This window comes from Kluyvera sp. CHPC 1.2972, assembly GCF_036759925.1.
GTDB lineage: Bacteria > Pseudomonadota > Gammaproteobacteria > Enterobacterales > Enterobacteriaceae > Kluyvera.
In genome coordinates, this window is record NZ_JAPKIB010000003.1 from 409709 (window position 1) to 458319 (window position 48611).

At 55.4% G+C, this 48611-nt stretch carries 52 protein-coding genes (1 of these 52 cut by a window edge); 18 read left to right on the forward strand and 34 right to left on the reverse strand.

Annotated elements, in window-relative coordinates:
- The 10 genes from yceG to yceD all read right to left on the reverse strand — a co-directional run.
- Positions 1-60, reverse strand: partial view of a cell division protein YceG gene (gene yceG / locus V6944_RS08020; RefSeq protein ID WP_333498568.1) — the start only. The gene continues 963 nt to the left of window position 1, outside the view; 60 of the gene's 1023 nt are visible here — the first part of the coding sequence; its start codon is at positions 58-60; its stop codon lies off the left edge, out of view.
- A gap of 1 nt (position 61) precedes the next feature.
- A complete protein-coding gene (gene pabC, locus V6944_RS08025; protein WP_333498569.1) occupies positions 62-871 on the reverse strand; it encodes an aminodeoxychorismate lyase in 810 nt (269 codons plus the stop codon).
- A gap of 141 nt (positions 872-1012) precedes the next feature.
- Entirely contained in the window at positions 1013-2254 is a 1242-nt protein-coding gene (gene fabF, locus V6944_RS08030) for a beta-ketoacyl-ACP synthase II (RefSeq protein WP_185666409.1), read from the reverse strand.
- Between the two features lie 88 nt (positions 2255-2342).
- On the reverse strand, positions 2343-2579 hold the full coding sequence (gene acpP, locus V6944_RS08035) for an acyl carrier protein (protein ID WP_000103754.1): 237 nt from the start codon (positions 2577-2579) through the stop codon (positions 2343-2345).
- A 209-nt stretch (positions 2580-2788) separates the two neighbouring features.
- Entirely contained in the window at positions 2789-3523 is a 735-nt protein-coding gene (gene fabG, locus V6944_RS08040) for a 3-oxoacyl-ACP reductase FabG (protein ID WP_035894171.1), read from the reverse strand.
- A 10-nt stretch (positions 3524-3533) separates the two neighbouring features.
- Positions 3534-4463 carry an ACP S-malonyltransferase gene (gene fabD, locus V6944_RS08045; RefSeq protein ID WP_333498570.1) on the reverse strand — a complete coding sequence of 310 codons (930 nt, stop codon included), beginning with the start codon at positions 4461-4463 and terminating at the stop codon, positions 3534-3536.
- A gap of 17 nt (positions 4464-4480) precedes the next feature.
- The gene (locus V6944_RS08050) at positions 4481-5434 is read right to left on the reverse strand and encodes a beta-ketoacyl-ACP synthase III (protein WP_333498571.1); all 954 of its coding nucleotides are present in this window, start codon (positions 5432-5434) and stop codon (positions 4481-4483) included.
- A 59-nt stretch (positions 5435-5493) separates the two neighbouring features.
- Complete coding sequence (gene plsX / locus V6944_RS08055; protein WP_333498572.1) at positions 5494-6552, reverse strand: phosphate acyltransferase PlsX; 1059 nt, start codon at positions 6550-6552, stop codon at positions 5494-5496.
- 79 nt (positions 6553-6631) lie between these two features.
- Positions 6632-6805, reverse strand: a complete 174-nt coding sequence (rpmF, locus tag V6944_RS08060) for a 50S ribosomal protein L32 (protein ID WP_003036242.1) — start codon at positions 6803-6805, stop codon at positions 6632-6634.
- A gap of 16 nt (positions 6806-6821) precedes the next feature.
- A complete protein-coding gene (yceD, locus tag V6944_RS08065) occupies positions 6822-7343 on the reverse strand; it encodes a 23S rRNA accumulation protein YceD (RefSeq protein ID WP_333498573.1) in 522 nt (173 codons plus the stop codon).
- Between the two features lie 142 nt (positions 7344-7485).
- Between yceD and V6944_RS08070 the strand changes: the two genes are divergently transcribed.
- Both V6944_RS08070 and V6944_RS08075 read left to right on the forward strand, forming a co-directional pair.
- On the forward strand, positions 7486-8070 hold the full coding sequence (locus tag V6944_RS08070; protein ID WP_333498574.1) for a Maf family protein: 585 nt from the start codon (positions 7486-7488) through the stop codon (positions 8068-8070).
- Positions 8071-8233: 163 nt separating this feature from the next.
- Positions 8234-9382, forward strand: coding sequence for a dienelactone hydrolase family protein (locus V6944_RS08075; protein ID WP_333498575.1), 1149 nt, complete (start codon positions 8234-8236; stop codon positions 9380-9382).
- A 102-nt stretch (positions 9383-9484) separates the two neighbouring features.
- Here the strand turns inward: V6944_RS08075 and rluC are convergent, their stop codons facing one another.
- The gene (gene rluC / locus V6944_RS08080) at positions 9485-10447 is read right to left on the reverse strand and encodes a 23S rRNA pseudouridine(955/2504/2580) synthase RluC (RefSeq protein ID WP_185666415.1); all 963 of its coding nucleotides are present in this window, start codon (positions 10445-10447) and stop codon (positions 9485-9487) included.
- Between the two features lie 656 nt (positions 10448-11103).
- Between rluC and rne the strand changes: the two genes are divergently transcribed.
- Positions 11104-14370, forward strand: a complete 3267-nt coding sequence (gene rne, locus V6944_RS08085; protein ID WP_333498576.1) for a ribonuclease E — start codon at positions 11104-11106, stop codon at positions 14368-14370.
- A 46-nt stretch (positions 14371-14416) separates the two neighbouring features.
- Here rne and V6944_RS08090 read toward each other — a convergent pair whose 3' ends face one another.
- Entirely contained in the window at positions 14417-15352 is a 936-nt protein-coding gene (locus V6944_RS08090) for a LysR family transcriptional regulator (protein WP_333498577.1), read from the reverse strand.
- Between the two features lie 112 nt (positions 15353-15464).
- Here V6944_RS08090 and V6944_RS08095 point away from each other — a divergent pair, with 112 nt between their 5' ends.
- Positions 15465-16679 carry an MFS transporter gene (locus V6944_RS08095; protein WP_333498578.1) on the forward strand — a complete coding sequence of 405 codons (1215 nt, stop codon included), beginning with the start codon at positions 15465-15467 and terminating at the stop codon, positions 16677-16679.
- 83 nt (positions 16680-16762) lie between these two features.
- Here the strand turns inward: V6944_RS08095 and flgL are convergent, their stop codons facing one another.
- The 11 genes from flgL to flgB all read right to left on the reverse strand — a co-directional run bounded on the left by flgL (position 16763) and on the right by flgB (position 26739).
- A complete protein-coding gene (gene flgL / locus V6944_RS08100) occupies positions 16763-17698 on the reverse strand; it encodes a flagellar hook-associated protein FlgL (protein WP_333498579.1) in 936 nt (311 codons plus the stop codon).
- Between the two features lie 14 nt (positions 17699-17712).
- A complete protein-coding gene (flgK, locus tag V6944_RS08105; RefSeq protein WP_333498580.1) occupies positions 17713-19383 on the reverse strand; it encodes a flagellar hook-associated protein FlgK in 1671 nt (556 codons plus the stop codon).
- Between the two features lie 63 nt (positions 19384-19446).
- Positions 19447-20397 (reverse strand): flagellar assembly peptidoglycan hydrolase FlgJ, encoded by a 951-nt coding sequence (gene flgJ / locus V6944_RS08110; RefSeq protein ID WP_333498581.1) that lies wholly within the window; start codon positions 20395-20397, stop codon positions 19447-19449.
- A complete protein-coding gene (locus V6944_RS08115) occupies positions 20397-21494 on the reverse strand; it encodes a flagellar basal body P-ring protein FlgI (RefSeq protein WP_333498582.1) in 1098 nt (365 codons plus the stop codon). The genes flgJ and V6944_RS08115 overlap by 1 nt, the downstream gene beginning before the upstream one ends.
- An 11-nt stretch (positions 21495-21505) precedes the next feature.
- Positions 21506-22204, reverse strand: coding sequence for a flagellar basal body L-ring protein FlgH (gene flgH, locus V6944_RS08120; protein WP_185666423.1), 699 nt, complete (start codon positions 22202-22204; stop codon positions 21506-21508).
- 124 nt (positions 22205-22328) lie between these two features.
- Positions 22329-23111: a flagellar basal-body rod protein FlgG gene (gene flgG, locus V6944_RS08125; protein ID WP_185666424.1), complete on the reverse strand. Its 783-nt coding sequence runs from the start codon at positions 23109-23111 to the stop codon at positions 22329-22331.
- An 8-nt stretch (positions 23112-23119) separates the two neighbouring features.
- Positions 23120-23875 (reverse strand): flagellar basal body rod protein FlgF, encoded by a 756-nt coding sequence (locus V6944_RS08130; protein ID WP_333498583.1) that lies wholly within the window; start codon positions 23873-23875, stop codon positions 23120-23122.
- A 20-nt stretch (positions 23876-23895) separates the two neighbouring features.
- Positions 23896-25179 (reverse strand): flagellar hook protein FlgE, encoded by a 1284-nt coding sequence (gene flgE, locus V6944_RS08135; RefSeq protein ID WP_333498584.1) that lies wholly within the window; start codon positions 25177-25179, stop codon positions 23896-23898.
- Positions 25180-25206: 27 nt separating this feature from the next.
- Positions 25207-25905 carry a flagellar hook assembly protein FlgD gene (gene flgD / locus V6944_RS08140; RefSeq protein ID WP_333498585.1) on the reverse strand — a complete coding sequence of 233 codons (699 nt, stop codon included), beginning with the start codon at positions 25903-25905 and terminating at the stop codon, positions 25207-25209.
- Positions 25906-25917: 12 nt separating this feature from the next.
- On the reverse strand, positions 25918-26322 hold the full coding sequence (flgC, locus tag V6944_RS08145; RefSeq protein ID WP_163448115.1) for a flagellar basal body rod protein FlgC: 405 nt from the start codon (positions 26320-26322) through the stop codon (positions 25918-25920).
- A 3-nt stretch (positions 26323-26325) separates the two neighbouring features.
- Positions 26326-26739, reverse strand: a complete 414-nt coding sequence (flgB, locus tag V6944_RS08150) for a flagellar basal body rod protein FlgB (RefSeq protein ID WP_333498586.1) — start codon at positions 26737-26739, stop codon at positions 26326-26328.
- 156 nt (positions 26740-26895) lie between these two features.
- On the opposite strand from flgB, the gene flgA reads away from it, so the two are divergent.
- The 3 genes from flgA (at position 26896) to flgN (ending at position 28376) form a co-directional block, all read left to right on the forward strand.
- Positions 26896-27555, forward strand: a complete 660-nt coding sequence (gene flgA / locus V6944_RS08155; RefSeq protein ID WP_333498587.1) for a flagellar basal body P-ring formation chaperone FlgA — start codon at positions 26896-26898, stop codon at positions 27553-27555.
- A 95-nt stretch (positions 27556-27650) separates the two neighbouring features.
- Positions 27651-27944, forward strand: a complete 294-nt coding sequence (flgM, locus tag V6944_RS08160) for a flagellar biosynthesis anti-sigma factor FlgM (RefSeq protein ID WP_035896484.1) — start codon at positions 27651-27653, stop codon at positions 27942-27944.
- A 3-nt stretch (positions 27945-27947) separates the two neighbouring features.
- Positions 27948-28376 (forward strand): flagella biosynthesis chaperone FlgN, encoded by a 429-nt coding sequence (flgN, locus tag V6944_RS08165; RefSeq protein ID WP_333498588.1) that lies wholly within the window; start codon positions 27948-27950, stop codon positions 28374-28376.
- Between the two features lie 44 nt (positions 28377-28420).
- Here the strand turns inward: flgN and murJ are convergent, their stop codons facing one another.
- The 4 genes from murJ to rimJ all read right to left on the reverse strand — a co-directional run bounded on the left by murJ (position 28421) and on the right by rimJ (position 32282).
- Positions 28421-29956, reverse strand: coding sequence for a murein biosynthesis integral membrane protein MurJ (murJ, locus tag V6944_RS08170; RefSeq protein WP_333498589.1), 1536 nt, complete (start codon positions 29954-29956; stop codon positions 28421-28423).
- A 151-nt stretch (positions 29957-30107) separates the two neighbouring features.
- On the reverse strand, positions 30108-31022 hold the full coding sequence (locus V6944_RS08175; protein WP_333498620.1) for a Gfo/Idh/MocA family protein: 915 nt from the start codon (positions 31020-31022) through the stop codon (positions 30108-30110).
- 14 nt (positions 31023-31036) lie between these two features.
- On the reverse strand, positions 31037-31687 hold the full coding sequence (locus V6944_RS08180) for a YceH family protein (protein ID WP_333498590.1): 651 nt from the start codon (positions 31685-31687) through the stop codon (positions 31037-31039).
- A 10-nt stretch (positions 31688-31697) separates the two neighbouring features.
- Positions 31698-32282 (reverse strand): ribosomal protein S5-alanine N-acetyltransferase, encoded by a 585-nt coding sequence (gene rimJ, locus V6944_RS08185; protein ID WP_333498591.1) that lies wholly within the window; start codon positions 32280-32282, stop codon positions 31698-31700.
- 351 nt (positions 32283-32633) lie between these two features.
- On the opposite strand from rimJ, the gene tatA reads away from it, so the two are divergent.
- The 7 genes from tatA (at position 32634) to V6944_RS08220 (ending at position 37090) form a co-directional block, all read left to right on the forward strand.
- Entirely contained in the window at positions 32634-32855 is a 222-nt protein-coding gene (gene tatA, locus V6944_RS08190) for a Sec-independent protein translocase subunit TatA (protein ID WP_333498592.1), read from the forward strand.
- A 192-nt stretch (positions 32856-33047) separates the two neighbouring features.
- Positions 33048-33608: a lipoprotein gene (locus tag V6944_RS08195; RefSeq protein WP_035896888.1), complete on the forward strand. Its 561-nt coding sequence runs from the start codon at positions 33048-33050 to the stop codon at positions 33606-33608.
- A 156-nt stretch (positions 33609-33764) separates the two neighbouring features.
- Positions 33765-34811, forward strand: a complete 1047-nt coding sequence (gene pyrC / locus V6944_RS08200; protein ID WP_333498593.1) for a dihydroorotase — start codon at positions 33765-33767, stop codon at positions 34809-34811.
- Positions 34812-34882: 71 nt separating this feature from the next.
- Complete coding sequence (gene dinI / locus V6944_RS08205; RefSeq protein WP_270501927.1) at positions 34883-35128, forward strand: DNA damage-inducible protein I; 246 nt, start codon at positions 34883-34885, stop codon at positions 35126-35128.
- A 281-nt stretch (positions 35129-35409) separates the two neighbouring features.
- A complete protein-coding gene (gene bssS / locus V6944_RS08210; protein ID WP_035896892.1) occupies positions 35410-35664 on the forward strand; it encodes a biofilm formation regulator BssS in 255 nt (84 codons plus the stop codon).
- A gap of 137 nt (positions 35665-35801) precedes the next feature.
- On the forward strand, positions 35802-36920 hold the full coding sequence (gene solA, locus V6944_RS08215) for an N-methyl-L-tryptophan oxidase (protein ID WP_333498594.1): 1119 nt from the start codon (positions 35802-35804) through the stop codon (positions 36918-36920).
- 56 nt (positions 36921-36976) lie between these two features.
- A complete protein-coding gene (locus tag V6944_RS08220) occupies positions 36977-37090 on the forward strand; it encodes a DUF2770 family protein (RefSeq protein ID WP_185666435.1) in 114 nt (37 codons plus the stop codon).
- Here the strand turns inward: V6944_RS08220 and trhO are convergent.
- The gene (gene trhO / locus V6944_RS08225; RefSeq protein ID WP_333498595.1) at positions 37087-38148 is read right to left on the reverse strand and encodes an oxygen-dependent tRNA uridine(34) hydroxylase TrhO; all 1062 of its coding nucleotides are present in this window, start codon (positions 38146-38148) and stop codon (positions 37087-37089) included. The genes V6944_RS08220 and trhO overlap by 4 nt on opposite strands.
- Positions 38149-38370: 222 nt before the next feature.
- On the opposite strand from trhO, the gene V6944_RS08230 reads away from it, so the two are divergent.
- The 3 genes from V6944_RS08230 to V6944_RS08240 all read left to right on the forward strand — a co-directional run bounded on the left by V6944_RS08230 (position 38371) and on the right by V6944_RS08240 (position 41129).
- A complete protein-coding gene (locus V6944_RS08230; protein WP_333498596.1) occupies positions 38371-39291 on the forward strand; it encodes a Kdo(2)-lipid IV(A) acyltransferase in 921 nt (306 codons plus the stop codon).
- A 140-nt stretch (positions 39292-39431) separates the two neighbouring features.
- A complete protein-coding gene (mdtG, locus tag V6944_RS08235) occupies positions 39432-40649 on the forward strand; it encodes a multidrug efflux MFS transporter MdtG (RefSeq protein WP_333498597.1) in 1218 nt (405 codons plus the stop codon).
- A gap of 105 nt (positions 40650-40754) precedes the next feature.
- Complete coding sequence (locus V6944_RS08240) at positions 40755-41129, forward strand: MysB family protein (RefSeq protein WP_333498598.1); 375 nt, start codon at positions 40755-40757, stop codon at positions 41127-41129.
- On the opposite strand, the gene V6944_RS08245 is transcribed toward V6944_RS08240, so the two are convergent.
- The 3 genes from V6944_RS08245 to mdoG form a co-directional block, all read right to left on the reverse strand.
- Positions 41130-41357 (reverse strand): YceK/YidQ family lipoprotein, encoded by a 228-nt coding sequence (locus V6944_RS08245; protein ID WP_333498621.1) that lies wholly within the window; start codon positions 41355-41357, stop codon positions 41130-41132.
- Positions 41358-41525: 168 nt separating this feature from the next.
- A complete protein-coding gene (gene mdoH / locus V6944_RS08250; protein WP_333498599.1) occupies positions 41526-44054 on the reverse strand; it encodes a glucans biosynthesis glucosyltransferase MdoH in 2529 nt (842 codons plus the stop codon).
- Complete coding sequence (gene mdoG / locus V6944_RS08255) at positions 44047-45600, reverse strand: glucans biosynthesis protein MdoG (protein ID WP_333498600.1); 1554 nt, start codon at positions 45598-45600, stop codon at positions 44047-44049. The genes mdoH and mdoG overlap by 8 nt, the downstream gene beginning before the upstream one ends.
- Before the next feature lie 254 nt (positions 45601-45854).
- Here mdoG and mdoC point away from each other — a divergent pair, with 254 nt between their 5' ends.
- Entirely contained in the window at positions 45855-47012 is a 1158-nt protein-coding gene (gene mdoC, locus V6944_RS08260; RefSeq protein ID WP_333498601.1) for a glucans biosynthesis protein MdoC, read from the forward strand.
- Here mdoC and ymdB read toward each other — a convergent pair.
- From ymdB to V6944_RS08275, 3 genes are all read right to left on the reverse strand, one after another.
- Complete coding sequence (gene ymdB, locus V6944_RS08265) at positions 47009-47566, reverse strand: O-acetyl-ADP-ribose deacetylase (RefSeq protein ID WP_333498602.1); 558 nt, start codon at positions 47564-47566, stop codon at positions 47009-47011. The two genes, mdoC and ymdB, sit on opposite strands and share 4 nt — an antisense overlap.
- A gap of 71 nt (positions 47567-47637) precedes the next feature.
- Complete coding sequence (locus V6944_RS08270; protein WP_333498603.1) at positions 47638-47949, reverse strand: hypothetical protein; 312 nt, start codon at positions 47947-47949, stop codon at positions 47638-47640.
- 332 nt (positions 47950-48281) lie between these two features.
- Positions 48282-48611, reverse strand: a 330-nt coding sequence (locus tag V6944_RS08275) for a hypothetical protein (protein ID WP_333498604.1), incomplete at its 5' end; no start/stop codon positions are given.

Here is a 48611-nt window from a genome sequence, read left to right on the forward strand (position 1 = left end):
ACCGGCGGCGATACCCAGAATAACCAACAGTAACAAAACTACGCGTAACATTTTCTTCATGCTAATCAGGCGACTCACAAAGTGGGGCTAGAAATTGGTAAAGTTCGCGGGCAGGCCATTGTTGCTCCGCGTAGCGCTGAACGGGGATAAGCGGCATCAGCGCATTACAAATAAGCACTTCATCCGCATCCGCTATCGCCGTCAGTGGCGCATTCACTTCGACAACGTGAAACGCCGAGCGTGCCAGCTGCGCAATAATAAACTGACGCATAATCCCATCCACTCCGGCCTGATCCAGGCGCGGCGTAAACACATCCCGTCCGCAGCGCCAGAACAGATTGGCGGCACAGCATTCCGTAAGCCACCCGTCGCTGTCAAGGACAAGGGCCTCATCAGCCGTTGTCTGCTCAAGATGAGAACGGATCAGCACCTGCTCGAGGCGATTAAGGTGCTTAAGCCCGGCGAGATACGGGTTACGGCCAAGCGTTACCGGGCTGAGTGCAAGCGTAATCCCCTCCGCTTTCCAGCGCGCATAATGGGCAGGAGTTGCCGAGGTAGAAAGTATCCGCGTCGGCGTCTGGCAAGCGCTGCCGCTGTAGCCGCGACCACCTGCTCCGCGGCTTAGGATGATTTTGAGTACGCCATTTTGCAGACGCTGCGCCAGCATCACCATCTCATCGCTGAGTGTTGACCATGATTCGAAGGGAATGGCTAGTCGCCGACAGGCGGATTGCAGGCGGGCAATATGCGCAGGCAGAAGCTGAACCCTGCCGTTGACCACTCTGGCGGTGGTAAAGCAGCCGTCGCCGAACTGGGTTGCGCGATCGTTCACCGCGAGGGTGTTCTGCGCGAGGCCATTAATCAAGAACATAGCGGCTCCTTATTGATGGTCGGGTAGTGTCGCAGGATGAAACGCGTTGAACAAGCAGAGAAAGCTGAATAAAAAAAGGCCCGACAGGCGGGCCTTAATCGATGCGTTGTCTGATAGCGCGTCGCCATCAGACAATCAGGCTCATACCTTTTTGAAGATCAGTGAACCGTTGGTACCACCAAAGCCGAAGGAGTTACACAGGGTGTACTCCATACCGCTGACCTGACGCGCTTCGTGAGGCACGAAGTCCAGGTCACAACCTTCATCCGGGTTATCCAGGTTGATGGTTGGCGGAACAGCCTGATCGCGAAGTGCCAGGATAGAGTAGATAGATTCTACTGCGCCCGCAGCACCCAGCAGGTGACCGGTCATAGACTTAGTGGAGCTGACCATTACACGGCTAGCAGCGTCGCCGAAGACAGACTTAACGGCCTGCGCTTCTGCTTTATCACCTGCTGGCGTCGAAGTCCCGTGGGCGTTCACGTAGCCAATCTGACCCGCGTCAATGCCTGCGTCGCGGATGGCGTTAACCATCGCCAGCGCTGCACCTGCGCCGTTTTCCGGCGGTGAGGTCATGTGGTACGCATCGCTGCTCATACCGAAGCCAACGACTTCAGCATAGATTTTCGCGCCACGTTTTTTCGCGTGTTCGTACTCTTCCAGTACGACCATGCCTGCGCCGTCACCCAGCACAAAGCCATCACGCTCTTTATCCCACGGACGGCTCGCCGCCTGCGGGTTATCGTTACGCGTAGACAGCGCACGCGCCGCACCGAAACCGCCAACGCCCAGAGGGGTACTGGCTTTTTCAGCGCCACCAGCAACCATCGCATCCGCATCGCCATAAGCGATGATACGCGCAGCCTGGCCGATGTTGTGCACACCGGAAGTACAGGCAGTCGCGATGGAGATGCTTGGCCCACGCAAACCGAACATGATGGTCAGGTGACCTGCCACCATGTTAACAATCGTCGACGGAACGAAGAACGGGCTGATCTTACGCGGACCACCATTCACCAGAGAGGTGTGGTTTTCTTCGATAAGACCGAGACCGCCAATACCGGAGCCGATAGCGGCGCCAATACGGTGGGCGTTCTCTTCCGTAATTTCAAGGCCAGAATCCTGCATGGCCTGAACGCCAGCGACAATTCCATATTGAATGAAGGCATCCATCTTGCGCTGTTCTTTGCGCGAGATAATGTCATCACAGTTAAAATCCTTTACTAAGCCAGCAAATTTGGTTGCATAGGCGCTAGTATCGAAATGGTCGATCAGGCTGATGCCACTCTGACCGGCAAGGAGAGCTTTCCAGGTAGACTCTACGGTATTGCCGACAGGAGACAACATGCCCAGTCCGGTCACAACTACACGACGCTTAGACACGTTTGTCCTCCAGGGAGGGATAAAATAGATACTTGTGGGACAAAAAGATAAAACTCAGGCGGTCGAATGACCGCCTGGAGATGTTCACTTACGCCTGGTGACCGTTGATGTAATCAATGGCAGCCTGAACGGTGGTGATTTTCTCAGCTTCTTCGTCCGGAATCTCAGTATCAAACTCTTCTTCCAGAGCCATTACCAGCTCAACGGTGTCAAGAGAATCTGCGCCCAGGTCTTCAACGAAGGAAGCATTGTTGGTCACTTCTTCCTGCTTAACGCCCAGCTGTTCGCCGATGATTTTCTTAACGCGTTCTTCGATAGTGCTCATACTCTTAAATTTCCTATCAAAACTCGCTTTCGCGATGGTTTTCGTAGTGTATAAAATGTTGAAAAATTTGCAACTAAATCCCGGCAGGTCGTACCACGATTTTACGCTATTTTGAGGGTGTTTGCCCTCATAACGCAAATGATTTTGCACTAATCATACTCAGACATACGTAGATTGCCCGTTGTCTGAGCACTTTGTGCAAAACACAATCAGACCATGTACATCCCGCCGTTTACGTGCAACGTTTCACCAGTGATGTAACTTGCTTCGTCGGAGGCCAAAAATGCAACCGCACTAGCGATTTCATTTGGAGTGCCGAGGCGCCCCGCAGGAACTGCCGCCAGTGTACCCGCACGCTGCTCATCGGTCAGCGCACGCGTCATGTCCGTTTCAATAAAGCCCGGAGCAACAACGTTCACAGTAATACCGCGTGACGCAACTTCACGCGCCAGTGATTTACTGAAGCCGATCAGACCCGCTTTCGCCGCAGCGTAGTTAGCCTGACCTGCATTTCCCATGGTACCAACCACAGAACCGATAGTGATGATACGCCCATGACGCTTTTTCATCATAGCGCGCATTACCGCTTTTGACAGACGGAAAACAGATGACAGGTTGGTTTCGATAATATCGTTCCACTCGTCATCTTTCATGCGCATTAACAGGTTATCACGAGTAATCCCGGCATTATTGACCAGAATGTCGACTTCGCCAAACTCAGCGCGGATATTTCCGAGAACAGATTCAATAGATGCCGGGTCAGTCACATTCAACAGCAGACCTTTACCGTTTGCACCCAGATAATCGCTAATCGCCTGCGCGCCGCTTTCGCTGGTCGCAGTACCGATAACTTTCGCGCCGCGAGCGACGAGAGTTTCAGCGATTGCGCGGCCAATACCGCGGCTTGCACCCGTTACCAGTGCAATTTTTCCTTCAAAGCTCATGCTTTCCTCTTTATTGCGCAAGTGCCGCTGACAGGGCAGCCGGCTCGTTAATGGCCGATGCAGTCAGGGTATCTACAATACGTTTGGTCAGGCCGGTGAGGACTTTACCCGGACCAACTTCATACAGATGCTCTACGCCTTGGGATGCCATAAACTCAACGGTTTTGGTCCACTGAACCGGGCTGTACAGCTGGCGAACCAGCGCGTCACGAATCGCGTCGGCATCGGTTTCGCACTTCACGTCGACGTTGTTCACAACCGGAACGGTCGGCGCGTTAAAGGTAATTTTCTGCAGCTCTACGGCCAGTTTCTCGGCTGCAGGCTTCATCAGCGCACAGTGGGATGGCACGCTGACCGGCAGCGGCAATGCACGCTTAGCGCCCGCTGCTTTGCAGGCTGCGCCCGCACGTTCAACCGCTTCTTTGTGACCGGCGATAACTACCTGGCCCGGCGAGTTGAAGTTAACCGGAGAAACCACCTGGCCTTCCGCGGACTCTTCGCACGCTTTGGCGATAGACGCATCGTCAAGACCGATGATAGCAGACATGCCGCCGGTACCTTCTGGTACCGCTTCCTGCATGAACTTGCCGCGCATCTCGACCAGACGCACTGCATCAGCAAAAGCAATCACGCCCGCACAAACCAGCGCAGAGTATTCGCCCAGGCTGTGACCGGCCATCAGAGAAGGTGCTTTACCGCCCTGCTGCTGCCACAGACGATACAGGGCAACGGAAGCGGTCAGCAGCGCAGGCTGAGTCTGCCAGGTTTTGTTCAGTTCTTCAGCAGGACCCTGTTGGGTCAGCGCCCATAAATCGTAGCCCAGCGCCGCGGAAGCTTCATGAAAAGTTTCTTCAATAACCGGATAGGTTGCTGCCAGTTCAGACAGCATGCCTACCGCTTGTGAACCCTGACCCGGGAACACGAAAGCGAATTGCGTCATGTTTATAATCCTTATACTTAGAAACGAACCAGCGCAGAACCCCAGGTGAACCCGCCACCGAAGGCCTCGAGCAGCACCAGTTGACCGCGTTTAATGCGACCGTCGCGTACCGCTTCATCAAAGGCACACGGCACGGAAGCGGCGGAGGTGTTGCCATGACGGTCAAGAGTGACGACGACATTGTCCATCGACATGCCGAGCTTCTTCGCCGTCGCGCTGATAATACGTAAGTTCGCCTGGTGCGGCACCAGCCAGTCCAGTTCAGAACGGTCGAGGTTATTGGCTGCCAGCGTTTCATCAACGATGTGCGCCAGTTCAGTGACCGCGACTTTAAAGACTTCGTTACCCGCCATCGTCAGATGGATGGAGTTTTCCGGGTTAACGCGATCGGCGTTAGGCAGCGTCAGCAGCTTACCGTAGCTCCCGTCTGCATGCAGATGGGTAGAGATGATGCCAGGTTCTTCGGACGAACCAAGCACCACGGCGCCCGCGCCGTCACCGAAGATAATGATCGTGCCACGATCGGTAGGATCACAGGTACGTGCCAGCGTATCGGCACCGACCACCAGCGCATATTTCACTGCGCCCGTTTTGACGTACAGATCGGCCACGCTCAGCGCGTAGGTGAAACCTGCGCACGCTGCCGCGACGTCGAATGCCGGTGCGCCTTTCACGCCCAGCATTTCCTGAATCTGACAAGCTGCGCTTGGGAAAGCGTGGGTAGCAGAAGTGGTAGCAACCACAATCAGCCCCAGTTCGCTGGCTTCAATGCCCGCCATTTCCAGCGCGCGTTTTGCCGCTTCGTAACCCAGCGTAGACACGTTTTCATCAGGGCCAGCAATACGGCGCTCACGGATACCTGTACGGGTGACAATCCACTCGTCAGACGTATCAACCATTTTTTCCAGATCGGCGTTAGTCCGCACTTGCTCAGGCAGATAGCTGCCGGTACCAATAATCTTCGTATACATGTACGCTCAGTCACTTTTCGCTAATATAGCCGCCCTATTCAACCATCGGGGCGCTGGCACTATCGGTTACCAGCTTCCAGAGTGTCGAATCCTGCGGGGTATACGGATTCCAGGCGAGCGGCAATTCGCTGAGGAACTTGTCGCTGCACCGCCTGCACTGCCTGTTCTATAGCGATCGCAAAGGCTCGCTGATTGGCTGCACCATGACTCTTAATCACCGTGCCGCGCAATCCTAACAGACAGGCGCCATTATACTGGTCGGGGTTGAGGTGACTGAATCGCCTTGTCAGGCTTTTTTGTAACCAACGCTTTAATAAAAGCAGCCACCACGACCGTTTTTTCCCTTCACTCTGTGATTTCAGCAGCGAGAGGAACACTCTGACAACCCCTTCCATCGTCTTTAAGGTGACGTTACCTGTGAAGCCATCGCAAACCAGCACATCGGTTTTTCCCGTCAACAGCTCATTGGCTTCAAGATAGCCGATATAGTTGAGGGAAGAGATTGTTTTTAACACTAATGAGGCATCACGAATACTATCATGACCCTTAATCTCTTCTTCACCGATGTTCAGTAGCGCAACGCGCGGGTTTTCAATGCCCAACACGTCTTCGCCCATGACCGAACCCATGACGGCAAACTGCACCAGCATGTTACTGTCGCAATCCACGTTGGCACCGAGATCCAGCACCACCGTTTTGCCCTTTTGCTGATGCGGCAGAACCGTCACCAGCGCCGGGCGCTCAATCCCCTGAATGGGCTTGATCAATAATTTTGCCAGCCCCATCAGCGCACCGGTGTTCCCGGCGCTGACGCAGGCTTCAGCCCGCCCTTCTTTCACCATCTCAAGCGCCACGCGCATTGAACTACCGCGGCTATGGCGGATAGCATGCGAGGGCCGCTCATTACTGGCAATAACCGACTGGGCAGGGATAATCTGCAAACGTGAACGTTGTTCAAAGTCAGCTTTGGCAAGTAATGGCGTAATGTCGTCGGGATTACCGACTAAAAGAAGTGAGAGTTGCGGATTAGAACTCAGTGCCTGCAATGCTGCAGGCACTGTCACGGAAGGACCAAAATCGCCCCCCATGACATCTAACGCCAGGGTTAGACGTGTCAAAGTATCGTCGCCGCTTGGTTTGGGTTTCCCCGCGTTAACGGGGAAATTCCTCACTAAGCTTCATCACGCTTTCGCGTGATTACTTAGCGATTACCTTACGGCCACGGTAGAAACCGTCGGCAGTGATGTGGTGACGCAGGTGTTGTTCACCAGAAGTTTTGTCTACAGACAGGCTGGTGACTGCGGTCAGAGCGTCATGGGAACGACGCATGCCACGTTTGGAACGGGTTGGTTTATTCTGTTGTACGGCCATGGACCTTACTCCTCAATTACTTTTGCTTTAAGCTGGCTAATACGGCAAATGGGTTTGGCTTCTGTGCCTCTTCAGGCAATTCACCAAAGACCATGTCCGCCTCGGACACTTCACAGTGTTCAGAATCATGCACCGGAACTACCGGCAAGGCGAGGATGATTTCATCTTCAACCAACGCCAGCAGATCGATTTCACCGAATTCGTTAACCTCAATCGGCTCATACGCTTCCGGGAGTGCCTCAACCTGATCATCATTTTTGACCGGGCTGAAACAATACTTTGTGTAGACATGATGAGTAAACGGTTTCCCGCAACGCTGACATTCTAACGATACCGTCACCTTCACATCACCGGTCAGAACCGCGAGGCGTTGGTTATCGATATCGAAGGACATTTCACATTCTACATCACTGTCCACACTGACTACGGACGCGGCGACGCGCTCCGCCTGATCGGGGGTATAGATACCCTGGTAATCAAGGCGTTTTTGAGCCGTACGAACCGGATCGAGAGTCAGGGGTAATTTTACCTTTTGCATAGGGCGCGCATATTAACTTTGTAACGTCATAGAGTCAAAGAAAAAGGCAGCCTCAGGTTGCCTTTTGCCAATAATTCGCACACATTGCGGCCTATAGTTTAAAATGTCGGAATCTAATTCGCTACCGTCTATTTAAAAAATTATGCCTGAATTGATTCTTGCTTCGACATCCCCCTATCGCAAACAGCTGCTCGAGAAACTCGGCCTACCCTTCGAGTGCGCCGCGCCCGAGGTTGATGAACTGCCGCTACCGGGCGAAACCCCACGCAGCCTGGTCCTGCGACTGGCGCAGGCCAAAGCCCAGGCGCTGGCCGTGCGTTTCCCTAACCATCTGATTATTGGCTCTGACCAGGTCTGTTTGCTCGATGGAGAAATCACCGGTAAACCACACACCGAAGAGAATGCTCGCCTGCAATTAAAAAAGGCCAGTGGCAATGTGGTGACGTTTTATACCGGGCTGGCGCTGTACAATTCGGCTAATGGTCAGTTACAAACGGAATGTGAGCCGTTCGACGTCCATTTTCGCCATTTAAGTGAGCAAGAAATCAACGCCTATATCCGTAAAGAAAACCCGCTCAACTGCGCTGGAAGCTTTAAAAGCGAGGGGTTAGGGATCGCATTATTTGACCGCCTTGAAGGACGCGATCCGAACACGCTGATTGGTTTACCGCTGATTGCACTCTGCAAAATGTTGCGCCGGGAGAGCTTTAACCCACTGGCAGATTAGTGCATTCCCGGCGTCGCTGCGCTCGGCCGAGCTACATTCGGGATAGGTAGCCCGGCCGAGCGCAGCGACGCCGGGAAATCCCCCCACGATCACAGTTTATTTTCTCACCACCATTACAATCCATACCCCACATTGAAACATTGTTTTAATTTAAGGAGAGAGGATGCGTGGCACACCTAAACTGTTATTTATGCTGGCAATGCTGACCGCAGCGCAGGCCAATGCCGTTGATGACTGGCAGCAACAGGGCATTGTCGAGGGGAATCTTCCCGCCAGCTGGCAACAGATGAAAAGCCAGATGCAGTACCCGGATTCGTGGCTTTCTGGACACAAATCCGATTTTAAAACATGGCAACAGCATGCCCGTCAGTTATTTCGTCAGTCGCTTCTCACTCCTGACGCGACCAAACCCTTCGACGCACAAAACATCGCCCGCGAAGACCGGGGCAGCTACACCGCCGAGAAGCTGGCTTTAAACATTACCGACGATAACCGTATCGCCGCGCTGATGCTGACACCAAAATCCCCCGGCCCTCATCCGGCAATCGTCCTGCTCCACGATCACGGTTCGAAATTTGATATCGGTAAAGAGAAGCTAATCCGTCCATGGGGTAACGCCGAACAGCTTGCCAGCGCCCAGGCCTGGGCCGATAAGTTCTTCACCGGCCGTTTTATCGGCGATGAACTGGCAAAGCGTGGCTACGTGGTTATCGCCATCGATAGTCCCGGCTGGGGCGACCGCGGGCCGATGGTGTACGAGCAGCAGCAGGCACTGGCCAGCAACTACTTTAATCTGGGACGTTCTCTGGCGGGGGAAATGGCCTATGAAGATATGCGCACCGTAGACTTCCTCGCCTCACTTAAAGGGGTCGATAGCCAGCGTATCGGCGTGCTCGGCTTCTCAATGGGCGGGTATCGCGCCTGGCAGCTCGCGGCGCTGTCCGATAAGGTCGCCGCCACGGCGGTAATCTCCTGGTTCGGTACCTATAACGGCCTGATGATCCCGGGCAACAACGTGCTGCGCGGCCAGTCGGCCTTTTATATGCTGCATCCGGGCATGGCAGCCAAAATGGATATTCCGGATATCGCCAGCATTGCCGCACCGAAACCAATGCTGATTTTTAGCGGTGGACAGGACAAGCTATTCCCGGCCAGCGCGGTCAACGACGCCTTTGCCAAAGTGCACCGTGTCTGGTCTTCACAACATGCCGACGACAAGCTGGTGACCAAAACCTGGCCAGCGCTCGGCCACGTCTTTTACCAGCAACAGCAGGAGGAAGTGTTCCCGTGGCTGGATAAATGGCTGAAATGAGGGGGAATAAGAGGGTCTGGTAGGCCGGATAAGGCGTGTACGCCGCCATCCGGCAACCTATGCGCATCTGCCGGATAGCGCTTCGCTTATCCGGCCTACGGCTTACTGCTGTTTGCTTTGATTACGCAGCACCTGCAGGCAGCGCTTGAGCTGGTCATCCAGCGGCGCTTCAATGCGCAGTACTTCACCGGTACCCGGGTGAGTAAACTTCAGCGCAGCGGCGTGCAGGAACAGACGGTTCAGTCCGGTGCCCGCCAGCTGTTTATCAAACTCGCGATCGCCGTAGCGGTCATCAAAGGCAATCGGGTGACCGGCATGCAGCGTATGCACGCGGATCTGGTGCGTGCGCCCGGTCACCGGGCTACAGCGCACCAGCGTGGCGTGGGTATAGCGCTCTTCCACCTTGAAGCGGGTTTCCGACGGCTTCCCTTCCTGGCTCACACGCACAATACGCTCGCCGCTTTGCAGAATGTTTTTCAGCAACGGTGCCTGTACCACTTTAACGTGGGACTGCCACTGCCCGCGAACCAGCGCCAGGTAATCTTTTTGCATCCCTTTCTCACGCAGCTGTTCGTGCAGCGAACGCAGCGCAGAGCGCTTTTTCGCCACCAGCAGGACACCTGAGGTATCGCGGTCCAGGCGGTGCACCAGTTCAAGGAAACGCGCTTCCGGGCGCAGGGCACGCAGCCCTTCAATGACGCCAAAGCTTAGGCCGCTACCACCATGCACGGCGGTGCCAGACGGCTTGTTCAGCACGAGGATGTGATCGTCTTCATAGAGGATCACATCGCTCAGCGCTGCCACTTTTTGCAGATGCGGCGACACCGCCTCTTCTTCGCGCTCAGCGACGCGTACCGGCGGGATTCGAACTTCATCGCCGGCTTCCAGTTTGTATTCTGGCTTGATGCGTTTTTTGTTTACCCGCACTTCCCCTTTACGCAGGATGCGGTAAATCATACTCTTCGGCACGCCCTTCAGCTGGGTGCGCAAAAAGTTGTCAATTCGTTGCCCGGCTTCATCAGCGCTAATGGCAATCATTTTTACGGTCGGAGTCTCAGTTTTCATGGTGCGCGATTCTAAATATCCCGGCTCAATAGCGCCACTCATTTTTCTATGCTTATATTTATCATTATCCGTTTCTCAGGCTGCTTCACCCTATGAGCTGTTTGTTATTAGAACAATCTCATCGGACTGGTGAAAAAACTGTGAGTAACCGGGTGATAAAAGGTGAAAGTCATCTTGCTATAACCAGGTTAGCAAGGAATAATGAATCTGTTTTCCGTGTTGAACCTGGAATAACAAGGATATTTACGGAATGACCAGTTTTGTCCGTCCGATCATCCACGCAGCAATGGCGTAAGACGTATTGATCGTTCAGACAGTTAGCGGGCTGCGAGTTGCAGTCCTTACCGGTACATATACTGTATGAATTTTAGATGATAGACAGAAAACGCAACGGGAAACATCCGTGCAGACCTCTAGCTTCTGAAAGATGACGAGTATAAATGGAATCTTCTCTGGAGAGTTATCCCAGGCTGTTCCCCAAATAATTGCGCTGTGTTTCCGCTTGAAACACAGGCTACCGACACTCTGCGCCTCTTAAACGAGCGACAACCGTGAGGTTGGCGACGTGAATAGTCACGAGGCCATCGGTTTACCCCGGAAAGGCAACACTCTGCTCGCAGCTTAGTCGTCAATGTAAGAATAATGAGTAAGTTACGATGAAAAGAATGTTAATCAACGCAACTCAGCAGGAAGAGTTGCGTGTCGCCCTTGTTGATGGGCAGCGTCTGTACGATCTGGATATTGAAAGCCCAGGACACGAACAGAAAAAAGCGAACATCTACAAAGGCAAAATTACCCGTATTGAACCCAGTCTCGAAGCCGCGTTTGTTGATTACGGCGCCGAGCGTCATGGTTTCCTCCCCCTCAAAGAAATCGCTCGCGAATACTTCCCTGCTAATTACAACGCCCATGGTCGTCCGAACATCAAAGACGTCCTGCGCGAAGGTCAGGAAGTTATCGTTCAGATTGATAAAGAGGAGCGCGGCAATAAAGGCGCTGCGCTGACCACCTTTATCAGCCTCGCGGGCAGCTACCTGGTGCTGATGCCGAATAACCCACGTGCTGGCGGTATCTCCCGTCGCATCGAAGGTGACGATCGCACCGAACTGAAAGAAGCGCTGGCAAGCCTTGAGCTGCCAGACGGCATGGGCTTAATCGTACGTACCGCGGGCGTGGGTAAATCCGCCGAAGCGCTGCAGTGGGATTTAAGCTTCCGTCTGAAGCACTGGGAAGCTATCCAGAAAGCCGCTGACAGCCGCCCTGCTCCGTTCCTGATTCACCAGGAAAGCAACGTGATTGTTCGCGCCTTCCGCGACTATCTGCGCCAGGACATCGGCGAAATCCTGATCGATAACCCGAAAGTGATGGAGATGGCGCGTCAGCACATTTCTGCGCTGGGTCGTCCGGATTTCAGCAGCAAAATTAAACTGTACACCGGTGAAATCCCGCTGTTCAGCCACTACCAGATTGAATCGCAGATTGAATCCGCTTTCCAGCGTGAAGTCCGTCTGCCGTCAGGTGGTTCTATCGTTATCGATAGCACCGAAGCCCTGACCGCTATCGATATCAACTCCGCACGTGCAACCCGCGGCGGCGACATCGAAGAAACCGCATTCAACACCAACCTGGAAGCGGCCGATGAAATCGCCCGTCAGCTCCGCCTGCGTGACCTTGGCGGCCTGATCGTTATCGACTTTATCGACATGACCCCGGTACGCCACCAGCGCGCGGTAGAAAACCGTCTGCGTGAAGCGGTGCGTCAGGACCGTGCGCGTATCCAGATCAGCCACATTTCTCGCTTCGGCCTGCTGGAGATGTCCCGTCAGCGTCTGAGCCCTTCTCTGGGTGAGTCCAGCCACCACGTCTGCCCACGCTGCTCCGGCACCGGTACCGTGCGTGACAACGAATCGCTGTCGCTCTCTATCCTGCGTCTGATTGAAGAAGAAGCGCTGAAAGAGAACACCAAAGAAGTTCATGCGATTGTCCCAGTGCCAATTGCCTCTTACCTGCTGAACGAAAAGCGCGCCGCTATCAGCGCCATCGAATCCCGTCAGGGCGATGTTCGCTGCATTATCGTGCCAAACGATCAGATGGAAACCCCGCATTACTCCGTACTGCGCGTGCGTAAAGGTGAAGAGACTACCACCCTGAGCTACCTGCTGCCGAAGCTGCATGAAGAAGCCATGGCGCTGCCGGTAGAAGAAGAGTTCGTTGAGCGTAAGCTGCCTGAGCAGCCTGCGCTGGCAACCTTCGTGATGCCTGAAGTGCCAGAGCCAACGGCAGTCAAAGCCACTGTTGCCGCTGCAGCACCACAGGCGAAAGCGACCGCTGCTGCTGCACCTGCTGCACCGGGCCTGATCTCCCGTTTCTTCGGCGCGCTGAAAAACCTGTTTGCCGGTACCCCGGAAACGCCGGTTGAAGCTCAGCCTGAGAAGCAGGAAGCCAAGCCTGAACGTCAGCAGGAACGCCGCAAACCGCGTCAGAACAACCGTCGCGACCGTAATGACCGCGGTGACCGTAACGACCGCCGAGGCGAGCGTAATGAACGTAATGAACGTAACGACCGTGGTGAAAACGCTGAAGGCCGTGAACCGCGTGAGAGCCGTGAAGGCCGCGAGGACAACCGCCGCAACCGTCGTGAGAAGCCACAGCAGACCGGTGAAGCACGTGAAAACCGTCAGGTCGCTGCCGTAGACGACAGCGAGAAAGCGAAATCCCGCGATGAACAGCAGCAGTCCCGCCGCGAACGTAACCGCCGCCGCAGCGACGAAAAACGTCAGCAGCCGCAGGAAGCGAAGCCGCAGATCCGCGAAGAGCAGCCGGTTATTGCCGAGGAAGCCGCAGCGGAAGAGCGCGTTCAGAACATGCCGCGTCGCAAGCCGCGTCAGCTGTCGCAGAAAGTGCGTATCGAAACCCCTGAGCAGACCGCAGCACGTGAACTGATTGCTGATGAACCACAGCAGGAAGAAGCACCGCGTACCGCTCTGGCGAAAGTTGACCTGCCAGCCGTCGTTGATGTTCCGGCACAAGCCGAGCAGGACGATAGCGCAGAAGGTCGTGATAACAACGGTATGCCACGTCGCTCCCGTCGTTCTCCACGTCACCTGCGCGTCAGCGGCCAGCGTCGCCGTCGCTACCGTGATGAGCGTTACCCGACCCAATCACCAATGCCGCTGACCGTCGCCTGTGCGTCGCCAGAACTGGCATCCGGTAAAGTGTGGATCCGTTACCCGGTTGCACAGGTTCAGGATCAGGCTATCGTTGATGCACCGGTTGAGCAGGAAGAGATTGCACAGCCAATCGTGGCAGAAACCATTGAGCAAGCCGTAGCGCCTATCGCTGCCGCTGAGCCAGTTGCACCAGTAGCTGTTGAAGCGCCGGTACAGCCTGCGGCAGTGGTGGAGCCAGAAGCCGTCGTTGAACCTGTTGTGGTCGTTGCTGAAGCAGCAGCGCCAGCGCAGGAAGAAGCGCCTGCTCCGGTCGTTGCAGAAGCGGTAGCTGAAGAGCCAGTTGTTGTTGAAGAAGCGCCGGTACAGCCGGTTGCCGAAGCCGCAGCGCCGGTTGAAGAAGCCAACGTGGAAGCCGAACCGGCTGCCGCAGAGCCAGTGGTTGAAGCTCCGGTAGCGGTAACGCCTGAAGTGGAAGCGCCAGTTGTCGCGCCGGCTCCAGTCGTTGAAGCACCAGTGGTTGCTCCGGCACCGGTAGTCGACACGCCCGTTGTCGCCGAGCCAGCACCTGCTGCCGCTCATCACGCCACGGCACCAATGACGCGTGCACCAGCACCAACCTACGTGCCTGAAGCACCGCGTCACAGCGATTGGGTTCGCCCTGCCTTTGACTTCGACGGTAAAGGTTCCGCCGGTGGTCACAGCGCAACCCATAGCGCGACTTCGGGTCCAACCCGCCCGCAGCCAGTTGAATAACCCTCTGCGCGTGAAATAAAAAATCGGCCCCGGTGGCCGATTTTTTTTACCCTTTTTTTGGCTGCTGCATGCCGGCAATTTGCGGCATCACTTCCCGCATCAGGTCGAGAAACTTGCGCAATCGCGTCGGGTAGTACAGCGCCCACGGGTATACCAGGTGGACCGGCAGCGGTGCTGCCTGCCACTGCGGCAATAGCTCAATCAGTTCCCCACTCGCCAGCTCCGCCTCCACCGTCCAGCTTGAGACAATCGCCACGCCAACGTGTGCCAGCGCGGCATTTTTCGCTACGTACAGGCTATCCGTGCTGAGCCGCGCCGCCACCGCCACGTTCACCGTCTGGTGACTCTCGGTATGGCGTAGCGTGACCTCATGCTGGTAGAAGGTGCTGATGGCAATCCACGGCAGCGCAGAGAGCAATTCAGGGCTTTCCACCGCCGGATAACGCGCAAGCAGTTCGGGCGAGGCGACGATACAGCGCGGCACTTCCGCCAGCAGCACGGATACCGTTGCCGGGTCAACGTCGGCCCCCACGCGGATCGCACAGTCGATATTATCGCTGATAAAATCCACCGCTTTGTCATGCAGCATCCACTCCACCGACAGCTGCGGATAACGCGCCAAAAAGCCCACCAGCGGCGTCAGCAACTGCTGTTGACCAAACGCATGTGGCGCACGTACCCGCAGCGTACCGACCGGCTGGTCATCAGAAAACTGTAAGGCATCTTCCAGCGCCAGCCAGGACTCCACCACCTGCCGGGCATGCTGATAGCAGCGTTCGCCGTCGTCCGTCAGCTTCATGGCATGCGTAGAGCGCTGCAGCAGCTTCGCACCCAGCATCTCCTCCAGCGATTGCAGGCGACGGCTGACGGTGGCCTGGGTGGTCTGTAGCTGTCGGGCAGCAGCGGAGAGCGAACCGGACTCCACAATGCGAATAAAAGTCCGCATCAGCTCCACGCGATCTATACGCTCATTTCTTTTCATTATCGATTTGCCTATACGTCAAACGTATAACTGTTTTACCACCTCGCCGACTACCGCTCTACCCCTAAGACGCGGAAAATACGCCTCATACACAGTTGAGGACAACAACATCATGAACAATCACACCGCACCATCGCAGGCCAGTAGCCTGCTGATATTCATCCTGGCACTGGGCGCAGGGTTTAGCGTCGCCGCCATTTATTACGCCCAGCCGCTGCTGCCACTGATGGGCGCAACGTTAAACCTAAGCGTGGAAGGTATGGGGCTAATTCCTACGCTGACGCAGGCTGGCTACGCACTGGGGATCCTGTTTTTGCTGCCGCTCGGTGACCGCTACGACCGCCGGACGCTCATTCTGCTAAAAAGCCTATCGCTAGCGGTACTGTTGCTGGTTTATAGCCTGACCCAGCAATTCCACTCGCTGCTGGCGGTGAGCCTGCTTATCGGGATGGCTGCCACCATGGCGCAGGATATTGTCCCGGCGGCGGCGATCCTCGCACCGCAGGGCAAGCAGGGTAAAATGGTGGGTACGGTGATGACCGGTCTGCTGCTGGGTATCCTGCTGTCACGTACCGTGAGCGGCGTGGTGGGTGAACTGTTCGGCTGGCGCGTGATGTATCAGGCTGCCGCCATCAGCATCGCGCTGATTGGTGCCCTGCTGTGGCGTGTGCTGCCTACCTTTACCGCACACTCAGAGCTGCACTATCCGGCGCTGATGGCTTCGATGGCGCACTTGTGGCGTCGCTACCCGACGCTGCGTCGTGCCGCCATGGCGCAGGGTTTTCTCTCTATCGCCTTTAGCGCCTTCTGGTCTACTCTTGCCGTGATGCTGGCCGAGCACTACCACATGGGCAGCGCCGTTGCCGGTGGGTTTGGTATCGCCGGTGCCGCCGGGGCATTAGCCGCACCGCTGGCAGGAGGTCTGGCAGATAAAGTCGGTGCCGAGAAGGTCACTCAGCTCGGCGCGCTGCTGGTCAGCGTTTCATTCGCCCTGATGCTGCTGCTCCCTGTTCTGCCGCCGATGGCGCAGCTGGCGCTGATTGCCATCTCCGCCGTGGGCTTCGACCTGGGCCTGCAGTCAAGCCTGGTCGCGCATCAGAACCTGGTCTATAGCCTTGAGCCGCAGGCTCGTGGCCGCCTGAACGCGCTGCTGTTCACCGGGGTATTTATCGGGATGTCTGTCGGTTCGGTATTAGGTACGCAGGTTTATGCGATGGCCGGTTGGGAAGGTGTCGTTGTGCTGGCAACGGTGGCGGGTCTGGTGGCGCTGGCCATACGCATCAGCGAAACCTGGCGTCTACGTAACGCCGCGCTGAACGCACAGTAAACGACGAAAAAAAGCCCGCGACGGGGTAGTGACGCGGGCGATAAAACATATCCAGTTTCCAGATATGTCAAAACTTACCTGTTTTATTTATTCAGTTGGAACAGCGACATTCCCTGCATATCCGTAAAGGCTTTGTACGCTGCCTGTAGTGCGGTTTGCTGCATGGTGTAATTCGAAATCGTTTCGTTCCAGTCTACGTCGACCAGGTTACTCATCTGCTGGGTTTGCGCCAGCGCACGGTCATCGCCCAGCGAATCGAGCTTGTCGAGCTCGTTAAGCTGGGTACCCAGCTCGGCGCGAACGGTCAACACGTTGTTCAGCGCACCTTTCATGCTACGGTTCGCTCTGTCAATCGCTTCCGATGACACCTCTTTCAAGGACTCATCATCACCTACCGGCGTTTTCAACGCATCAATCACCTTGTTGAGCGCCACAAAAATATTGCTATCAGCATCCGCGCTCGTACTCGCAGGATCTTTATCAAAGACCAGATTACCGGTATGACCAATAACCATCGTACGTGCAGAATCGACCTGTTGCTCAACGTTCTCAGACCCACCGTTATAGGTACCGTCTGCATCAAATGGCGCCGCATCCGTCTTATAGCCAGCAAAAATGTAGCGACCATTACCGTCAGTGCTGTTGGCCAGGTTGAGAATTTGATCGCGAATACCTTCGAGATCCGTTGCCAGAGATGCGCGGTCATCATCGCTCAGCGTACCGTTTCCGGCATACACGATTTTCTCCTGCGCCGACTGGATAGCCGTGGTGACCTGTGACAGCGTTTTCTCTTCAATCGAGACCCGCTGGGTAGCAAAGGTACGCGCGGTCGCATACTGGCTGTTTTGCGCCTGGGCCTGCGACAGCACAACGGCCTGAGAAGCCGCAACCGGGTCGTCCGATGCGCGGTTAACCCGCTTTCCGGTCGACATCTGTTCACCATATCCCAACCATGCAGACTGGGAGTCGGTAATGCCCCGCATATTCTGCTGATACATCATTAAAGTACTAACGCGCATGATGCTCCCTCTTCTTAGCGAATATTAATTAATGCGTCGAAGATGGTGCTTGCGGTTTGCAGCACCTGCGCATTGGCCAGATAATACTGTTGGTACAGCTGCAGGTTGCCATACTCTTCATCGAGGTTGACCCCGGAGATAGACTGCTGCTGCTGCGTGAGTTCGGTAACGACGCTTGCTTGCGTGGTGCTGCTGCTCTTCAACGTTGCGGTTTTGGTACCGATGCTACTCACCATCGCCGCGTACGCATCATTGAAGCTCTTTGAGCCACCAACGATTTTACTGGTCTGTAGATCCAGCAGTTTTTGCCCATTGCGGTTATCACTTTCGCCGGCGCTATTACCATCGGCATCCGCAATACCCATCGCAATTTGCGACTCGCTGGTGATCTCCACTTTCATATTTACGATGGTGTCTGACACTGGTTTTAAGATAAAGCTATCGCCCGGCGCTGGGCCATTATCTGGGTCAGCCGTCTTGACATCTACCGTTAAGCCATCAAATTTAAGTGAGGTCGGCGTGCTGTCCTTATCCAACGTCACCGTGGTGTTATCAGACAGTCGCGTTACCTGCCAGCCGCCACTGGTGTTGACGATGCGATAATCCGTCGCCTGTACCGCCGAGGCATCGCTTACTTCTGCCTCCAGGGCTGCGCCGCCGGCATTTTTAGCGTTCGGCAGCACCGATGGTGTGCCAAAGCTGAAGAACGCTTCACCGTCCTGACCATTTGCGTCGATGCCACCTTCATGCACCTTGTTAAAGGCATCTGCAAAGGCCAGCGCCATCTGGTTGAGGCTATTCCGCGTCTGATCCAGATCCTGAGAACGGAAGGTCAGCATGCCACCCAGTGAGCCGGTGGTCAGCAGCTTTTCCGGGATCTCGATGTTACCCGCAACGTTGTCCACGTACGCTACGGTCGTGCGCGTTGGATCGGCGCTGCTCGGCACCGCGGCCAGTTGGTTCGACTTGGTACCCGCCACCAGCGTGTAGCCGTTAGACATCGTGATGTTATAGGTGCTGCCGTCCTGGACGCTCACTTCAACACCCACCAGCTTGTTCAGGTTACTCACCAGTTGATCGCGCTGGTCCAGCAGATCGTTTGGCGTAGCCCCTGCCCCCACGCCGGTCAGACGTGCAATTTTATCGTTCAGGCTGGCAATCTGAGAGGTGTAGTTGTTGATCTGCTCAACGGTTGAGGTGATGCCAAGGTTGACCTGTTTGTCCTGGTCACGCAGGTACTGATCGGCCACCTTGAACTGATTCACCACGCCATTGGCCTTGCCGATAACGGTCTGGCGCGCAGCCGGGTCTTCGGCGTTGCTGACCAGCGTCTGCAGGCTACTGAAAAAATCCTGCAGGGTCGTCGAGATATTGTTCGTCGAACTGGCAAACATCGTATCGATCTTCGATACCTGCTCGTACTGCGTTGCCAGGCCGCTGCTCTGATTCTGTGCCGAACGCAGCTGGTTGGTAATAAACGCGTTGTATTCACGCTGGATGCTGGAGACATTAACGCCATTGCCCACCCAACCGCCCGCGCCCAGCGTGCTGTTGGCAGAAGCCAGCACCGTCGTCTGACGGGTGTATCCGGCTACGTTATAGCTGGAGATGTTGTTACTGGTGGTATTCAGCGCCGACTGCGCGGCGCTAAGCCCGCTCATCGCGCTGTTAATTAAACTGGACATGAACGCTCCTTCTTAAGACCATGGTATTACTTATCGGATGGCGGACGGCAAACTTGAGGCTCATCAGAACAGATTTTCGATGTCGTTACGGTAGGTATTGCTGACCTTGTCGCTCATCGCTTTTAGCTGTTGAATCATGCTGGTTAATTTGCGCGCATACTGAGGATCGGTCGCGTAGCCCGCATTCTGTAACGCCTGTGCGCCCTGTTCCGCCGTTGATGCAGACGTGACCGCCGCATAGCGCGGGTTGCGGGTCAGCAGGCTCACATAGTCCGACAGCGCTTCCAGATACGAGCTGTAGACGCGGAATTTGGCCTTCACCTTCTTCGCTTCGCCGTTTTCAAATTCAGTGGTGGTGATTTCCGTCACCTTGCCCTTCCAGTCACCGGACGCCTTCACCCCGAACAGGTTAAAGCTCGGCTCGCCGTTTTCCCGACGAATCTGCCGCTGCCCCCAGCCGGACTCCAGCGCGGCCTGCGCCAGAATCAGGTGGTGAGGAATGCCGCTCTGTTCGCTCGCCAGCCGCGCCGGAAGCGACAGCTGGGCGAGGAAGTCTTTGCTGTCGCCGGAGAGCGGCGTATCGCTGCTGTCCGGTGCCTTCGGCAGCGCCTTACGCACCATCTGCGTCAGCGCGGTGTTCTGGTAGCTGATGACCGTCTGCATATCGAACTTCATCGGTACCAGGCCGACGTTGTCGGTCGGTTCCTGCTGCTGCGTCGACAGCTGTTTGACCATCTCTTCCGCCAGCCCCAGACCTTTTCCGGCGGTCATCTGCTGGGCGATTTGCTGGTCATACATACTGGTGTAGAGCCGCGTCTGATCGCTGCTGAAAAGACCGTCTTTCGGCAACGTTTCACGCATGCTTTTCAGCATCATCTGCACGAACATCCCTTCCACCTGACGCGCCACCGGCCGCAGGTTGGCCTGTGGATCCTGCCCGGCCTTGGTTTTCAGGTCGTTCAGCGACTGCGCGTCCCACGCGGCGCTCGCCAGTAATTTGCTGTCGGTCAGCATTAGACAATCTCCACCTTGGCGCGCAGACAGCCTGCGCTTTGCATCGCCTGAATAATCGACATCAGGTCGATTGGCGTTGCCCCCAGCGCGTTCAACGCACGCACCACGTTGTTGAGATTGGCGCTGGCGCGAATGCTCTGCAGCGAACCGCCGCTCTGGCGAAGGTCTATCTGCGTTTGCGGTGTGACCACAGTACGACCGCCAGCAAACGGCGTATCCGGTTGGTTTACCTGCGCGGAGCGGTTAACGGTAACGGACAGGTTACCTTGCGCCACGGCACAGCTATCCAGCGTCACTTCGCGGTTCATCACCACGGAGCCGGTACGGGAGTTGATGATGATCTTCGCATCCTGCGGTGTGGTACCGACTTCCAGGTTCTGGATATCCGCCAGCAGACGCACCTGACCGCTGCCGCCCACCGGCGCACGCACCTGTACGGTACGCGCATCCAGCGCGGTGGCGTTGCCAAGGCTACTGCGACGGTTAATGGTGTCGGCAATCTGCTGCGCCATGGTGAAGTCATCATCATTCAACTGCAGATTGATGGTATTGCTCGCGCCAAACTGCGTTGGCAGTTCACGTTCGATGGTCGCCCCGCCGGTAATGCGCCCGCCGTTCAGCTGGTTTACCTGCACGCTGCTACCACCGGCTGATGCACCCGCACCGCCTACCAGAATATTGCCCTGCGCCAGCGCATACACCTGACTGTCCACGCCTTTCAGCGGGGTCATCAGCAGCGTACCGCCGCGCAGGCTTTTGGCGTTCCCCATTGAGGAGACCACCACGTCGATGTTCTGCCCCTGACGACCAAATGCCGGAAGCTGCGCGGTGACCATCACCGCCGCCACGTTTTTCAGCTGCATATTGGTGCCCGCTGGCACGGTGATCCCTAACTGGGAGAGCATGTTGTTCAGGCTCTGAGTGGTAAACGGCGTTTGCGTCGTCTGGTCACCCGTGCCATCAAGCCCCACCACCAGGCCATAGCCAATCAGCGAGTTTTCCCTCACCCCTTGCACGCTGGTGAGGTCGCGAATGCGTTCGGCGTGCACCAGGCTGGTTACCAGCACCAGCGTCAGGGTTAGCAGAGTTTTAAACATGGTTCACCTCGTTACATCGGCGATAAGTTAAGGAAGAAACGCTGCAGCCAGCCCATATTCTGCGCTTCGTTGATATAGCCGTTGCCGACATATTCGATACGCGCATCCGCCACCTGAGTGGACGGTACGGTGTTGCTGCCGCTAATGGTGCGCGGGTTAACCACCCCGGAGAAGCGGATAAATTCGGTACCCTGGTTGATGGCAATCTGTTTTTCGCCCACCACATGCAGGTTACCGTTGACCAGCACCTGATCGACGGTCACCGTCAGCGTGCCGCTAAAGGTGTTGCTGGCGTTCGCGCCGCCCTTGCCGTTAAAGGTGTTGCCACCGGAGGCATCCACATCGGCGCGCGCATTGCCAAACAGGCCCTGCAGGTAGCGCGGTACGGTGTCGAAGCCGAAATTCGTTTTGCCATCGCGGCTGGCGTTCGCCGACGAGCTTTTGCTCGCGCTGACGTTTTCCTGCAGCACGATAGTCAGCGTATCGCCGATATTGCGCGGACGGCGGTCTTCAAACAGCGGTTGATAGCCGTAGTTAATCGGCTGCGCAGTCTGGAAAATAGAACCATTCACCACCGGAACCGGGCCGGGAATGGGCTGAGCGGTCGTCGCCCCTTCCACCAGCGGCTTGGACGGCACGAGGGCGCACCCTGCCACGCTGAGTGCGACAACGGTTAAAAGCGGATAACGAAACGCTGCGGATTTTTGCATTGCTTTCTTCTTCTGAATCTCAATGTTATCCCGGGAGATCCCGGCGTCGCTCCGCTCGTCCGGGCTACACGCACTGTCGTAGCCCGGACGAGCGGAGCGACGCCGGGGAAATACCGGCTACGCCTTACAGCTGCGTCAGTTTTTGCAGCATCTGGTCGGTCGTCGATACCGCTTTACTGTTGATTTCGTACGCACGCTGCACCTGAATCATGTTGACCAGTTCTTCCGCCACGTTGACGTTAGAGGTTTCGACATAACCCTGATACAGCAGACCCGCACCGTTCAGACCCGGCGTGGTATCGTTTGGCGCCCCGGAGGCCTGGGTTTCGATGTACAGGTTTTCACCAATACTCTCGAGCCCGGTGTCGTTCATAAAGGTCGACAGGTTCAGCTGCCCCACCTGCACCGGGTTCGTCTGCCCCTGCTGGGTCACGCTGACGATACCGTCACGGCCGATGGTGATGCTGATGGCGTTCGCCGGAATGGTGATCGCCGGTTGTACCTGATAGCCGCTGGCGGTCACCAGTTGACCGTTCTGATCAACCTGGAACGAACCGTCACGGGTATAGGCCGAGGAGCCGTCCGGCAGCAGGATCTGGAAGAACCCGTCGCCTTTGATCGCCACGTCTTTACTGTTGTTGGTTTGCGACAGGTTGCCCTGGCTGTGCAAACGTTCGGTCGCCACGGGACGAACCCCGGTACCAATCTGCAGGCCTGATGGCAGCGTCGTTTGTTCGGATGACTGCGCACCCGGCTGGCGAACGGTTTGATAGAGCAAGTCTTCAAACACCGCGCGCTGGCGCTTAAAACCATTGGTACTGACGTTTGCCAGGTTGTTGGCGATAACGTCCATATTGGTTTGCTGCGCGTCGAGACCGGTTTTCGCGATCCATAATGAACTGATCATAGTTTTCCTTAGCTCATTGACAGCAACTGGTTAGCTTTCTGCGTGTTTTCATCCACGCTGCTGATAACCTTCATCTGCATTTCAAAACGGCGCGAACTGGCTATCATGTCTGCCATTGCCGCTACGGGTTTTACGTTGCTGCCTTCCAGCACGCCGGACTGCAGGCGCAGCGTTGGGTCAGCCTGTAATGTTGGCCCACGCGTCGCCACTGCCGACGGCGTGAGGTGGAACAGTCCGTCATCGCCGCGCGCCACTTCCGTTGCCGTGGCCTTCACCACCTTCAGCTTACCGACAGGGGAAACCGTGTTTGGCGGGTCCCCCGGCGTCAGTGCGGAAATAGTGCCGTCCGACGCGATAGTCACCTGCGAACCTTCCGGCACGCTTAACGGCCCGGTCTCACCGATCACCAGGTTGCCCTGAATCGTGAGCTGCCCGGTGGCGCTGACCTGGATATTGCCGTTACGGGTGTAGCCTTCGCTCCCGTCTGCCGACTGCACCGCCAGCCAACCGTCCTGCTGAATCGCCACGTCCAGCGGACGCGCGGTGTAGTCCAGCTGGCCTGGGGTCATGTCCGCACCCGGCGTGGTGGCAGCCACCAGAGTACGCGTCTCAACGGACGGCCCCACGACCGGCACCGCACGCATGGCGATGAGCTGGGCACGAAAGCCCGGCGTTGATGTATTGGCAAGGTTGCTCGCCGTGACCGCCTGCTGCTGCATGGTCTGGCTGGCGGCACCCATTGCCGTATATATCGCGTGATCCATGAGGTCACCCTATTAGACGATTAACGCAGGTTAACCAGCGTGTTGAGGATCTGATCCTGGGTTTTGATGGTCTGGGCGTTCGACTGATAGTTACGCTGCGCCACGATCATATTCACCAGCTCTTTACTCAGGTCGACGTTGGAAGCCTCGAGCGCACCGTTGGTCAGCGAGCCAAAGTTACCGGTCCCCGCCGTGCCCAGCAGCGCCACGCCAGACGACCGGGTTGCGGACCAGACGTTATCGCCTTCGGACTGCAGACCGCCGGTGTTGGAGAAGTTGGCGAGTACAATCTGGCCCAGCAGTTGGCTTTGACGGTTGGAGTAGTTCCCCACCACCGAGCCGTCATCATTGACCTGATAGCTCACCAGGCTGCCCGGCGCATAGCCGTTCTGATTGGTCGCCACCACGTCGCTGGAGCCGGTGTTCTGCTGCATAGAGTTGAGGAAGCTGAGGTTGAAAGTCCCTGTCGTCGAACCATTCAAAGAGGCTACGCCAATGTCGATTGACGGGGTGGCGTTGGCGTTACCGACAATTAATTGGCCTTTAGTACTGCTATTGTTATCCGTATCGATAACGTAATTCGAGACTGATTCCAGCGTACCGTTGGTATTAAACAGCATCTGTGCCGATTTAACCGGATCGCCGGCGGTCCCTGTCACGCTGGTGTCCTGTGTGTAGACATCCCACTTATTCGCGTCGACCTTCACGTAATAGACGTTCAGATCGTGGGAGTTACCCAGGCTGTCGTAAACGGTAACGGTGCCCTTTTTATTGAAGGTGTCAGGATCGGCAGGATTGAACGTCGTGCTAATCGTGCTATCCGTCGAGTTCAGGTTCATTTGCATGGTGCCGGTCGTCGACGCTTTTGCCGACATCAGCGTGTTTGGAATCGACAGCGAAACCGGGTTTGCCCCCTGCTGGATGGTCGGCGGCGTGCCGTTTGCCGGGTAGCCCGTCAGGTTCAGCCCCTGAGAGTTGACCAGGTTGCGGTTCTCATCGAGTGAGAACTGACCGTTACGGCTGTAGTAGACCGCGCCGTTGGTGTCGACCAGACGGAAGAAGCCGTTCTGGCTAATCGCCACGTCAAGCGCGCGACCGGTACTGGTGGTGGTGCCGTCGGTAAAGTCCTGGGTGATCCCCGCGACTTTAACGCCCAGCCCGACTTTGGAACCCGCGAACATATCCGCAAACGACGCCGACCCGGATTTAAACCCGTAGGTGGCGGAGTTGGCGATGTTGTTGCCGATAACATCGAGGTTGGTGGCAGCCGCGTTTAAACCGCTGACCGCTTGTGAAAAGGCCATAACGTCTCTCCTGAAATTGTTAAAGGCTTAGATAATCTGGCGAACCTGGTCCATCGTGGTGGTGCCGTAGGTTCCCAAATCCAGTTTGTTGCCGTCTTTGCCCAAGGTAACGCCTTGTACCAGCGCAAACTGCAGCGGCTGCACGACCAGCTGCGTCGTTCCCTGGCTGGCTGCAAAGCTGATGTTGTAAGCGCCATCCGGTGCCGCCGTGCCATCGTCCAGCTTGCCGTCCCAGGTAAAGGTATGAACGCCTGCGGTCTGGGCGCCCACATTCAATGTGCGGATCACTTTGCCATTGCCATCGGTGATGGTCGCCGTGACCTTATCGGCCGCCTGCGTCAGCTCAATGCCGAATGGCGTGGTATCCACGTTCTCGCTCTCGCTGCCCGCGCTTTTCCCCGCAAGAATGGTACTACCGGGGATCATCACACCGTGGCCGACCAGCGAACTGGCCTGCAACGATTGGCTGCTGTCGATCTGCCCGGAGATGGAACCGAGCGTGGTATTGAGTTTCTCAATGCCGCTCAGGGTGCTGATCTGCGCCAGCTGTGAGGTTAATTCGTTGTTTTGCAGCGGGTTGGTTGGGTCCTGGTTTTTCAACTGAGCCACCAGCAGCGTCAAAAAGCTGCTCTGTAGGTCGGATGAACTGTTAGTCCCGGTACTGCTCAGCGCCGAAGAGGCTGAGCTGCTGCTGGAGGTATCATTAATATTGGATACGACAGACATCGGTTATCTCCCTTATTGCCCAAGCGTCAAGGTTTTCAGCATCATGCTTTTGACGGTGTTGAGTACTTCGACGTTGGCCTGATAGCTGCGCGATGCCGACATGGTGTTCACCATCTCACCAACCACGTCCACGTTAGGCATGCGGACATACCCTTTGGCATCCGCCAGCGGGTTACCCGGCTGATAGACCAGCTTGTCCGGCTCCTGACTTTCCACCACGTCAGCCACCTTTACGCCGCCGGTTGCCGCGCCCATTGGCGCATCCACCTGAAACACCACCTGCTTGGCGCGGTACGGCTGACCGTCCGGCCCGGCGACGCTGTCGGCGTTGGCAAGGTTACTGGCCGCGACGTTGAGGCGTTTGGACTGCGCGGTCAGCGCTGACCCGGCAACGTCGAAGATATTGAGTAATGCCATGGATTAGTTCCCCTGCAGGACACTCATCATGCCCTTGATTTGTCCGCCCAGGACCGTAAGACCGGTCTGGTACTGGAGGCTGTTATCGGCAAACTGCGTGCGCTCCCGGTCCATATCGACGGTGTTGCCATCCATCGCTGGCTGATCGGGAATGCGGTACAGCAGGTCGGCCTCTGGCGTAGAGAGCGTCTGGGCGGGAATATGACGTTCGGAGGTTAGCGTCAGCGATACGCCGCTGCTTTCCGGCCGCCCGCGCGCCATCACTTTTTTGAGTTCACTGGCAAAATCAATATCGCGCGCCTGAAACCCGGGGGTATCCGCATTCGCGATATTGGCCGCCAGAATTTCCTGACGTTCGGCGCGCAGGTTGAGCGCTTCTTGCTGAAAACGTAAGGCGGCGTCGAGTTTGTCGAGCATGTCTCCTCCGCTAATGACAAAGTTTCAGCCGACAGCTTAAATCCCCTTACGCGCGCGTCATCGCCGGAATAAACGCAATATGCGTCGCTATTTATTGCGTTGATGTCGCGACAAGATGGGTAAAATGCATGCATTCTTTACTCACTGGAGCGTTCCATGCGTCAGCTCATTGCCTCTCTCACCGCTGCGGCACTGGTCTTTAGCCCATTGGCTCTGGCAGCCGATCTCCAGGCACAGCTCACCGATTTTTTCACTCAGCGCCTGACCGGCTTTAGCAATGAGGTCAGCGTGACGCTGCGCAACACGCAAAACCTTCAGCTCGCCTGCGACGAACCCGCACTCAGTACACCGGGCAATTCGCGGCTGTGGGGAAATCTGACGGTGGTGGCGCAGTGCGGGAATGCGAAACAGTATTTACAGGTCAACGTGCAAGCTATTGGCGACTATGTGGTTGCCGCCGCCCCTATCGTGCGCGGTACCCCCATTGCGGCGCAAAACGTCACGCTAAAGCGCGGCCGACTCGATCAATTGCCGCCGCGAACCATGCTCAACCTCTCGCAGGCACAGGATGCCGTCAGCCTACGTGATGTCGCCATTGGCCAGCCGCTACAGCTGTCGATGGTGCGCCAGTCGTGGCGCGTCAAGGCTGGACAGAAGGTGATGGTGATTGCCCAGGGTGAAGGTTTTAGTATCAACGGTGAGGGCCAGGCATTGAACAACGCCGCCGTCACGCAGAACGCACGGGTGCGCATGCCGTCAGGTCAGGTTGTGAGCGGTCAGGTCGATACTGATGGGAATATTCTGATTAATCTATAAACGTTATAAAGAATATGTGTCGCTTGCCGATAGATAATTAACATTTAAGAGAGTCGGCGCCTGCGCCATACAAGAGCCTCAATGAGGAAAGAACCATGAGCATTGATCGTACATCTTCTCTGAAAGCGGTGACCAGCGTCCAGCAACGCGAAACCCCTGAGACCAGCGCCCCGAAAGTGCGTGCGGAAAAAACGGCGACGGCGACCAGCGCCAGCGTCACGTTAAGCAACGCCCAGACGGCGTTAACCCGCTCCTCTGCCGGCGATATTAACATGGCGCGCGTTGAAGAGTTGAAAACGGCCATCCGCAACGGCGAGTTAAAAATGGACACCGGCAAAATCGCCGACGCGCTCATTCAGGACACACAAGATTATCTGCAGAGTAAATAAGAGATGAGCGGTTTGTCAGCCATACTGGACCAAATGACCAGCATCCTGAACTCGCTGAAAGCGGTGATGGATGCTGAACAACTGCAGCTCTCCGCAGGCAGCGTAAATGGCCTGCAGCTTGCCAGCATCACCGAAGAGAAAAGCTCTTTGCTGGCAACGTTAGACTATCTGGAGAAGCAGCGCCGCGTCGAGCAAGACGCCCAGCGGGAAATACGCGAAGAATATAGCGACCGCTGGCAGGTCATTACCGAGACCACGCAACAGCTGCATCGGCTTAATCAGCATAACGGCTGGCTGCTGGAAGGACAGATCCTGCGCAATCAGCAGGCGATTGACGTGCTTAAGCCTTTCCAGGAAACCGGGCTTTACGGCAAGGATGGTCAGGCAGCGGGTGCCCCGGTGGTACGCAGCGCGAAGAAATATTCCGTCTGAATTGCGGCGGGGCCACAGAATGTGCCCCGCGCAGTGCCTTTCTCTTACGCCGTACGGCGTGCAAACTCTTTAATCTTAAAGCCCAGAATCGCCAGAGAGGCGAAATAGACCGCGATCCCGGCAACCACAACGCCAACCAGGCGCAGCAGACGGTAAGGCATCGTCCCTTGTGACCATTCTGGCATGACATGCATCAAGCCAACCAAAGCCGCCGACATCACCAGAACTGAAATAATCAGACGGGCTAAGAAGGGCATCCAGCCCGGCTGTGGCGTAAAGATTTTTTGCTTACGCAACTGCCAGTAGAGCAGCGCAGCATTCAGACAGGCTGCCAGACCGATCGACAGCGACAGCCCCGCGTGCTTCAACGGGCCGATAAACGCCAGGTTCATCACCTGAGTCATAATCAACGTCACTATCGCGATTTTGACCGGTGTTTTAATGTCCTGACGGGAATAAAAGCCCGGCGCCAACACTTTAACGATAATCAGCCCCATCAAGCCCACGGAGTAGGCCACCAGCGCACGCTGGGTCATCGCGGCATCAAAGGCGGTGAATTTACCGTACTGGAACAGCGCGACCGTCAGCGGTTTCGCCAAAATACCCAGCGCAACGGCGCTCGGTAGCGCCAGCAGGAAGCACAGACGCAGACCCCAGTCCATCAGGCGGCAGTATTCATCATGGTTGCCACTAGCAAAGCTTTTCGACAACGATGGCAGTAGGATAGTCCCCAGTGCCACGCCCAGCACGCCAGACGGGAACTCCATCAAACGGTCTGCGTAGTACATCCAGGAGACGGAGCCTGATGCCAGGAAAGAGGCGAAAATGGTGTTGATGATAAGCGAAATCTGGCTTACGGAAACGCCAAGGATCGCTGGACCCATCTGTTTCACCACGCGCACCGCACCAGCATCTTTAAAATTAATGCGCGGCAGCACCAGCATACCGATTTTTTTCAGGTGCGGCAGCTGATAGGCCAACTGCAGCACGCCGCCAACAGTTACCGCCCATGCCAACGCCAGAACCGGCGGGTGAAAGTGTGGCGCAGCGAACAGCGCAAAGCCAATCATGCTGACGTTAAGGAACGTCGGCGCAAACGCTGGTACCGAGAAACGGTTCCAGGTGTTGAGGATCGCCCCGACCAACGAAGCCAGCGAAATCAGCAGAATATAAGGGAAGGTAATGCGCAGCAGCTGGGTAGTCAGCGCAAATTTATCCGCCGTATCAGCAAAGCCCGGCGCAGTGATGGTGATCACCCACGGTGCCGCCAGCATCCCCAACACCGTCACCAGCGCCAACGCCAGCGTCAGCAACCCCGAGACGTAAGAGACAAACACCCGCGTCGCGTCTTCGCCCTGCTTGCTTTTGTATTCAGCCAGAATCGGTACGAACGCCTGCGAGAAAGCGCCTTCGGCAAAGATACGGCGCAGCAGGTTTGGCAGTTTAAAGGCCACAAAAAAGGCATCGGTCGCCATTCCGGCGCCAAATACCCTCGCCACGATCGCGTCACGCGCAAATCCCAGTACGCGCGAAAACATAGTCATCGAGCTGACGGCAGCCAGCGATTTTAATAGATTCATTAACTTGTGATTCCACAACCCGGATCAAAGCGCTCGATGGATGAGCGCTAAAAAAGTGGCGTTAGTCTACCGGGTTCGGGATGAATTGCTACTGCCAGATGTTACAGCAGATTAGTGGTGGATGGCTCAGGGGAGTGGTAGGCAGTGCCATCTACTCGCGGATCGCCTCACGCCACAATCCTTCCACCATTCGCTGCGCCGCTAACGCCTGCTCCCCTGCCGTCTCCGGAACCGTCTGATTTTGCACGCACTGAATAAAATGATGCGCACAACCGGTAAAACCGCGCTGCTCAAGGGTCGTCTGCCAGCCAGGAATCGGTCGGGTCACGATGCCAGACCCACGTTCTTCGCGCCACTCGCGCATATCCGACACTTCAAACAGCCCGCCATCGGCTACCGCCTGCACCCACTCGCGCTGGCTGCCCGCCCGACGATGCATGCTGGTGGTGATTTGCAGCCCCGGCTGGCTGAAGTGATGCTCAGCGTAGAACATATGCCCTTCGTCAGTCGTTTGCAGTACCCCATCGCGGAGCGTCGCCTTACCATCCGCCAGCCACAGCGCGGTATCGACCACGTGCAGATAATCATCGAGCAGCGTAAAGCGCAGGTCGTGAGGGCCAACGCTGTCGGCACGGTGTTTATCCATTCGTAATGACGACATCTCTCCGGCGCGTTTTTTCAGCTCGCGGTAAAGCGGCGCAAAGCGGCGGTTGAAGCCGACCATCAGCGTCAGGTTTTTCCGCGCCGCCAGTGCCACCAGTCGCTCTGCGTCGTCGAGCTTGTCGGCAAGCGGTTTATCCACGCAGACGTGGACACCAGCGTTCAACAACTCGCTCACTACCGCATAGTGCGATGCCGTCGAACTGTGCACAAAGACCGCATCGCACTGGGCGGCTAATGCGGTCAGTGAGTCGGCATAAGGCAGGCGATAGGTTTCACATACTTTCAGCGCTTTCTCTTTACCCGGTGACCAGGCGGCCTCCAGCGTCCAGTCCGTGGCGGCGCTTAATACCGGTAGCCACGCTTTCTGTGCAATACCGCCAAGCCCCACGACACCAATGCGAATCTTCGCCATATGACTTACTCCCCGAGGTGCGCCAGCAGTGAATCCAGACGCTGTTTAAGTTCGGCCACTTCCCCTTCGAGCATCTCGATGCGGGCCAGCAGGCTATCGTCTGCCGCTGGCGCATCGCTCTGGGTCGTTACCGCCTGAAGATCAACCTCACCGCTGAACAGGTGCATATAGCGGCTTTCACGCTTACCAGCCTCGCGCGGCAGTCGCACCACAAACGGGCCATCTTCGCGATTCGCCAGACGTTCCAGCGTATTCTCCACTTCTGCCATATCGGCAAATTCATGCATCCGTTGCGCGCGACCGCGTAGCTCGCCCGGCGTCTGGGCACCACGCAGCAAGAGCGTTGTCACCAGCGCCACCTCAGCCGTCGACAGCTTCAGATCGCCAAATTCGGAGTTGCAGAAACGTTGTTCGTACTTAGTGACGCGGTTGCCAAAACCGCTCACCGTGCGCAGGTAATGGCGTTTCACCAGCGTATCCAGCTGATCCTGCACTTCCGCTTCGCTGAGGGTCATCACTGGTTCACGGTTAGTTTTTTGATTGCAGGCCGTGACCACGCCGTTTATCGATAGCGGATATTGCTCAGGCGTCGTGACCTGCTTTTCCAGTAAGCAGCCAATAACGCGGGCTTCCAGCGGGCTGAGTTGATATTTCATTCGGGTCTCCTTATCGACCTGCAGTCCATTGTGAGGTGGTCAACGCGGTCAGCACATGATCGCGCCATTCGCCGTCAATCAGTAAATAGTCTTTCGCGTAGCCTTCTTTTTCAAAGCCCAGTCGCGCCAGCAGGTCGCCGCTGCGCTTATTATGCGGCATGTAGTTGGCCATAATGCGGTGAATATGTTGAGTGCGCTGCATATAGCGAATCGCGCTGGTCAGCGCTTCATACATCATCCCCTGCCCTTGCCATTTCTGACCGATGGAGTAGCCGAGGTAGCAGGCATGAAACGAGCCACGTACCACGTTGGAGAAGTTCGCCACGCCGATAATCTCTTTCTCTTCCGGGTCAAGCAGCGCGAAATAGAAAGCGCTCCCCTGTTTATGAAATTCATTAATCATCGACAGGCGCGCCTGCCAGCCGGAAGGATAGCAATGACTGTCGTCACGAATCGGTTCCCAGGGCTTTAAAAATTGCCGATTCTCGGCGTAATAGTCGGCCAGACGCCAGGCGTCTCTATCATGAATCAGACGCACCACTAACCGGTCGGTGGTCAACCTAACTTTCGGCACATTACTGCGATAGCCAAACATCTCACTACTCCTGTACCCAACATATACCCTGGTCGTCTCACTCTACCTGCCCACGGCAGTCAATGAAAACAACAATTGTCATGACGCATTGTGATCAAAAAGCCCTATCGCTGGCAATACGTGAAAGAGTGAGATAGTCCGGCAAAATGAAGATGTTACCTTAACCTCAACTTTATCGCAGGCCGTAATATTGTGCCGAGTCATGCGTAAAGATGAACGATGCGAAATCAATGCCATTAAGAGACAAATAAATAAAGCGCTGATTTGCGAAAATTCGCAACCCAAATACTCAGGCGTGGTGTTCATTACGCCAACGACTATTCTCTCTATCTGTTCTATTAAGGTGCCATTATGGGCGAAATTAGCGTCACCAAACTGTTAGTGATTGTCGTTCTTGTTGTTCTGTTATTCGGTACGAAAAAACTCGCCTCTCTGGGTTCCGATTTTGGTGCTGCGCTAAAAGGGTTTAAAAAGGCCATGAACGATGACAATCATGCTGAAAACGATGCCGACTTCCTCCATGAGAAAACGGCATCGGGTGAAGCAAAGGCCGCTGACACAAAACAAAAATAGGCCCGTGATTTCGCCGCATAACGGCTTTTGCGTGAAACAGCGGCTAAGCGTTCCGGCGTAAAAATCTGCCTCTTATGGCTCTCCCTGCGCCTTCACCGCGGCACTTTCAGCATTTTCCGCTGTCAGAGTTCTACTAACAGGGTATGCTGCTTTATGTCAGGATGCACCGAACGTTTTACCTTGAGGAACCTCATGAAAAAATTGTTTGTTATTGCCGCATTGATCGTCAGCGGCCTGGTGGTTGGCTGTAATCAACTCACGCAATATTCCGTTAGCGAGCAGGAGATTAACCAGGCGTTACAGAAGCGGAATAATTTCTCGAAAGATATTGGCGTACCCGGCGTAGCCGATGCCCATATCGTCCTGAGTAACCTCTCCAGCGCGATTGGTCGTGAAGAGCCGAACAAAGTGACGCTGAGCGGCGATGCGAAACTGGATATGAACTCCCTCTTTGGCAGCCAGAAAGCGAATATCGCTCTGACGCTGAAAGCACTGCCGGTGTTCAACAAAGAACAAGGCGCTATCTACCTTCAGGAGATGGAGATCCAGGATGCGAAGGTAACACCGGAGAAGATGCAAACGGTGGTACAGACGCTGATCCCTTACCTCAACCAGTCGCTGCGCACGTACTTTAACAAGCAGCCTGCCTATGTGCTGAAAGAAGATGCCAGCCAGGGTGAAGCGTTGGCGAAGAAATTTGCCAAGGGTATTGAGGTGAAACCGGGCGAAATCATTATCCCGTTCACGGACTAAATTCCCGAAACTCACCATTTAAACCCTCTCCCCTCAAGGAGAGGGTTTTCTTCTTTCGCAAACAAATTTCACGGAAAAGGATGCAAAGGAAAACGTTTCCGCTTATCCTTAGTGCCCGGCAAAAAATGACTGATATTCCACCAGCCGGAGCCTCAAATGACCGCATTACCGCACGTTCTGAAAATTCGCCGCCCAGACGACTGGCATATCCATCTTCGCGATGGTGAGATGCTGAAAACGGTTGTCCCGTATACCAGTGAGCTGTATGGCCGCGCAATTATCATGCCGAACCTGGTTCCGCCAATTACCACCGTGGATGCGGCTATCGCCTACCGCCAGCGCATTCTTGATGCCGTGCCTGTCGGGCACAATTTCACGCCGCTGATGACCTGCTACTTAACCGACACCCTCGACCCGAACGAGCTGGAGCGCGGTTTTAACGAAGGTGTATTCACCGCAGCCAAACTGTATCCGGCGAATGCCACCACCAACTCCAGCCACGGCGTCACCAGCACCGATGCGATTATGCCGGTGCTTGAGCGTATGGAAAAACTGGGAATGCCACTGCTGGTGCACGGTGAAGTCACCCACGCGGAAATTGATATCTTCGACCGTGAAGCGCGCTTTATCGACACCGTGATGGAGCCGCTGCGCCAGCGCCTACCGGGCCTGAAAGTTGTCTTCGAGCACATCACGACCAAAGATGCAGCGGAGTACGTACGCGACGGCAATGAACTGATCGCCGCCACCATTACCCCTCAGCACCTGATGTTCAACCGCAACCATATGCTGGTTGGCGGCGTACGCCCTCACCTCTACTGCCTGCCAATCCTTAAGCGCAATACTCACCAGCAGGCGCTGCGTGAACTGGTTGCCAGCGGCTTTACCCGTGCCTTCCTCGGTACCGACTCAGCGCCGCACGCCCGGCATCGCAAAGAGGCAAGCTGCGGCTGCGCAGGCTGCTTTAACGCCCCAACGGCACTGGGAAGTTACGCTACCGTGTTTGAAGAGATGAACGCGCTTGAGCACTTCGAAGCGTTCTGCTCACTAAACGGCCCACGCTTCTACGGCCTGCCGGTGAACGACGATTTTGTCGAGCTGGCGCGTGAAGAGAGCCTGGTTGCCGAAACTATCGCGCTCAGCGACGATACGCTGGTGCCGTTCCTGGCCGGCGAAACGCTGCGCTGGACGGTGAAAAAATAATTTCGCGCCCCCTGTTGTAAAAGCCGCAAGGTAACTGTATAAATATCCAGTATATTACACAGGGGGCAATTATGCGTATTGAAGTTACCGTTGCAAAAACCACTGCACTGCCTGCAGGTGCGCTAGACGCGCTAGCAGACGAACTTTCCCGCCGTATTAACGATCAATTTCCGGACAGCGGAGGCACCGTCAGCGTGCGCTACGCGGCCAACAACAACCTCTCCGTCATCGGCGGCATTAAAGAAGATAAAGACCGCATTAGCGAGATCCTCCAGGAGACCTGGGAGAGCGCGGACGACTGGTTCATCACCGATTAAGATTTGCTCCCTCATTGTGTTTTTGCCGGGTCGCCCCGGCTTTTTTTCGTTCTTTTCTGCTTGTTATTTCCCCGTTTATCCCCATCTTTTAGATTAGCCGCAAAAACAATGAGCAATCTGGTTGTTTATTGCGCGAACGACCGGTCTATTCAGGAATTTATGTTGCTTTTGATTTCAATTCTCGAGTATTTATTGAATTGTTGTATACTGATAAAGCTTCACAAAAAATTGCATTAAACCTCGAGAGTTGTTGCCTTTTAACACATGAAGAAGGGGTTATGATGGAAAAGAATAATGAAGTCATCCAGACCCATCCCCTCGTTGGATGGGACATCAGCACCGTTGATAGCTACGATGCCATGATGCTGCGCCTGCACTACCAAGACCCCAATCAATCGAGCAATAAAGAAGCTGAAGTTGGCCAGACCCTGTGGCTAACCACCGATGTCGCACGTCAGTTTATTTCCATACTGGAAGCCGGGATTGCCAAGATTGAGTCTGGCGATTACCAGGTCAATGAGTATCGCAGGCATTAACGCTGATACTTTCGTCGTATTAACGACCAACAGGCACCTACGGGTGCCTTAATTATTTTCACCCTTGTATAACAACTATCGGTTAATTACTCTACCAGACTCTGGCTTCGCGCTTTATCATCGTGTCGGGAATGACTATGGAATACGATCTTATTATTATTGGCAGCGGCTCCGTCGGCGCTGCGGCAGGTTATTATGCCCGTAAAGCGGGTTTAAATGTATTGATGACCGATGCCCATATGCCACCTCACCAGCAGGGAAGTCATCACGGTGATACCCGTCTGATGCGCCACGCCTATGGAGAAGGTGAGAAATACGTCCCGCTGGTCCTTCGCGCCCAGACGCTATGGGACGAGCTTGCCGCAACCAGCGGCGAAGCGCTGTTTGAACAAAGCGGCGTCGTTAACCTTGGCCCCGCAGACTCTACCTTTCTGAACACCGTCGCCCAGAGCGCCGAACAGTTCGCCCTGCAGGTTGAACACCTTGATGCCGCGGCGGTCATGTCCCGTTGGCCCGAAATTCGCGTCCCCGCAGACTACCGGGCCATCTTTGAGCCTGGCTCCGGGGTACTGAAAAGCGAACTGGCGGTGAAAACGCTGATTGCCATGGCAAAAGAGGCCGGCTGCGCGCAGCTTTTCAACTGCCCGGTTACCGCTATTCATAGCGACGCGAACGGTGTGACCATTGAGACCTCCGAGGGAAGCTGGCGCGGCAAAAAGCTGCTGCTGACGGCGGGAACCTGGGTCAAACAGCTTTACCCTGACCTGCCTATCCAGCCGGTACGCAAAGTGTTTGCCTGGTTCCAGGCCGACGGCCGCTACAGCCGTAAGAACAACTTCCCGGCGTTTACCGGTGAACTGCCGAACGGCGACCAGTTCTACGGTTTCCCGGCGGTGGAGAATGAGCTGAAAATAGGTAAACACAACGGCGGCCAGGTCATCAACAGCCCGGAAGAGCGTAAAGCATTTGGCAGCGTCGCCACCGACGGGTCCGAAGCATTCAGCTTCCTGCGGCAGATCCTGCCGGGCATTGGCGGCTGCCTGTACGGCGCGGCCTGCACTTATGACAACACGCTGGATGAAGATTTTATTATCGACACCCTGCCCGGCCAACCCGATGTGCTGTTTATCGGAGGCCTGAGCGGCCACGGCTTTAAGTTTGCCACCGTACTGGGAGAAATTGCCGCGCAGTTCGCGCAGCAGAAAACCCCGGAGTATGATTTGTCGCCGTTTGCGCTGGCCCGCTTTAACGGCTAACGACAGCCCATAAAAAAACGGCTCCGAATCATCGGGGCCGTTATATCGAGAATGCTATGCGTCGCCTGTTTTACTTTCTGCTCAACAACGTCCGCGAACACCTGATGCTATATCTGATGCTCTGGCTGCTGTTAGCACTGCTCGACATCGCCTGGCTCTACTTCAATTAATCATTCTGGGTCTGCGGGTCCGGAATACCTAAACGGGTATTCAGGCGACCGCGCGATTTATTAAAGATCTTATTGCCATTTTCACGCCCGGCGCGACGCAGACGCTGCTCCTCTTCAGGAAGCTTGTGCTCTTCCTGACAGGTTTCGCTGCAGCAGCCTTCGTACTTCTCAGCACAGGTCGGGCACTGAATAAATAGCAGATGGCAGCCATCGTTCAGGCAGTTAGTATGGCTGTCGCACGGCGTACCGCACTGATGACAGTGGGCAATAATATCGTCGGAAATCCGCTCACCCATGCGTTCATCAAAGACGAAATTCTTACCGACAAATCGTACCGGTAAACCCTGCTCACGCGCGCGGCGGGCGTACTCGATGATACCACCTTCGATATGCCAGACCTGATTAAAGCCGTTGTGCTTCATCCAGGCGCTGGCCTTTTCACAGCGAATGCCGCCGGTGCAGTACATAACAATTTTCTTGTCTTTATGCTCCTGCATCATCTCAACCGCTTTCGGCAACTGCTCGCGGAAAGTATCGGCCGGGATCTCCATCGCCTGCTCAAAATGGCCCACTTCGTACTCATAGTGGTTACGCATATCGATAAACAACGCATCAGGGTCATCGAGCATGGCGTTCACTTCTGCCGCTTTCAGGTATTCACCCACGTTGCTGGCATCAAACGTCGGATCGTCGATCCCATCGGCCACGATGCGTTCACGGACCTTCATGCGCAGCACCCAGAACGACTTCCCGTCATCATCAAGCGCAATGTTCAGACGCAGACCTTTCAGTGCCGGGTCAAAGCGGTTCAGGCAGTCACGCAGCGCCTCAACCTGGCTCTCCGGTACGCTAATCTGCGCGTTAATCCCCTCACGAGCCAGGTAAACGCGACCAAAAACATTAAGCGCCGAGAGCGCGACGTACAGCGCATCACGCGTAGCTTTTGGATCAACAATGGTGAAGTACTTATAGAATGAGATAGTGGTGCGTGGCTCAGTTTCTGCCAGCATCTTCGCTTTCAGCGTCTCATTCGAAATGCGGTTATGTAACACTGGCATGGTGTTCTTATCCTGCAAAATAGAATGGATGTAAATAATCGGGCGCATGATATAGCAATCATCGTTAATTTACATCCCCACATTTTGCGCTACATTCTTTTCACCATTACCAATGCTCTGCAAAATAGTTGTATGAATAGACAACAGTCGTGACGTGGTCGTTTTGGCTGACGGAAAAATAGTGCGACAATAGAGCCAGTTGCTCGTAATAACAGGAAAGACATGACTCAGTTACCTAAATTCACCACAGCGTTGCTGCACCCCCGCTACTGGCCGTCCTGGCTGGGTGTCGGCGTGCTCTGGTTAGTTGTTCAACTGCCGTATCCGGTTATTTATCGCCTCGGGAACGCTATCGGCCGTCTGGCCCTGCGGTTGATGAAGCGTCGCGCCAAAATTGCGTACCGCAATCTTGAGCTCTGCTTCCCGGAAATGAGCGAAGCTGAACGTCATCAGATGGTGGTGAAGAATTTTGAGTCGGTAGGGATGGGCGTCATGGAGACCGGGATTGCCTGGTTCTGGCCGACTAAACGCGTCAACCGCTGGATGGATGCCAGCGGTCTTGAGCATATTCGCGCCGTGCAGGATTCCGGTCGGGGCGTTTTGCTGATCGGTATTCACTTCCTGACGCTGGAAATGGGCGCCCGTATGTTCGGCATTCATAACCCAGGGATTGGTGTCTATCGACCTAACGATAATCCAGTGATCGACTGGCTGCAGACCTGGGGTCGCATGCGGTCAAACAAAGATATGATCGACCGTAAAGATCTGAAGGGTATGGTACGAGCACTGAAGAACGGTGAAATCATCTGGTATGCACCAGACCACGATTACGGCCCGCGCGCCAGCGTCTTCGTGCCGCTGTTCGCCGTGAAGGATGCCGCCACTACCTCCGGTACCTGGATGCTGGCGAAAATGTCGAAAGCGTGTGTGGTTCCCTTTGTGCCACGCCGTAAGCCGGACGGCAAAGGTTACGAGCTGATTATCCTCGAACCGGAATGCGATCCGCCGCTGGATGATGCCGAAACCACCGCCGCGTGGATGAATACCATCGTCGAAAAATGCATCATGATGGCTCCAGAGCAATATATGTGGCTGCATCGGCGTTTTAAAACGCGCCCGGAAGGCATTCCTTCCCGCTACTAACGTTTTCACGCGCAGCGCCGGCTGCGCGTTTTTGTTTTAGCTTTAAAAGCGGACCACATTGCAGTGATATGAACACAGGAGCATAATTAGCAGGCTTATAAATACACTCTCTTTTGGCGACTTTTCGCCTGCGGAACCCTATGCAATCCTCAGATGCCCCCATTAACTGGAAGCGTAACCTCGCTGTCGTTTGGCTAGGCTGTTTTTTAACCGGCGCAGCATTCAGCCTGGTTATGCCTTTCCTGCCGCTTTACGTTGAAGCGCTCGGCGTGACCGGCCACAGCTCGCTGAATATGTGGTCCGGTCTGGTCTTCAGTATCACCTTCCTGTTTTCAGCCATCGCCTCACCGCTATGGGGCGGCCTGGCCGACCGCAAAGGGCGCAAGATCATGCTGCTGCGCTCAGCGCTGGGTATGGCTATCGTTATGCTGTTAATGGGGCTGGCGCAGAATATCTGGCAGTTTCTGATTCTACGGGCACTGCTGGGGCTGCTGGGCGGTTTTATTCCTAACGCTAACGCGCTGATTGCCACCCAAATCCCGCGTCATAAGAGCGGATGGGCGCTGGGTACGCTGTCGACCGGAGCCGTCAGCGGCGCGCTGCTGGGGCCGCTGGCTGGCGGTTTTCTTGCCGATAACTACGGCCTGCGCCCGGTGTTCTTTATGACCGCCGCGGTGCTGTTTGTCTGCTTCGTGATGACGCTGTTTTTCATCCGTGAGCAGTTCACGCCGGTTTCGAAAAAAGAGATGCTGCACGTCAAAGAGGTGTTTGGCTCGCTGAAAAACCGCGAACTAGTGCTGAGCCTGTTCGTCACCACGCTGATTATCCAGGTTGCCACTGGCTCTATCGCCCCGATTCTGACGCTTTACGTACGTGACCTCGCGGGGAATATCAGCAATATTGCCTTTGTCAGCGGCATGATAGCGTCAGTACCCGGCGTAGCGGCGCTGATTTGCGCGCCGCGTTTAGGTAAGCTCGGCGATCGTATTGGCCCGGAAAAGATTCTTATCGTGGCGCTGGTGGTCTCCGTACTACTGCTGATCCCGATGTCATTTGTGCAAAACCCGCTGCAGCTCGGTATCCTGCGCTTCCTGCTGGGTGCCGCCGACGGCGCGCTGCTGCCTGCAGTACAAACGCTGCTGGTCTATAACTCCAGCAACCAGATTGCCGGGCGTATTTTCAGCTATAACCAGTCGTTCCGCGATATTGGTAACGTCACCGGGCCGCTGATTGGCGCCGCCGTATCGGCAAACTACGGCTTCCGCGCGGTCTTCTGCGTGACCGCCGCCGTCGTGCTATTCAACGCCATTTATACCGGTATTAGCCTGCGGCGCAGCCCTGTCCCTTCCCGTTCTTAAATACATCGTCCGGTGGTTTGCGTTAAATCAAATCGCCGGACGTGTACAACTCAAAAGTTCAGCTATTATTTCCCTGAATACCTCATCACATTGCAGGGAGTTGAGATGACTTTATACGCCACACTCGAAGAAGCTATTGATGCGGCACGTGAAACGTTCCTCGCCGATAACCCCGGACTTGAGGAAGATGAAGCGGACGTAGAGCAGTTCAATATGCAAAAGTACGTTCTACAGGATGGTGACATCATGTGGCAGGCCGAGTTCTTCGCCGAAGAGGATGAAGAAGGCGAATGCGTGCCGATGCTCAGCGGTGAGGCCGCACAAAGCGTGTTTGACGGTGACTTTGACGAGATTGAACTGCGTCAGGAATGGCTGGAAGAAAATACGCTGCATGAATGGGATGAAGGCGAATATCAGCTTGAGCCCTCGCAGGATACCGAAGAGGGCCAGACCGCCGCCGATGAGTGGGACGAGCGTTAATTATTCGTAAGGGCCATGGCTCGCGTCAATCGGCAGCAGCAGCGTGTCGAAGACCAGCGAGAACGGCAGGTCGAGAATGGTGACATAGCGCCAGGCAGAGTCTCGCAGATCCCACTTCACGCCCGAATAGTACTGATTCCCGTGGCCCTGGCCCGGGATCGTCCGGCTGATAATGCTGCCGCATCCGGTAAGCATTATCGTCATGGCGGCGACCAGTATCATTCTTATCACGTCGTTTACCTCATTAAACAGACAAAAAAATACCGGCTTGATGGCCGGTATTTCCTTACGGCAAATATTTGCGCTGGGATTTCCCCGGAGTCGGTGCTTCGCACCTCGTCCGGGCTACAGGTTACGTAGCCCGGCCAAGCGAAGCGCCGCCGGGAGCGCTCAGCACTATTTGGCTTTCAGCGCCAGCGGATTCAGCTGCAGCTTATCGTATTCAGCCACCCACGACGAGTATTTCTCCGGTGCGGCCCACACGCGGTAGTGCAGACGAGACAGCGTTACCGGGTCGCTCAACAGCACCAGACGACGATCGCGGTTAAGCTTGTCCGGCGTTTCGTTCAGCGCCTGCTCGACGTGACGATCGCGGGCAATCTCCAGCACGTGGCTCGCACGGTGACGCGCGGTGGCCATTGCCGTTGCCAGAGCATTCAGCGATGGGTTAAATACCGCATGCATAAAGCCATCGTCCAGCACGCGAGCACGGTTCTGTTCCAGATACGCTTCGGTATCGGCCAGCACCTTCGGCGTGTTGTACTCTTCCGGGATCAGGAACAGTTTCCAACGCTTGGTACGCAGGCCGTTAGTCGAACGGCTGGAGACCACCGAAACGAACGGTGACAGAATCAGCGAGAAGACGATCGGCGCCAGCCAGAACAGGAAGCGCAGATCCAGCCATGCCATACCGACCGCCCACACCAGACCCAACAGCAGCTGAGAACCATGGCGCATAAACGCTTCACTCCACGGCGTGGAGTCATCGTCACGCTGCGGCGAGTTCCATACTACTTCCCAGCCCAGGAATGCACTGACCACGAAAACGGTGTGGAACAGCATGCGAACCGGTGCCAGCAGCACGGAGAACAGCACTTCCAGCAGCAGGGAGAGCGTTACACGGACAAAACCACCGTACTCTTTCGACCCTTTGCACCACACCAGAATGATGCTCAGCAGTTTCGGCAGGAACAGCAGTACCATCGTCGAGGCGAACAGCGCAATCGCGAGTTCAGGACGCCACTGCGGCCAGACCGGGAACAGCTGACGCGGCTGCAGGAAGTACTGCGGCTCGGTCAATGCGTGCACCACCTGCAGTGCGGTCGACAGGGCCAGGAACATAAACCACAGCGGCGCGGAGAGGTAGGACATGACGCCGGTCAGGAACACCGCACGGTGAACAGGGTGCATCCCTTTCACCAGGAACAGGCGGAAGTTCATCAGGTTACCCTGACACCAGCGACGGTCACGTTTTAGCTCATCCAGCAGGTTCGGCGGCAGCTCTTCATAAGAGCCCGGCAGGTCGTAGGCAATCCAGACGCCCCACCCTGCACGACGCATCAGCGCCGCTTCCACGAAGTCGTGCGACAGGATCGAACCGGCAAAGTTACCTTCGCCCGGCAGCGGTGCCAGCGCACAGTGCTCAATAAACGGCTTCACGCGGATAATGGCGTTGTGGCCCCAGTAGTGGGATTCACCCAACTGCCAGAAGTGCAGCCCCGCGGTAAACAGCGGCCCGTAAACGCGTGTCGCAAACTGCTGGCAGCGTGCGTACAGCGTGTCCATCCCGGAAGCACGTGGGGAAGACTGGATGATACCCGCGTTCGGGTTCGCTTCCATCAGACGCACCAGGTTGGTCAGGCAGTCGCCAGACATCACGGAGTCGGCATCCAGTACAACCATGTAGCTGTACTGATTACCCCAACGACGGCAGAAGTCATCGATGTTACCGCTTTTACGCTTCATACGACGACGACGACGACGGTAGAAGATCTGCCCTTCGCCCTGCACCTCAGCAATCAGTTCCATCCAGGCTTTTTGCTCTGCCACGCAGATATCCGGGTTGTAGCTGTCGCTCAGGATGTAGACGTCAAAGTGCTTCTGTTGGCCGGTGGCTTTCACCGATTCCCAGGTTGCACGTAGACCGGCGAACACGCGAGACACGTCTTCGTTACAGATAGGCATAATCAGCGCCGTCCGGTGCTCCGGATTCAGCGGCTCATCGCCGACCGTCGAGGCCGAAATACTGTACTTATCGCGGCCAATCAGCAATTGCAGGAAGCCCATTAAAGCCGTCCAGAAACCGGCAGAGACCCAGCAGAAGAGCACGGCAAACAGAATCAGTATCCCGGTTTGCAGCAGGTACGGCAGCAGCTGCATAAAGGAGACCCACAGATTCTGCCCCACCATATCCGCCGGGTTGATAAGCGCCCAGCCCTGATATGGCAGAATAGTCTTCATGTACCAGGTCGCCACGACGGTCTGTGCAATCGTCAGAATCAGCAGGGTATAGCGGCGAAGCGAGCCCACCATACGCCATTTCTGTTCGCGCTCCTGCTCTTCTTTCGTCAGACGAGACTGGTAGCGCGGCGTGACGTCACGGCCGCGCAGACGATCCCAGAAGCGGCCTACCGGGTTGGTACGCCACGGGTCCGGGAACATTGAAGAGCGCGTCGCCTTCGGCATGGCCTGCAGCTGGGTGCGCCCTTCATCGTCTTTGATGAGCTGATCGCCGCCCAGAGAATCTGGCCAGCTCTCTTCAAGACGCGCCTTGACCGAGGCCAGCGGCGTGTCATCATCACGGGCAAATGCCTGGTGCTCATCGTCCAGCGCTTCGTGCACGGCACGAAGCGAACGGTTCGGGAGCGCCGCTTTTTCTGCATCCGTAAGCGACAATGCGTCGATATACTTCGTTGTGTTATTCATTTGCAGGCAGCTGATAGCTCCAGGTTTCACTCAGCGTCTGGTCAGCGTTGACCAGCGCAGCGCGCATTTCAGTGGTTTTCTTCGGATCTTTCACCTTCACGCGCAGCATCAGACGCCAGCCTTTCGTTACCGGGTTGTAACGTACGCTGTTTTCGACGATTTCACCGTTGTCGCCAATGCTGGTTTGCGCCGTAACTGGCGTGTCCTGCGGCATCTTACGCATATCTGCGCCGGTAAAATCAACCACGAAGGCCAGCGTACCGTCCGGCTGACGAATCAGGTTGGACTGCTTCACATCACCGGTGGAGCGGCGAGTCTGCATCACGTACGCGTTATCGGTCGGGTGCAGTTTCTCTTCGTCACGGGTAAAGGTGATGGTGTACTTGTAGTTCATCTCTTTACCAGCATCCGGCAGCTTGTCCGGTGTCCAGTAAGCGACGATGTTATCGTTAGTTTCGTCGTTGGTCGGAATTTCAACCAGCTCAACGGTTCCTTTACCCCAGTCACCTTTCGGCGTGATCCACGCGCTTGGGCGCAGATCGTAGCGATCATCCAGATCTTCAAAGTGCGAGAACTGACGGCCACGCTGCAGCAGACCAAAGCCCTGCGGGTTTTCGGTCGCGAAGCTGCTGACAGCAAGGTGTTTAGGATTGTTCAGCGGACGCCAGATCCACTCGTCGTTACCGGCGTGGATAGACAGACCGTTGGAATCATGCAGTTCCGGACGATAGTTGGTCGCCGCAGACGGCTGGTTTGGCCCGAACAGGAACATACTGGTCAGCGGCGCTACGCCCAGCTTACCCACTTTATCGCGCAGATAAATTTTGGTCTGTACGTCAACCACGGTGTCGCGGCCCGGCATAATAATGAAGCGATAGGCCCCGGTCGCACGTGGAGAATCCAGCAGCGCATAGATAGTCAGACGTTTATCAGTCGCTTTTGGACGCTCAATCCAGTATTCACGGAAGCGAGGGAACTCTTCACCGGACGGCAATGCAGTATCAATAGCCAGACCGCGAGCGGAAAGACCATAAACCTGCCCCTGACCCAGAACACGGAAATAGCTGGCACCCAGCATGCTGACGATTTCGTCGTTTTTATCTTTGCTGTTAATTGGGTACAGCACTTTAAAACCAGCGAAACCCAGATCCTTCACGGTGTCTTTGTCATGCTGAACGTCACCGAACGTGAAGTAATCCGGGCTGTACTTAATTTTACGCACGGAAGTCGCCGTGACTTCGTTGATAGTCACCGGCGTGTCGAAGTACATACCCTGATGGTAGAACTCGAGCTTGAATGGGGTCTTTATCTTATTCCAGTACGCCTTATCGTGGTTAAACTGGATTTGCTGGTAGTCCGCATATTTCATATCGCGGAAGACGGAAGGCAGGTTGCTTTTCGGCGCTTCATAGCTCTTATCAGCCAGCGATTTTGCCTGCTTTGCAACGTCATCAATAGTGAATGCCCATGCAGATGAAGTACACAGGGACAACATTACGGCTGCGCCTAACCAGCGCAGTTTCATCATCTGTGGTTTATGTTTCATATAACTAAGCACTTCCCCCTTTGTGTGCTTAAATCGATCCGATCCATTTTACTGGAAATTCAAGCAATCCGACAACATAATCCCCGTATTGTTCAGCGCAGTGGCTTATGGAGTAAACAACTGTTAACCGCTGCTTGCACTTTGAGTGCTTATCCTGGAGACAGGTAACCAGAGTTAGTGTAGGGTTGCCAACGAATGTAAACTTTATCGCCTTCTCCGGTAAGGCGATTAGTCTGAGAATCGTACCTAACCCTATGAATAACAAACCCGCACAGCGTGAATATTTCCTCGACTCCATTCGGGCCTGGCTGATGCTCCTGGGGATACCCTTTCACATCTCCTTACTCTACTCCAGCCACACCTGGCATATGAACAGCGCAACCCCTTCATGGTGGCTGACGTTATTCAACGACTTTGTTCATGCTTTCCGCATGCAGGTGTTCTTTGTTATCTCCGGCTACTTTTCCTATATGCTGTATTTGCGTTATCCGATCAAAAAATGGTGGAAAGTACGCGTGGAGCGCGTCGGCATTCCGATGCTCACCGCCATCCCTCTTCTGACGCTGCCGCAGTTTTTAATGTTGCAGTATGTTAAGGGTAAGACGGAAAGCTGGCATACGCTCTCTTTTTACGACAAATATAATACGTTGGCGTGGGAGTTGGTGTCGCATCTGTGGTTTCTATTAGTTCTGGTGGTGCTAACATCGCTCGGTATTCTGGCGTTCCGCCTGATGCGCCGACGTCAGATCCGCCGACGTGAGGATCTGTTTGATAATATGTCGATGACGAAACTGACTCTGATGTTTTTAGCATTGGGGATAGTGTATGCCGCCATTCGTCGAACTATCTTCCTGCTTTACCCGCCGATTCTCAGCGACGGGCTATTCAACTTTGTGGTCATGCAGACGCTGTTTTATGTGCCTTTCTTTATTCTTGGCGCGCTGGCCTTTATTCATCCGAAGCTGAAAACACTGTTTACCACCCCATCACCGTGGTGCATTGTGGCCGCGCTGCTTGGGTTTATTGCCTACCGACTGAACCAGCATTTTGGCTCCGGCGATGCGTGGATGTATGAAACGGAATATGTCATAACGATGGTGCTGGGAGTATGGATGGTCAACGTGGTGTTCTCGTTCGGACACCGTATGCTGAACTTCCAGTCCGCTCGCGTGACCTATTTCGTTAACGCTTCTTTATTTATCTACCTGGTGCACCATCCGCTAACGCTGTTTTTTGGTGCCTGGATTATGCCGACCATCAGCTCGAATACGCTGGGCTTCCTGACCGGCCTGGTTTTCGTGGTAGGCTGCGCGTTAATTCTCTATGAGATCCACCTGCGGATCCCTCTGCTGCGTTTCCTCTTTTCCGGGAAACCGCAGCAAAAGGCAGCAAAGCAGGTGGCTAGTCATTAAGTATTCGCACCATCCGTCAGGCCCGGGATCCGGGTCTGGCTGAGTAAGCGCTGATACAGATGGGTGGTTGCTTCATCAAAACAGACAAAATAGACAATTTCCGGCAGGCTGCGGCGGGTAAGAAACGCCGCAACCGTACTGACGGCGATTTCAGCCGCCGCTTCTGCTGGATATCCGTATGCTCCCGTTGAGATAGCCGGGAAAGCAATAGTGCGATAGCCGTTATCCAGCGCCAGCTGAAGGCTATTACGGTAAGCCTCCTGTAACAACGACGCCTCGTGTTCTCCCCCACCCTGCCAGACAGGCCCTACGGTATGAATCACCGCTTTCGCTTTCAGGTTTCCCGCATGGGTAATGACCGCATGTCCGGGAGGACAGGTTCCCTGCTGCTGGCGGACAACCTCGCAGGCTTCCTGCAACGTTGCTCCAGCAGCACGATGGATGGCACCGTCAACGCCACCACCGCCCATCAATGAGGGGTTGGCGGCATTGACGATAACCTCCACCTCGAGGTCGGTAATATCCCCCTGCTGCACCTGAATTCGTACGGTCATGCTCACTATCCTCTGACTAAGACGAAAATATTGTCTACCATAGACAACGCTAACCGCAACTTCGTTTCAGTCTATTGATATTCTACGGTCAATATTGCCAGACTTTTTTCAGGATTCACCCATTGCAGGCTGGCTGTCGTTTTCGCATTGGTCAATTTACGTCCTTGAAACAAATCTCTGACATTAACCGTCTTCACACGCGCCTTCCCCTCTTCAAAGCAACTTACACTGACCTGCCGGGCATTAGCCTGATAGTCGCAAGGCGATTCAACAATTTGTCCAGTGAAATGGATGATACCGTCAGATGCAGCATGCGATTGAGCACTGCACAGCAGTACCAGCAGCGAGAGAGATATACTGAAATAGTGAACGAATGTTTGCATGGTAACGCCCCTCATTCAAGATCGTCCGTGAATCAATGCTTCCTGATCTGAAATTTGCGGTGAGTACACATTTTGTAAACATTAAGTTAACATTAGTTCGCTTACCCATTGATTTCAAGCACATTTTATATATATATTTTGTATGATTAGAAATAATACTATTGGCAATACTGCATTCTCAGCGGGGAAAAAATCCATAAAAAGGGCCGCAACGGATAACGTTGCGGCCCCATAATCGTTTCGTTAACGGTAATTACAACCGTATGGACCTGGTTGGTTACAAGGACTTGTTGTCGAACTAAGGCTCACAAAACTATCTGATGAACCCGTCGTTACGCCAGGGTTTCCACTTGTTCGACCGCCGCCGCCTTCATGGCCGCCGCCGTTGCCATTGCTACCGCCATTACCACCGCCATTGCCAACGCCGTTGCCGCTTCCATTGCCGTTACCGCCACCGTTACCGCCTCCATTGCCACCACCGTTGCCACCACCGTTGCCACCGCCGTTGCCGCCTCCATTGCCGCCGCCGTTGCCGCCTCCATTGCCACCGCCGTTACCGCCTCCATTGCCACCGCCGTTGCCGCCGCCGTTGCCGCCTCCATTGCCACCGCCGTTGCCGCCTCCATTGCCACCGCCGTTACCGCCTCCATTGCCACCGCCGT

Coding starts and splice junctions, on each gene's coding strand:
- V6944_RS08095 (WP_333498578.1), top strand. CDS start 15,465: ATGAACAATCACACCGCACCATCGCAGGCCAGTAGCCTGCTGATATTC.
- bssS (WP_035896892.1), top strand. CDS start 35,410: ATGGAAAAGAATAATGAAGTCATCCAGACCCATCCCCTCGTTGGATGG.
- rimJ (WP_333498591.1), bottom strand. CDS start 32,282: ATGTTTGGCTATCGCAGTAATGTGCCGAAAGTTAGGTTGACCACCGAC.
- flgL (WP_333498579.1), bottom strand. CDS start 17,698: ATGCGCGTTAGTACTTTAATGATGTATCAGCAGAATATGCGGGGCATT.
- flgG (WP_185666424.1), bottom strand. CDS start 23,111: ATGATCAGTTCATTATGGATCGCGAAAACCGGTCTCGACGCGCAGCAA.
- flgK (WP_333498580.1), bottom strand. CDS start 19,383: ATGTCCAGTTTAATTAACAGCGCGATGAGCGGGCTTAGCGCCGCGCAG.
- flgB (WP_333498586.1), bottom strand. CDS start 26,739: ATGCTCGACAAACTCGACGCCGCCTTACGTTTTCAGCAAGAAGCGCTC.
- V6944_RS08195 (WP_035896888.1), top strand. CDS start 33,048: ATGAAAAAATTGTTTGTTATTGCCGCATTGATCGTCAGCGGCCTGGTG.
- yceD (WP_333498573.1), bottom strand. CDS start 7,343: ATGCAAAAGGTAAAATTACCCCTGACTCTCGATCCGGTTCGTACGGCT.
- flgJ (WP_333498581.1), bottom strand. CDS start 20,397: ATGCTGACCGACAGCAAATTACTGGCGAGCGCCGCGTGGGACGCGCAG.
- V6944_RS08240 (WP_333498598.1), top strand. CDS start 40,755: ATGACTTTATACGCCACACTCGAAGAAGCTATTGATGCGGCACGTGAA.
- mdoH (WP_333498599.1), bottom strand. CDS start 44,054: ATGAATAACACAACGAAGTATATCGACGCATTGTCGCTTACGGATGCA.
- trhO (WP_333498595.1), bottom strand. CDS start 38,148: ATGCCAGTGTTACATAACCGCATTTCGAATGAGACGCTGAAAGCGAAG.
- fabG (WP_035894171.1), bottom strand. CDS start 3,523: ATGAGCTTTGAAGGAAAAATTGCACTGGTAACGGGTGCAAGCCGCGGT.
- tatA (WP_333498592.1), top strand. CDS start 32,634: ATGGGCGAAATTAGCGTCACCAAACTGTTAGTGATTGTCGTTCTTGTT.
- flgC (WP_163448115.1), bottom strand. CDS start 26,322: ATGGCATTACTCAATATCTTCGACGTTGCCGGGTCAGCGCTGACCGCG.
- flgH (WP_185666423.1), bottom strand. CDS start 22,204: ATGCAAAAATCCGCAGCGTTTCGTTATCCGCTTTTAACCGTTGTCGCA.
- rpmF (WP_003036242.1), bottom strand. CDS start 6,805: ATGGCCGTACAACAGAATAAACCAACCCGTTCCAAACGTGGCATGCGT.
- solA (WP_333498594.1), top strand. CDS start 35,802: ATGGAATACGATCTTATTATTATTGGCAGCGGCTCCGTCGGCGCTGCG.
- acpP (WP_000103754.1), bottom strand. CDS start 2,579: ATGAGCACTATCGAAGAACGCGTTAAGAAAATCATCGGCGAACAGCTG.
- murJ (WP_333498589.1), bottom strand. CDS start 29,956: ATGAATCTATTAAAATCGCTGGCTGCCGTCAGCTCGATGACTATGTTT.
- rluC (WP_185666415.1), bottom strand. CDS start 10,447: ATGAAAACTGAGACTCCGACCGTAAAAATGATTGCCATTAGCGCTGAT.
- flgA (WP_333498587.1), top strand. CDS start 26,896: ATGCGTCAGCTCATTGCCTCTCTCACCGCTGCGGCACTGGTCTTTAGC.
- V6944_RS08075 (WP_333498575.1), top strand. CDS start 8,234: ATGCGTGGCACACCTAAACTGTTATTTATGCTGGCAATGCTGACCGCA.
- V6944_RS08070 (WP_333498574.1), top strand. CDS start 7,486: ATGCCTGAATTGATTCTTGCTTCGACATCCCCCTATCGCAAACAGCTG.
- flgN (WP_333498588.1), top strand. CDS start 27,948: ATGAGCGGTTTGTCAGCCATACTGGACCAAATGACCAGCATCCTGAAC.
- flgD (WP_333498585.1), bottom strand. CDS start 25,905: ATGTCTGTCGTATCCAATATTAATGATACCTCCAGCAGCAGCTCAGCC.
- ymdB (WP_333498602.1), bottom strand. CDS start 47,566: ATGACCGTACGAATTCAGGTGCAGCAGGGGGATATTACCGACCTCGAG.
- V6944_RS08130 (WP_333498583.1), bottom strand. CDS start 23,875: ATGGATCACGCGATATATACGGCAATGGGTGCCGCCAGCCAGACCATG.
- flgE (WP_333498584.1), bottom strand. CDS start 25,179: ATGGCCTTTTCACAAGCGGTCAGCGGTTTAAACGCGGCTGCCACCAAC.
- V6944_RS08270 (WP_333498603.1), bottom strand. CDS start 47,949: ATGCAAACATTCGTTCACTATTTCAGTATATCTCTCTCGCTGCTGGTA.
- mdoG (WP_333498600.1), bottom strand. CDS start 45,600: ATGAAACATAAACCACAGATGATGAAACTGCGCTGGTTAGGCGCAGCC.
- V6944_RS08115 (WP_333498582.1), bottom strand. CDS start 21,494: ATGTTTAAAACTCTGCTAACCCTGACGCTGGTGCTGGTAACCAGCCTG.
- V6944_RS08220 (WP_185666435.1), top strand. CDS start 36,977: ATGCGTCGCCTGTTTTACTTTCTGCTCAACAACGTCCGCGAACACCTG.
- V6944_RS08230 (WP_333498596.1), top strand. CDS start 38,371: ATGACTCAGTTACCTAAATTCACCACAGCGTTGCTGCACCCCCGCTAC.
- fabD (WP_333498570.1), bottom strand. CDS start 4,463: ATGACGCAATTCGCTTTCGTGTTCCCGGGTCAGGGTTCACAAGCGGTA.
- flgM (WP_035896484.1), top strand. CDS start 27,651: ATGAGCATTGATCGTACATCTTCTCTGAAAGCGGTGACCAGCGTCCAG.
- pyrC (WP_333498593.1), top strand. CDS start 33,765: ATGACCGCATTACCGCACGTTCTGAAAATTCGCCGCCCAGACGACTGG.
- V6944_RS08180 (WP_333498590.1), bottom strand. CDS start 31,687: ATGAAATATCAACTCAGCCCGCTGGAAGCCCGCGTTATTGGCTGCTTA.
- V6944_RS08090 (WP_333498577.1), bottom strand. CDS start 15,352: ATGAAAAGAAATGAGCGTATAGATCGCGTGGAGCTGATGCGGACTTTT.
- V6944_RS08050 (WP_333498571.1), bottom strand. CDS start 5,434: ATGTATACGAAGATTATTGGTACCGGCAGCTATCTGCCTGAGCAAGTG.
- pabC (WP_333498569.1), bottom strand. CDS start 871: ATGTTCTTGATTAATGGCCTCGCGCAGAACACCCTCGCGGTGAACGAT.
- mdoC (WP_333498601.1), top strand. CDS start 45,855: ATGAATAACAAACCCGCACAGCGTGAATATTTCCTCGACTCCATTCGG.
- dinI (WP_270501927.1), top strand. CDS start 34,883: ATGCGTATTGAAGTTACCGTTGCAAAAACCACTGCACTGCCTGCAGGT.
- mdtG (WP_333498597.1), top strand. CDS start 39,432: ATGCAATCCTCAGATGCCCCCATTAACTGGAAGCGTAACCTCGCTGTC.
- rne (WP_333498576.1), top strand. CDS start 11,104: ATGAAAAGAATGTTAATCAACGCAACTCAGCAGGAAGAGTTGCGTGTC.